The organism is Chryseobacterium sp. A301 (assembly GCF_054489425.1).
Window position 1 is genome coordinate 115344 of record NZ_JBTMWY010000001.1, and the last position, 57671, is coordinate 173014.

Annotated in this window: 53 protein-coding genes (1 of these 53 only partly in view); 20 read left to right on the forward strand and 33 right to left on the reverse strand. The window is 40.8% G+C overall.

Going from position 1 to position 57671, the window contains the following annotated elements; translation table 11 throughout:
• The 4 genes from ACX3PU_RS00540 to ACX3PU_RS00555 all read left to right on the forward strand — a co-directional run.
• Positions 1–914, forward strand: the 3' portion of a protein-coding gene (locus tag ACX3PU_RS00540; protein ID WP_459082731.1) for a sensor histidine kinase. The gene continues 799 nt to the left of window position 1, outside the view; only the last 914 of its 1713 coding nucleotides appear in the window; its start codon lies beyond the left edge, outside the window; it ends in the stop codon at positions 912–914.
• Positions 911–1558: a response regulator gene (locus ACX3PU_RS00545; RefSeq protein WP_459082733.1), complete on the forward strand. Its 648-nt coding sequence runs from the start codon at positions 911–913 to the stop codon at positions 1556–1558. The genes ACX3PU_RS00540 and ACX3PU_RS00545 overlap by 4 nt, the downstream gene beginning before the upstream one ends.
• Positions 1559–1681: 123 nt before the next feature.
• Positions 1682–3052: a glycosyltransferase family 2 protein gene (locus ACX3PU_RS00550; RefSeq protein ID WP_459082735.1), complete on the forward strand. Its 1371-nt coding sequence runs from the start codon at positions 1682–1684 to the stop codon at positions 3050–3052.
• Positions 3053–3068: 16 nt separating this feature from the next.
• Positions 3069–4355 (forward strand): nucleotide sugar dehydrogenase, encoded by a 1287-nt coding sequence (locus tag ACX3PU_RS00555; RefSeq protein WP_459082737.1) that lies wholly within the window; start codon positions 3069–3071, stop codon positions 4353–4355.
• Positions 4356–4471: 116 nt separating this feature from the next.
• On the opposite strand, the gene rpmA is transcribed toward ACX3PU_RS00555, so the two are convergent.
• Entirely contained in the window at positions 4472–4729 is a 258-nt protein-coding gene (gene rpmA, locus ACX3PU_RS00560; protein ID WP_459082739.1) for a 50S ribosomal protein L27, read from the reverse strand.
• Between the two features lie 25 nt (positions 4730–4754).
• Entirely contained in the window at positions 4755–5384 is a 630-nt protein-coding gene (rplU, locus tag ACX3PU_RS00565; RefSeq protein WP_459082741.1) for a 50S ribosomal protein L21, read from the reverse strand.
• A gap of 283 nt (positions 5385–5667) precedes the next feature.
• Between rplU and ACX3PU_RS00570 the strand changes: the two genes are divergently transcribed.
• Positions 5668–6774 (forward strand): acyltransferase family protein, encoded by a 1107-nt coding sequence (locus ACX3PU_RS00570; RefSeq protein ID WP_459082743.1) that lies wholly within the window; start codon positions 5668–5670, stop codon positions 6772–6774.
• 18 nt (positions 6775–6792) lie between these two features.
• On the opposite strand, the gene ACX3PU_RS00575 is transcribed toward ACX3PU_RS00570, so the two are convergent.
• Positions 6793–7041: a hypothetical protein gene (locus ACX3PU_RS00575; RefSeq protein ID WP_459082745.1), complete on the reverse strand. Its 249-nt coding sequence runs from the start codon at positions 7039–7041 to the stop codon at positions 6793–6795.
• A 150-nt stretch (positions 7042–7191) separates the two neighbouring features.
• Between ACX3PU_RS00575 and ACX3PU_RS00580 the strand changes: the two genes are divergently transcribed.
• From ACX3PU_RS00580 to ACX3PU_RS00590, 3 genes are read left to right on the forward strand one after another with little or no spacing between them, the layout of a single operon-like run.
• Positions 7192–7773, forward strand: a complete 582-nt coding sequence (locus tag ACX3PU_RS00580; protein WP_459082747.1) for a MiaE family protein — start codon at positions 7192–7194, stop codon at positions 7771–7773.
• Positions 7774–7793: 20 nt separating this feature from the next.
• Positions 7794–8414 carry a DUF502 domain-containing protein gene (locus ACX3PU_RS00585; protein WP_459082749.1) on the forward strand — a complete coding sequence of 207 codons (621 nt, stop codon included), beginning with the start codon at positions 7794–7796 and terminating at the stop codon, positions 8412–8414.
• 55 nt (positions 8415–8469) lie between these two features.
• Positions 8470–9846, forward strand: a complete 1377-nt coding sequence (locus ACX3PU_RS00590) for a tryptophanase (protein ID WP_459082751.1) — start codon at positions 8470–8472, stop codon at positions 9844–9846.
• A gap of 7 nt (positions 9847–9853) precedes the next feature.
• Here the strand turns inward: ACX3PU_RS00590 and ACX3PU_RS00595 are convergent, their stop codons facing one another.
• From ACX3PU_RS00595 to ACX3PU_RS00610, 4 genes are all read right to left on the reverse strand, one after another.
• Entirely contained in the window at positions 9854–10429 is a 576-nt protein-coding gene (locus ACX3PU_RS00595) for a Maf family protein (protein WP_459082753.1), read from the reverse strand.
• 3 nt (positions 10430–10432) lie between these two features.
• Positions 10433–10951, reverse strand: coding sequence for a KdsC family phosphatase (locus tag ACX3PU_RS00600; protein ID WP_459082755.1), 519 nt, complete (start codon positions 10949–10951; stop codon positions 10433–10435).
• Between the two features lie 61 nt (positions 10952–11012).
• Entirely contained in the window at positions 11013–11885 is an 873-nt protein-coding gene (locus tag ACX3PU_RS00605; protein ID WP_459082757.1) for a GLPGLI family protein, read from the reverse strand.
• 7 nt (positions 11886–11892) lie between these two features.
• Positions 11893–14589 carry a TonB-dependent receptor gene (locus ACX3PU_RS00610; RefSeq protein WP_459082759.1) on the reverse strand — a complete coding sequence of 899 codons (2697 nt, stop codon included), beginning with the start codon at positions 14587–14589 and terminating at the stop codon, positions 11893–11895.
• Between the two features lie 147 nt (positions 14590–14736).
• Between ACX3PU_RS00610 and ACX3PU_RS00615 the strand changes: the two genes are divergently transcribed.
• Entirely contained in the window at positions 14737–15618 is an 882-nt protein-coding gene (locus ACX3PU_RS00615) for a cupin-like domain-containing protein (RefSeq protein WP_459082761.1), read from the forward strand.
• A gap of 54 nt (positions 15619–15672) precedes the next feature.
• Here the strand turns inward: ACX3PU_RS00615 and lepA are convergent, their stop codons facing one another.
• From lepA to ACX3PU_RS00635, 4 genes are all read right to left on the reverse strand, one after another.
• Positions 15673–17469: a translation elongation factor 4 gene (gene lepA, locus ACX3PU_RS00620; protein ID WP_459082763.1), complete on the reverse strand. Its 1797-nt coding sequence runs from the start codon at positions 17467–17469 to the stop codon at positions 15673–15675.
• A gap of 163 nt (positions 17470–17632) precedes the next feature.
• The gene (locus ACX3PU_RS00625) at positions 17633–18229 is read right to left on the reverse strand and encodes a hypothetical protein (RefSeq protein ID WP_459082765.1); all 597 of its coding nucleotides are present in this window, start codon (positions 18227–18229) and stop codon (positions 17633–17635) included.
• 12 nt (positions 18230–18241) lie between these two features.
• A complete protein-coding gene (locus tag ACX3PU_RS00630) occupies positions 18242–18829 on the reverse strand; it encodes a hypothetical protein (protein WP_459082767.1) in 588 nt (195 codons plus the stop codon).
• A gap of 50 nt (positions 18830–18879) precedes the next feature.
• A complete protein-coding gene (locus tag ACX3PU_RS00635) occupies positions 18880–19431 on the reverse strand; it encodes an RNA polymerase sigma factor (protein WP_459082769.1) in 552 nt (183 codons plus the stop codon).
• Positions 19432–19561: 130 nt separating this feature from the next.
• On the opposite strand from ACX3PU_RS00635, the gene ACX3PU_RS00640 reads away from it, so the two are divergent.
• The 6 genes from ACX3PU_RS00640 to ACX3PU_RS00665 all read left to right on the forward strand — a co-directional run bounded on the left by ACX3PU_RS00640 (position 19562) and on the right by ACX3PU_RS00665 (position 26835).
• Positions 19562–20320 (forward strand): Rossmann-like and DUF2520 domain-containing protein, encoded by a 759-nt coding sequence (locus tag ACX3PU_RS00640; protein WP_459082771.1) that lies wholly within the window; start codon positions 19562–19564, stop codon positions 20318–20320.
• 94 nt (positions 20321–20414) lie between these two features.
• Positions 20415–21293 (forward strand): GLPGLI family protein, encoded by an 879-nt coding sequence (locus ACX3PU_RS00645; RefSeq protein ID WP_459082773.1) that lies wholly within the window; start codon positions 20415–20417, stop codon positions 21291–21293.
• A gap of 143 nt (positions 21294–21436) precedes the next feature.
• Positions 21437–21691: a FeoA family protein gene (locus ACX3PU_RS00650; RefSeq protein ID WP_459082775.1), complete on the forward strand. Its 255-nt coding sequence runs from the start codon at positions 21437–21439 to the stop codon at positions 21689–21691.
• Positions 21691–23727 carry a ferrous iron transport protein B gene (gene feoB / locus ACX3PU_RS00655; RefSeq protein ID WP_459082777.1) on the forward strand — a complete coding sequence of 679 codons (2037 nt, stop codon included), beginning with the start codon at positions 21691–21693 and terminating at the stop codon, positions 23725–23727. The genes ACX3PU_RS00650 and feoB overlap by 1 nt, the downstream gene beginning before the upstream one ends.
• A gap of 259 nt (positions 23728–23986) precedes the next feature.
• Positions 23987–25369 carry a phosphoglucosamine mutase gene (glmM, locus tag ACX3PU_RS00660; RefSeq protein WP_459082779.1) on the forward strand — a complete coding sequence of 461 codons (1383 nt, stop codon included), beginning with the start codon at positions 23987–23989 and terminating at the stop codon, positions 25367–25369.
• A gap of 95 nt (positions 25370–25464) precedes the next feature.
• Positions 25465–26835: a tetratricopeptide repeat protein gene (locus tag ACX3PU_RS00665; RefSeq protein ID WP_459082781.1), complete on the forward strand. Its 1371-nt coding sequence runs from the start codon at positions 25465–25467 to the stop codon at positions 26833–26835.
• 34 nt (positions 26836–26869) lie between these two features.
• Here the strand turns inward: ACX3PU_RS00665 and ACX3PU_RS00670 are convergent, their stop codons facing one another.
• From ACX3PU_RS00670 to ACX3PU_RS00730, 13 genes are all read right to left on the reverse strand, one after another.
• On the reverse strand, positions 26870–27799 hold the full coding sequence (locus tag ACX3PU_RS00670) for a DMT family transporter (protein ID WP_459082783.1): 930 nt from the start codon (positions 27797–27799) through the stop codon (positions 26870–26872).
• A 3-nt stretch (positions 27800–27802) separates the two neighbouring features.
• Positions 27803–28423 (reverse strand): energy transducer TonB, encoded by a 621-nt coding sequence (locus ACX3PU_RS00675; protein WP_459082785.1) that lies wholly within the window; start codon positions 28421–28423, stop codon positions 27803–27805.
• Positions 28424–28513: 90 nt separating this feature from the next.
• Positions 28514–29368 carry a KPN_02809 family neutral zinc metallopeptidase gene (gene ypfJ, locus ACX3PU_RS00680; RefSeq protein WP_459082787.1) on the reverse strand — a complete coding sequence of 285 codons (855 nt, stop codon included), beginning with the start codon at positions 29366–29368 and terminating at the stop codon, positions 28514–28516.
• Between the two features lie 146 nt (positions 29369–29514).
• Positions 29515–30000 (reverse strand): 6,7-dimethyl-8-ribityllumazine synthase, encoded by a 486-nt coding sequence (gene ribH, locus ACX3PU_RS00685; RefSeq protein ID WP_459082789.1) that lies wholly within the window; start codon positions 29998–30000, stop codon positions 29515–29517.
• 11 nt (positions 30001–30011) lie between these two features.
• Positions 30012–30719, reverse strand: a complete 708-nt coding sequence (locus ACX3PU_RS00690; protein WP_459082791.1) for a tetratricopeptide repeat protein — start codon at positions 30717–30719, stop codon at positions 30012–30014.
• 119 nt (positions 30720–30838) lie between these two features.
• A complete protein-coding gene (locus tag ACX3PU_RS00695) occupies positions 30839–31378 on the reverse strand; it encodes an adenine phosphoribosyltransferase (protein WP_459082793.1) in 540 nt (179 codons plus the stop codon).
• 4 nt (positions 31379–31382) lie between these two features.
• Positions 31383–32534 (reverse strand): hypothetical protein, encoded by a 1152-nt coding sequence (locus ACX3PU_RS00700; protein WP_459082795.1) that lies wholly within the window; start codon positions 32532–32534, stop codon positions 31383–31385.
• 73 nt (positions 32535–32607) lie between these two features.
• On the reverse strand, positions 32608–33939 hold the full coding sequence (locus ACX3PU_RS00705; RefSeq protein WP_459082797.1) for a quinol:cytochrome C oxidoreductase: 1332 nt from the start codon (positions 33937–33939) through the stop codon (positions 32608–32610).
• 14 nt (positions 33940–33953) lie between these two features.
• A complete protein-coding gene (locus ACX3PU_RS00710; RefSeq protein WP_459082800.1) occupies positions 33954–34625 on the reverse strand; it encodes a c-type cytochrome in 672 nt (223 codons plus the stop codon).
• Positions 34618–35139, reverse strand: a complete 522-nt coding sequence (locus ACX3PU_RS00715; protein WP_459082802.1) for a DUF3341 domain-containing protein — start codon at positions 35137–35139, stop codon at positions 34618–34620. Before ACX3PU_RS00715 ends, ACX3PU_RS00710 begins: the two co-directional genes overlap by 8 nt.
• Positions 35126–36520, reverse strand: coding sequence for an NrfD/PsrC family molybdoenzyme membrane anchor subunit (nrfD, locus tag ACX3PU_RS00720; RefSeq protein ID WP_459082804.1), 1395 nt, complete (start codon positions 36518–36520; stop codon positions 35126–35128). The genes ACX3PU_RS00715 and nrfD overlap by 14 nt, the downstream gene beginning before the upstream one ends.
• A gap of 18 nt (positions 36521–36538) precedes the next feature.
• Positions 36539–39577, reverse strand: a complete 3039-nt coding sequence (locus tag ACX3PU_RS00725; RefSeq protein ID WP_459082806.1) for a TAT-variant-translocated molybdopterin oxidoreductase — start codon at positions 39575–39577, stop codon at positions 36539–36541.
• Positions 39578–39599: 22 nt separating this feature from the next.
• A complete protein-coding gene (locus ACX3PU_RS00730; protein WP_459082808.1) occupies positions 39600–40970 on the reverse strand; it encodes a c-type cytochrome in 1371 nt (456 codons plus the stop codon).
• A gap of 186 nt (positions 40971–41156) precedes the next feature.
• On the opposite strand from ACX3PU_RS00730, the gene ACX3PU_RS00735 reads away from it, so the two are divergent.
• On the forward strand, positions 41157–41687 hold the full coding sequence (locus ACX3PU_RS00735; protein ID WP_459082810.1) for an SPOR domain-containing protein: 531 nt from the start codon (positions 41157–41159) through the stop codon (positions 41685–41687).
• A 27-nt stretch (positions 41688–41714) separates the two neighbouring features.
• On the opposite strand, the gene ACX3PU_RS00740 is transcribed toward ACX3PU_RS00735, so the two are convergent.
• The 5 genes from ACX3PU_RS00740 to ACX3PU_RS00760 are packed head-to-tail and all read right to left on the reverse strand — an operon-like array spanning position 41715 to position 48805.
• Positions 41715–43082 (reverse strand): DUF6080 domain-containing protein, encoded by a 1368-nt coding sequence (locus ACX3PU_RS00740; RefSeq protein WP_459082812.1) that lies wholly within the window; start codon positions 43080–43082, stop codon positions 41715–41717.
• Positions 43039–44586: a protein adenylyltransferase SelO gene (locus ACX3PU_RS00745; RefSeq protein WP_459082814.1), complete on the reverse strand. Its 1548-nt coding sequence runs from the start codon at positions 44584–44586 to the stop codon at positions 43039–43041. The genes ACX3PU_RS00740 and ACX3PU_RS00745 overlap by 44 nt, the downstream gene beginning before the upstream one ends.
• A gap of 50 nt (positions 44587–44636) precedes the next feature.
• Positions 44637–47009: a transglycosylase domain-containing protein gene (locus tag ACX3PU_RS00750; RefSeq protein WP_459082816.1), complete on the reverse strand. Its 2373-nt coding sequence runs from the start codon at positions 47007–47009 to the stop codon at positions 44637–44639.
• Positions 46999–47481 carry a gliding motility lipoprotein GldH gene (locus ACX3PU_RS00755; protein WP_459082818.1) on the reverse strand — a complete coding sequence of 161 codons (483 nt, stop codon included), beginning with the start codon at positions 47479–47481 and terminating at the stop codon, positions 46999–47001. Before ACX3PU_RS00755 ends, ACX3PU_RS00750 begins: the two co-directional genes overlap by 11 nt.
• The gene (locus ACX3PU_RS00760) at positions 47468–48805 is read right to left on the reverse strand and encodes a PSP1 domain-containing protein (protein ID WP_459082820.1); all 1338 of its coding nucleotides are present in this window, start codon (positions 48803–48805) and stop codon (positions 47468–47470) included. Before ACX3PU_RS00760 ends, ACX3PU_RS00755 begins: the two co-directional genes overlap by 14 nt.
• A gap of 375 nt (positions 48806–49180) precedes the next feature.
• Here ACX3PU_RS00760 and ACX3PU_RS00765 point away from each other — a divergent pair, with 375 nt between their 5' ends.
• A complete protein-coding gene (locus ACX3PU_RS00765) occupies positions 49181–50416 on the forward strand; it encodes an OmpP1/FadL family transporter (RefSeq protein ID WP_459082822.1) in 1236 nt (411 codons plus the stop codon).
• A 10-nt stretch (positions 50417–50426) separates the two neighbouring features.
• Entirely contained in the window at positions 50427–51911 is a 1485-nt protein-coding gene (locus ACX3PU_RS00770) for an SGNH/GDSL hydrolase family protein (RefSeq protein WP_459082824.1), read from the forward strand.
• 81 nt (positions 51912–51992) lie between these two features.
• On the opposite strand, the gene ACX3PU_RS00775 is transcribed toward ACX3PU_RS00770, so the two are convergent.
• The 3 genes from ACX3PU_RS00775 to ACX3PU_RS00785 all read right to left on the reverse strand — a co-directional run bounded on the left by ACX3PU_RS00775 (position 51993) and on the right by ACX3PU_RS00785 (position 54529).
• The gene (locus tag ACX3PU_RS00775) at positions 51993–53309 is read right to left on the reverse strand and encodes a porin family protein (protein ID WP_459082826.1); all 1317 of its coding nucleotides are present in this window, start codon (positions 53307–53309) and stop codon (positions 51993–51995) included.
• Positions 53306–53872, reverse strand: coding sequence for an RNA polymerase sigma factor (locus ACX3PU_RS00780; protein WP_459082828.1), 567 nt, complete (start codon positions 53870–53872; stop codon positions 53306–53308). The genes ACX3PU_RS00775 and ACX3PU_RS00780 overlap by 4 nt, the downstream gene beginning before the upstream one ends.
• Positions 53873–53944: 72 nt before the next feature.
• Positions 53945–54529 (reverse strand): DUF4840 domain-containing protein, encoded by a 585-nt coding sequence (locus ACX3PU_RS00785; protein ID WP_459082830.1) that lies wholly within the window; start codon positions 54527–54529, stop codon positions 53945–53947.
• Between the two features lie 313 nt (positions 54530–54842).
• Here ACX3PU_RS00785 and ACX3PU_RS00790 point away from each other — a divergent pair, with 313 nt between their 5' ends.
• Both ACX3PU_RS00790 and ACX3PU_RS00795 read left to right on the forward strand, forming a co-directional pair.
• The gene (locus ACX3PU_RS00790; protein ID WP_459082832.1) at positions 54843–55781 is read left to right on the forward strand and encodes a ribose-phosphate pyrophosphokinase; all 939 of its coding nucleotides are present in this window, start codon (positions 54843–54845) and stop codon (positions 55779–55781) included.
• A gap of 108 nt (positions 55782–55889) precedes the next feature.
• A complete protein-coding gene (locus tag ACX3PU_RS00795) occupies positions 55890–56525 on the forward strand; it encodes a 50S ribosomal protein L25/general stress protein Ctc (RefSeq protein WP_459082834.1) in 636 nt (211 codons plus the stop codon).
• Between the two features lie 79 nt (positions 56526–56604).
• Here ACX3PU_RS00795 and ACX3PU_RS00800 read toward each other — a convergent pair whose 3' ends face one another.
• On the reverse strand, positions 56605–57426 hold the full coding sequence (locus ACX3PU_RS00800) for a GLPGLI family protein (protein WP_459082836.1): 822 nt from the start codon (positions 57424–57426) through the stop codon (positions 56605–56607).
• Between the last annotated feature and the right edge of the window lie 245 nt (positions 57427–57671).

Below are 57671 nucleotides of genomic sequence, written 5' to 3' on the forward strand. Positions count from 1 at the left end.
ACGTATACGAAAGTACAATTCGCGATGTAAGCCTGGGGTTGCAAAAGGAGTACGACCAGCAAAATTCGAAGAACAATAAAATTCGGAGAAACACGATGCTTGGACTATTGGTTATGATTTTCTTTGTACTGATTGTGGTTCTTTACTATACTAAACAATCCTTTCTTTACGAGAAGCAACTTCGCCTTGCCAACCAGACGATTAGCAACAGTCTTAATTTCAAAAACCGAGTTCTAGGAATGCTGAGCCACGAGATTCGCGCTCCCCTGAAAATCATCAACTTATTCACCTCTAGGATTGCGAGAAAGACTGAGGACCCCACTGTACTGGAAGCCCTCAAATCCATTGAATTCACTAACAACTCTCTTTTGATTCAAGCCAATCAAATTTTAGAATATACCAAAAACCAGAATCAAAAGATTGAACTAAAAGAAGTGGACTTCAATCTTTATGAGGAAATTAGTGCGCTGTTGCATGTATTTAAGCCCTACATAGAATCTCGTAACAATACTTTTGAAATTTTAAATACCATCGATCCTTCGTGGAGAGTTCATGCGGACAATATTAAAATTCATCAAATTTTAACCAACGTTCTTGGGAATGCAAGTAAGTTCACCGAAAATGGAAAAATCACCATCAAAGCGGCAGCTACTCCCCTTAACGACAAGACTCTTACCCTGCATGTGGTTGTGAAAGACACAGGAATCGGAATTTCAAAATCGGACTTGAAGAAAATATTCCAACCCTATTACCAAGGTCTCGTATCGGAAGAAATTGACAATTTAGGCGCTGGACTTGGTTTAAATCTTTGCAAAGAAATAGTGGATTTATTTGGCGGCACTATTTCTGCTGATAGTAAACTCGGAGAGGGAACTGAGATACAGTTCCGGCTCAATCTTGACCTTGTAAAATGAATTTAAATACAACAACCCTTAATTTCTTATTGGCAGACGATCATCATATTGTTCGCCAAGGCATTCGTTTTATCCTTAGTGACCTCCTAGACTCATACACCGTATTAGAGGCCTCGAACCTGAAAGAAATTAAAAACACCCTTTCCCACAATGTAGTTGACATTGCGATTATGGACGCCCAATATCCTGACGGAAATTGCCTCACCATACTACCCGAAATAAGAGAGCAATATCCAAATCTTAAGATCCTTATCTTCTCTAGCTTTGAAGAGAGTGATCATTCCCTGAAATTTTTAGAGGCAGGTGCAAACGGTTTTCTTAACAAACTTAGTAACGAAAGCGAAATCGAAGAGGCGATTCAAAATATGCTAGAGAAAGGGGAATACATTGCCCCTTTGACTCGTACATTAATGAACTTGTCTCAGCACAACCCCAACCTATTAAACCCACTCAACCAACTCTCTTCAAGAGAGTTACAAATTGCAGAGTTGCTAGCCAAAGGCTATGGAAATCTCGAAATATCCAATGAACTCGCTCTTAAACAAAACACCATTTCCACTTTCAAGAAACGAATCATGGAAAAATTGGGACTCAATTCTTTAGTCGAATTGGTCGAACTTGTTAAAACACATCAAATTCTTTAACACTCTTTAGTAGTGAAACATCTATAAGGAGCTCGACATACATCGGGCGAAATCCCCCCTTTTCCTCCCTGTTATCCACTTTCTTTGTATAGCGATTTTAACAAATCTAAAAACAAAAGAAAGATGACTGAAAAATATACGCTCAATGGTCCCATACCGCAACTAGAAAAAAAGAAGAAAATTTTCCGCAAACGAGATTTCACAATCTTACTTGGAGTTCAAATTTTGATGTTTAGTGCAATCTTTGCAGTGGTCAATTTCAGACCTTACTATGAAGAGTTTCATCTGAAAAGACTGGAAACCCCTCTAGGTAAATTTGTGGCAATTTTCCTTGTGTCCATCCTTGCCTTTCAACTACTCTTCCTTCTTTACATTGTCTACCAGTACTTCAAATACAAACCTGTGGCCTCTGTTAGCGATAGCGAGCTTCCCACGTGTACCATTCTAGTTCCCGCGTACAACGAAGGTTCTCTCGTCTACCATACCCTTAAAAGTATCACCGAAAGCAACTATCCTGCAGACAAACTTGAAATTATGGCTATCGATGATGGGAGCAAGGACGACACCTGGTACTGGATTCAAAGAGCCGCAAATGAATTAGGTGGCAGAGTGAAAACTTTACAACAGGCAGAAAACAAAGGAAAACGTCATGCACTTCACCGGGGATTCACTACGGGAACAGGTGAAATATTTATTACAATTGACAGTGATTCCGTTGTAGAACCTGACACCTTACGAAACCTAGTAAGTCCGTTTGTGACCAATCCGAACTGCGGAGCAGTGGCCGGAAACGTAAAGGTGCTTAACAAAGGCCAAGGAACGATTCCTAAAATGCTAAACGTAAGTTTTGTATTCAGTTTTGAATTTATGCGTGCAGCGCAGAGTTCCCTAGGCTTTGTCCTTTGTACTCCTGGCGCTCTTTCTGCCTACCGCAGAAATGCCGCACTGCATTCTCTTTCACAATGGATCAACCAGAAGTTTATGGGCAATTATGCCACGATTGGTGAAGACCGCGCCATGACGAACTTCATTCTAGAGCAAGGATACGATGTGCAGTTTCAGAGAAATGCAAATGTCCTTACAAATACACCCATAGGCTATAAAAATCTTCATAAGATGTTTACCCGTTGGGGCAGAAGTAATGTACGGGAAACCTTGATGATGAACCGATTCATTTTCAAAAATTTCCGTGCTAAGAATAAGGCAGGTGCTCGCCTTATTTTCGTGAATCAATGGATGAAAATCCTTCTCACGTATCCAATCACACTCATTATGTTATACTTCGTTTTAACTCATCCGCTAATTTACCTAAGTTCTGCGCTAGTAGGTACCTTTATATTCTCTAGCATCCAAATGGCCTTTTTCACAAAACGTTATAATTTTGCAGATTCCCTCTGGGCTTATCCGTACAGTCTATTTTACCTGGTTGCTCTGTTTTGGATTTCACCCTTTGCGATTGCGACCGTTAAAAACGGAGGTTGGTTGACTCGTTAATATTCAAATCCACACAATGAAGAAAAAAATAGCCGTCATTGGTCAAGGATATGTAGGCCTTCCTTTGGCATTAGAATTCGCAAAACAGCATCCGGTACTCGGATATGACATAAACGAAAAACGTGTAGAGAGTCTAAACCAAGGACTGGATGAAACTCTGGAGGCAGATCCAATCGATCTTAAAGATCGCTTGGATCTTGCCCGTTCGAGCGAATTCCAAAAGGGGTATCAAGCAAGCAGCGATCTGCATGATCTAAAATCTGCACAAATCTACATCGTCACGGTACCTACACCAATTAATGATTTTAACGCGCCCGATTTACGACCGCTTCTTGAAGCCTCTAAATCCGTTGGAAAAGTGCTTAAACCCGGTGACATTGTAATTTATGAATCTACGGTTTACCCAGGCTGTACGGAAGAGGAGTGCATTCCTCTATTGGAAGCGCAATCACAATTAAGATTCAACGAAGATTTCTTCGTCGGGTATTCTCCCGAACGTATTGTTCCTGGAGACAAAATAAACACCCTTACCACCATCAAAAAAGTAACTTCGGGTTCCACCCCTGAGGCAGCAGAGGAAATAGACACGCTTTACAGATCAATCATTAAAGCGGGTACTCATAAAGCTCCAAGTCTAAAAGTAGCCGAAGCCTCAAAGGCAATTGAAAATGCTCAGCGCGATGTGAACATCTCGTTCGTAAACGAACTTGCTCTTATCTTTGATCGTGTTGGAATTGATACGCAGGATGTTTTAGAGGCAGCAGGCACAAAATTTAACTTCTTGCCTTACCAACCCGGTCTCGTAGGAGGTCATTGCATCTCAGTGGATCCTTATTATTTAGCACATAAGGCTGTACAACTTGGGTACCATCCCAATGTTATTCTATCAGGACGCCGGGTCAACGATTCTGTATCCGAGTTCATTGCTTCGAAAGTGGTCAAACTCATGATTCAAAAAAACATGACGATTAAAGATTCGTCAGTTTTGATTCTAGGAGCCACCTTCAAAGAGAACTGTCCTGACATTCGGAACACTAAAATTGTAGATGTTTACAAGGAACTGAAAGACTATGGAGCGAAAATCGACCTGTACGATCCTTGGGCAAACCCGGAGGAAGTTCGAGCCCATTATGGTATTCCTTTGCTTCAAAGCTTAGGAGATAAAAAATACGATGCAATTATTCTTGCAGTAGCTCACGAGGAATTCTTATCTCTGGATTTAGAACCATTAAAGAATAGTCCATCGGTCGTCTTTGATATCAAAGCAAAGCTAAACCGAGATTTGGTAGATGCTCGTTTGTAAGAATCTTTCTCTGTATACTCTTGTGGAAGCAAAAGAGGAAAATCCTAAAAAACAATGCACATAAAAACGACCAATCGAAATTCGATTGGTCGTTTTGAGTTATAAAACGCCTTTTCTTATGCGTTTGGATCTACAGATACGAAAGATCTGTTGTTTGCTTTCTTTCTGAAAACTACTTTACCGTCAATAAGTGCAAATAAAGTATGGTCTTTTCCAATACCCACGTTATCACCTGGGTGATGTTGAGTACCTCTCTGTCTTACGATGATGTTCCCAGCGATTGCGTCTTGTCCGCCGAAAATCTTCACTCCTAATCTCTTGGAATGAGACTCTCTACCGTTTTTGGAACTACCAACTCCTTTTTTGTGTGCCATTTTATTCTAGGTTTTAAAGGGTTTGTTATTTTTTTACTTCTTTGAATTGTGCAATGTTCTTCTCGATTAAAGCATCTACTTCTTCGTGAGAAAGAACTTTTTTACCTAATTCGCTCTTAAGCTCCTTTCCAAGAGTAATAAGAGTTTCTCTGTTGTCTTTAGATTGAGAAAGTTCGTTTTTCTTTAAGTGATAGTTCAATTCATGATCTTCACCAAAGTTAACGGTTGCTCTATCTTCATTGGATGCAGTCGTGGTCGCTCCTTTCGCTTCTACTTTAGCTTCTGCTTTCACAGTTTTTACTTCTGACTTAGCGCTTTCTTTCTTTGCAGATTTTTTCGCCCCTTCAAATCCAGTAATTCCTGTAATTTGAATTTGAGTCAATTGTTGTCTGTGACCGTTCTTTTTAGCGTACCCTTTTCTTCTTTTCTTTTTGAAAATGATCACCTTGTCCGCTTGAACGTGGTCTAAAATTTCAGCATCTACTGTGATACCGTCTACAGCCGGGGCGCCAACTGTTGTTGCTCCGTTTACAGTTAGAAGAACTTTGTCGAAAGAAACTTTCGCGCCTTTATCTCCTTTTAAACGGTTTACAAACAACTTCTGGTCTTGCTCAACTTTGTACTGAAGCCCTGCTATCTCTACAATTGCAAACATTGTCTATAATTTTTATTTGTTAATAATCTTCTTTTGAGTCTGCAAAATTAAGAAATTTTTCTGAACCACAAAGAGTTACTGCTAAAATTTAGCAACAAAAATAGGCCATTCGAGCCACTAAGTAATTACTTTGCTTTTCCAAACTCATTAATTCACAGTGTGACTCGCTCGAATTCCTCACTTTTTAGAGGGCTCCGCTCTAAATCTATCCTTAATAAGGAGACAAAATAGACCTAGAGAAATAGCTGGAAGAATTGTATATTTGATTAAACAATTTTCAACTATGAAGCGAGATCTGTACATCGATTTTGCAAAAGGGTTTGCCACGCTTTCTGTAATCTTCATTCATACGGTTTTTTGGTCCGGACAGTATTATGTCCCGACGGAAGTCCGCATTTTGTCACTCCTTATTGACGTCCCTCTATTTTATGCGCTCAGCGGACTCACCTCAAGCGGAAAAGTTGAAAAAACCTTATTTCGCCTCTTAAAGCTACAAATCACCTATATGATTTTTGTAACGCTCCTGTTTTTCCTCGACTATCTTTTTAAAGTGGTGGGGCTATGGGCCGTGGGGCTCGAAGGGTTGCAAAATTTCTATTCCACCTTTGGTTCCAAGTACACACCTGGAAGCATTTCCACGTATCCTCAGTGGCAAAACCTAGGAAATTGGTATCTCCATCGCTACACCAATGCGGACACCTTCCCTGTCGTCATGGGAAGCTTTTGGTATCTTAAAGTCTATTTTATACTAACGGTTTTAGGGGTCCTGATTTTACGGTATCTACCCCGGCATATCAACTGGATTATTGGACTTTGCCTCGGACTTACTGTGCTTTTTTATCTGTTCCCACATTACTACCCGAAAGGTCAGGTCGGGTACGTCACAATTTATTTGGCCATGTTCCTTTGTGCACATCAAATTAAAGGCAAAAAGCTTTCTCGCTCTACAGTAGTACTATTGTATACAGGAGTAGGCGCTGCGATTTTCTGGCTATTTCAATCCTATGGGACGGAAATTTTTTATCGAATCAATAAAGAAAAATTCCCTCCAAAGATCCCCTACATTGTCTGGACATTATTTTCAATTGTCACCTTGTTTGTCCTTTACAATCGATTAAAAATTAACAAAAATAATTTCGTTACCTATATTGGTGAAAATGCAATCTTCTTCTATTTTGCCCAGGGGATTAGTTCCTCGCTGATCTATTTTGTTGTGGTTCCGTTTCAAAATCAGTTCCCTTGGGGTGTGTTTTTGATTCTGATCTTCCTTCTTAACGCAACGCTTGCATTTGGCCTTGCCGTAGTGCTGAAAAAGGTGGACGCTCTCGGCTGGGACGCCTTGCGATTCTTAAAAGAAAAAACCACCCCTAAAACTAAGGATGGCTTCTAAGAATTGAGAAATAATAGTTTAATCTCTATTATTTCCTCGTACTATAACTGCAATCAGGATGATAAGGACTAAACCTCCAATCACCCAGTAAAGTGGATTGCTCATCCATTCTGTGCTTGTCGTGGTCGTCTTGGTGCTAGTCGTGACATCCACATCTAGTGGTTCGGTGGTTTCTTGTGCAAATGCAAAAATGCTTGCAAAGAACATAATAGCTAAAAGACTCAGCTTTTCATACTTACGTTTAATAAAGGTTGTTGAGGTTTTCATAATTTATGTTTATTGATTCTTTATCTGCAGTTCAATTGAAGTGCCAACTAAGGGCAAACCTTTTCAAAACAAAGGAATTTTATAAATTTGTATCATTATTATGAAAAGAGTACTATATTTGAGTGACTCGCTAGGAACAAATGAAAGAGTATGTTTAAACTAAAATTGCCAACCGATCCGAGGTGGGCGAACCTTGCCAAAGAAAATATTGAAGAGATTCTTACAGATCATGCGTGGTGTGAACAAAAAGCGGCCTCTAACGCCATTACACTGATCACGATGCTTCCAGAACATACCGCAATCGTAACTGAACTATTGAGCATTGCGCAGGAGGAGCTAGAGCACTTAAGACTTGTGCATGAAATCATTAAGGAGAGAGGCTATGTCCTCGGCAGAGCCAGAAAAGACGACTACGTAAACGATTTGGCAAAATTCATGATTCAAGGGAGTCGCCAAGATTTAATTATTGACCGAATGCTGTTTGCCGCTATTATTGAGGCCAGAAGCTGTGAGCGTTTCAAAGTTCTCACTGAAACCCTACAACACGATCCCCAACTACAAGAATTTTACCACCAACTTATGATCTCTGAAGCAGGACATTATGCTACCTTTATTGCGTTTGCAAGGGAACTGGGCGATCCAGATAAAGTCAATAAGCGCTGGGAACAGTGGCTGGAGCATGAGGCCAAGGTTATTCAAAGCTACGGAAAAAGTCAAACCATACACGGGTAAAACTTAAAATAAACCTTTCGATGCAAAACCAAAAACGAAAAGACCTGCTTAGCCAACTGATCCAGAATTTTTTTCAGGGGTTAATGATTATAGGTCCTTTCGGCCTTACCGTTTTTGTGTTTTGGTATATCATTTCCTCTATTGAAGAAAGTGTACCCTACCTTTCTAATAAGCTCTACCCTGGCATTACCTTTCTTCTGGTTCTCATTTCCATTGTACTCATCGGATATCTTGGAAATAAATTCGTTTTCGGCCGACTCGTACTAGGTCGTATGGACACGGTTCTTGAGCGAATGCCCGGTTTTAAGCACATATACTCCCCGACCAAAGATCTAATGTCTTCCTTTGTGGGAGACAAGAAAAAATTCACACAGCCTGTTTGGGTTCGCGTGAATAGCGCACCGGAGATCTGGCGAATTGGTTTTTTAACCCAAAAAGATCTGCTAGCTGTGGGCATGAATGGCAAAGTTGCCGTCTACCTCCCCCATTCCTACGCAATTTCAGGTTGGGTCATTATCACCGAACAGCAGAACGTAAAACCGGTGGAAGGAATGAGTGCTGCAACGGCAATGAAATTTGCAGTGAGTGGAGGCGTGGCTGGATTCCATTCGAACGATGCCGTTTTTAAATCTCCGGAGTGATCCCTTTTTTTACTCTGAAATTTTAAACTACATTTATTACTCTAATTATACTCCAATGAAATTACCCTACGCGGAACCCTATAAAATGAAAATGGTTGAACCAATCACTCAGTCCACCGAGGCTCAACGAGAAGAGTGGATCGCCAAAGCTGAATTCAATTTATTTAATTTAGAAAGCCACAAAGTTTTTGTGGACTTATTGACCGACAGTGGCACAGGCGCCATGAGCGATCGGCAATGGGCTGCCTTAATGAGCGCGGATGAAAGTTACGCCGGTTCACGCTCCTTTCATGATTTAAAAGACTCTGTCACAAAGATTACCGGATACCCCTATCTCTTGCCAACCCATCAAGGTCGAGCGGCAGAAAACGTGCTTTTTTCGGCATTGGTAAAAGAAAATGATGTCGTACCGGGAAATTCCCACTTTGACACAACCAAAGGGCATATTGAATTTCGAAAAGCAAGCGCAATTGACTGTACAATTGCAGAGGCTTTTATCACGGAGCTAGAACATCCCTTCAAAGGAAACATCGATCTCGAAAAACTAGAAGAGGTGTACCAATCCTATCCGAAGTCTCAGATTCCGTTCTGCTTAATTACCGTCACTTGCAATACTTCAGGAGGCCAGCCCGTTTCCCTTGAAAATATAAAAGCAGTTTGTAAACTATCCGAACAATACGAAATCCCTGTGTTTTTCGACGGAGCACGCTTTGCGGAAAATGCCTATTTCATTAAAGAAAGAGAGCCCGGCCAAAAGAACAAATCAATCAAAGATATTTGTCTTGAAATGTTTTCTTTTGGAGACGGTATGACCATGAGCTCCAAAAAGGACGGGCTTGTGAACATTGGCGGTTTTGTTGCACTAAGAAGTGAGGATCTTTTCAAAAAAGCATCTACGTTCACGATTATTTATGAAGGTTTTATTACTTATGGAGGAATGAGCGGAAGGGACATGGCTGCTCTTGCCGTAGGCTTAAACGAAGCCACCGAGTTTGAATACCTAGAAAGTAGAATCGCTCAAGTACGCTATTTAGGCGATCGACTCATTGAAATGGGAATCCCGGTGCAAAAACCAATTGGCGGGCATGCCGTTTTTGTGGATGCTTTAAAATTTTTACCCAATGTGCCTAGAGAAGAATTTCCAGCACAAACCTTAGGTGTGGAACTATATAAGGAGGCAGGAATACGCGGAGTAGAAATTGGCGCAATTTTAGCCGACCGTGACCCTCAAACGAGAGAAAACCGGTATCCAAAAACCGAGTTCCTTCGCCTTGCCATTCCTCGTCGTACTTATACAGACAACCATATGGAATACATTGCGATTGCTTTGAAAAATGTATTTGAACGCAGAGATTCGATCACCAAAGGATACGAAATCACACAAGAAGCGCCAATCATGCGTCACTTTACGGTTCAACTTCGACCGGCATAGAAAATAATTAGAATTTAGGACTCAGCCCCTGCGATACCAATTCTTGGTATACGCGGTGGGTGGGCAATCCCATAATGGTGTAGAAGCTTCCTGTCAAGCTTTTGATTTTGGCCATTCCGATCCATTCTTGAATACCATAACTTCCCGCCTTGTCAAAAGGCTTGAAATTTGCGATGTAAAAATCAATCTCGGAAGTAGCTAAGGCTTCAAATTCCACTTGGGCACTTTGCGTAAAACTAAGCGTTTCTTCGAACGTTCGTAAACAAACACCCGTATACACCGTGTGCGTCTTATCAGAGAGTTTCAAAAGCATTTCCATAGCCTGAGTGGCATCCTTCGGCTTTCCTAAAACCTGCTGTCCTAGAGCCACAATGGTATCGCAAGTAAGCAGTAACTCCGAGGATTTTAATTCAGAAAAATGTTTGCTTTTCTCAATCGCGAGGTACTCCGCAATTTTTGAAACCTCCAGGTTTTGAGGATACGTTTCTTCGCATTCAATGCGAACCGTTTGGAATTCAAAACCCAAAGCAGCAAGAAGCTCACTTCGCCTTGGCGATTGGGAGCCTAATAATAAGTTTCTCATAAGTTAGCGCGATTGCGTGTCGTCCTCAATCCACTGAGAATTCGATTTAAGGACTTGTTCGATCACATCTCTGACCGCTCCTTTGCCTCCTTGGATAGGGGATATGTACTGACAAATGGCCTTCACCTCAGGAACCGCATTGATAGGACAGGTGGCAAGTGCCACTTTTCGAAGAATTGATAGATCGGGTATGTCATCGCCCATCATTAAAAGCTGGCTATCCTCTAAATCATACCTGTTTTTAAAGACCTCTAAATCACTTAATTTATTCGAAGATTTGGGGAAATAATCGGTAATACCCAAATAATTCAGACGGTGCCTTACCATCGGATCGTCCCCACCAGTAATGACCCCTATTTTATATCCTAATTTCAAGGCCCTAATCACCGCATACCCGTCTAAAACATTCATGACTCGGGATTGATGCCCACCAGGCATCAAGAAAACACTTCCATCGGTAAAAACCCCGTCCACGTCGAACACAAAAGCTTTTATTTGTTTTAATTGGTATTTATAGGACATTTACTTTGATTAGCTAAATAGGATACAAAAATAATTAATATTAAATACGAACCCCACTGCACTACGGAATTAATTCAATAGGATTGTTATTGGCTTTCATTTTATCGCGCGCATTCTTCTCCATGCTTCGCAATATTTCACTAGGATTGCTCGTGGCGGAACCGTTGAAACTTACGGAAACCGTCGTGTTGGGACGACTAAGCATTTCACGCATCCCTTTTACGGGATCCTTTTGATAGGCTTGAAGCTGCTTTATGTACTGCGTGCGAGTGATGTCAAGTTTCTTTTTTGAGATAAATGGAATGGATCTTCCGTTGGGTAGCTCCATATCTCCTAGTGCAGAATCCGTATTTTGTTTTTGAAATGCTTTCAATTCCATTAAGTGAGACCCGCTTAAATCCTCTACTTTTACAATAAGGCCTGGCAGTCCATGGAACTTATAAGGTCCGTCTTGAATCGGAACTTCCATGGTAAACCACGCGGTCCAATCTCTTCCGGCAAAATGAGTGGTCGCTTTTTGGGCTAGAAACTCTCCAATTTGCATTTTTTCAGGAAGAATCTCCCATTTCATCTCACGATCTTCAGGTACACGATAATGATCGCTCCCAACGGCAGTGTTCAGAAAAACTTGGTAATCGGGATAGGTCTTTTCTACTTCGTAATCCACTTTCCCTGGGTTTTTCTTTTCAATGTTAATGCTTTTCGAACCCGATTCAATCTGCTTCTTTAAAGAAGCATAGGAAATGGAATCGCTTTCAAAAGTTTGCTTACTGAAGTATTTAGATCCATTTTTATTTATGTCCAAATACATCCATTCCGACTGAATACTATCTTGTTTCGTCGAATCACTTGCAAATTTATATTCATATAAAGCACGTGACTGCGCTCCTAGAAGCAGGGAAAATAAAACAAAGACCAGAGAAAATAATTTCATACTAATTTTATTTAAAATTAAATTTTACAGTGAAAAGAAATTGACTCGGTCTAATTTCCATCGCACTTCGGGTTGTAGACATCAAGCTCGGGTTGTAAGAAATCGTTTCGTATACCTTTTTATCTGCGATGTTTAACCACTTAAGTTCAAAGTCAATTTTTTTCTTAGCCCAAGTATATTGGTAACTCACATCATAAAACGAATTTCGGAAACTCTCATCCATTTGCGCGGTGGTTAGATCATCCCAATAGAATCCAATGGTATGGTTCTCTAGTGGGTAGAAGTATGCCGCAAGGCTATGATTCCATCCCGAAGTTTTGGTCTCTGACTCGTAAAATACGTTTTTATTTTTATTCCAATTCATGGAAATGATATAATCTACACTCATCCATGAAAACATGGCATTGTTTAATTTCAATCCCGCCGCTTGACGATTCACTTTGGTTTCAATCATATCGGTATTCCCCGTCTGATTGTTCACAAGCATACTGTAATTGTTTGAATCTCGATTGGAAGCATTCAAAGACAAATTGGTTTTGATTCCAGGGAAATATTTTCCAATCTCTGCACTTTCTGTTTGCGAGGTCGTTGTATTATCGAAATAGGCAAGTTCACTAATGTTCGCTCCTGACGAGAAAATGGTGGTTTTTGCAATAAGGTTGCTCTCATTCTCGTTGTAGCTATAGCGAATATTGAAAAACAAATTGTTTAGCGGATTACGGTATTCAAGTCTTGGTGAAAAATTAATACTGCGATTCTCTGGCAACAGATTATCATTGTTTCCGATGTTACGTGGAGAAGTCAAAATATTCCCTGTGTATAAGGAACCAAAATTACCATAGTTGTAGTTAACATTTGCAAAGGCCCAAATTTTCCAGAACGAAGCAAAGTCATAACTTCCCCAAAAGCTAGGTTCAAAAACGGTTTTGCTGATTTCTCTACTTTCTCCCGTACGGTTGTCTTTATAATCCATCCCGTAGAAGTTAACCGGTAGGGTTAAACTTAGGTTCAGTCCTCCTTTTTTATAGTTTAAGCCCACTTGAGTGTAAGGATTAATCTCATTCCACTTCATGTCATTCTGATAATCGGTATCAAGCATGCTGCCTTCTCCAAACAATTGAGACTCCATCGTATTAAACGATAGATTAAGACCTGCTTCTGGCGTAATGGTTAAATTCTTAATGCTAAATCCGACCGATGCAGAATGATTCGCATTGAGCGTACTGAGGTCTATGTTTTGATCAAGTCTTGCATAATTACGACCAAAGAAATCATCAAAATCGTGGAAGTTATCATACACAGTAGAAAGTTTCTGATTGTCCTTTTGATAACTGATATAACTCTGAAGGTTAATCATTTTTTCTTTGAAAGGAATGATGGTGCTAAGAGAGTTTTGAATCATTCCACTTGGGGAGTTCATGGATTCATCCATTCCGATCGTCCCTGTTCTGGAATCCACGATTCGGGAACTGCCCTTATCGTCGTTCCAGAAGCCATTCCAAGTCGTTGTGTTCTTGAAAAAGCCTTTTTTGGCGTTCTTTGTAATAATCACTTCTCCTTTGGCCTCATTGCTGTAGAAATTGTTGGCTAAGTTCGTACTCGATTTTGCACCTTCAGGGAAAAATTCAGAAGGCTCGTACACCGTTTCGACACTGGAGGCTCTTTCAATCGAATTGTTTGCATAGTTAGCATTCACCTTAAGTTCCCAATCTTTGTTCTTAAAAGGACTGGTGAGTAAGTTGGCAGAAAAATAATGGACATTATTTAATAGGTAGCGTTTTTCAGGTACATTGGGTACAGAGGCTCTATCGACGCTTATCCAATTCCTTTGAGAGGCTTGGTTTCGTCTTCCTTCCCAACGGCTTCCAAATGCGAGAATATTTCGTTCGTTTTCCACGGACTCTCCCGTGTTGTTCGTTTTGTAGTTGACAACCCACTGGTTCTTCTGTCCGAAAAACATTGGAGTCAGCTTTACATTCCACAGAAAGGGCGAAAGACCCACACCTACTTCTCCACGACCCGTCATGGTCACTTTGTTTTTGAGCTTAATATTGATCGCAGCGCTTTCGCTTGGCACTTTATCTTGCAGGATTTTTACGGGTTGGTGATTCTCAAGAACTTCCATCTTTTGCACCGCATCTTTTGGGAGAGCATTGACCACAGAGCCGTATCCACCTTCCATCAAATCTTTCCCATTGACATAGAATTTATTAATGGCTTCTCCTTGGTATAAGATTGCACCGCTTGAATTCACTTCAATTCCAGGAATCTTCTTAAGTACATCCGCTAAGGTACGGTCGGCTTGGCTGTCGAAATTTTTCAAATCATAAGAAATCGTGTCGCCTCGCTTGGTAATCAATCTTGTTTTTAGCTTTACTTCTTTGATCTCTGTCGCCTCACTCTGAAGACTAATGTTTAAAGTTTGAGATTCATTTTTCACCAAACGTGAAAATGCCTTTTGGTTAAACGCTTTTACTTTCACGTTCACTTGGGAGGCACTGGAGGTAAAATTCAATTTGTACTCGCCTTTCGAATTTGAAATCGCATACGCAATAATGGCATCTTTTCCAGGCTCTTCGACCGTTACGGATGCACTAGGCACTGCACCTCCATCCTCATCGGTCACCTTACCTGTAAGGGTGTTTTGAGCCATTCCAAGAATCGAAAATCCAAAAACAAAAACAAAGGCGAAAACTGTCTTCATAATGATAGTATATTTAATTACATTAGTCCACACGAGTTCTCAAATGTTACAGTACTAGAGGCCTATATTGATAATATTAAGCAATTGTAACTTAAAATGAACTTTCATATCTTCATTTTTAATAATTTTGTGCTTTAATTTTTTAAGATGGGTCTTATATTAAAACCAATAGACGTGGTGGAGGATATTTCAAAAGAAGATTTCTACACCCATTATTTAAAGCCTAAAAAGCCGGTTATTCTAAAAAACCTGGCTCACAAATGGCCCGCATTCCAGAAATGGAATTTGGAATACATGAAAGAAATGGTAGGAGATGTGGAAGTTCCACTTTACGATTCTGCAAAAGCAGATCCGAGCGCTCCTATTAATGCTTCTGCAGCAAACATGAAATTTTCAGACTATATTGATCTAATCAAAAAGGAACCTACAGACCTTCGACTTTTCCTATTTGACCCAATCAAACATGCGCCCAAGATTCTAGAAGACTACCGCGCACCAAAAGAATTGATGGGTGGGTTTTTAGACAGCTACCCAAATATGTTCTTTGGAGGCAAAGGATCAGAGACCTTTTTGCATTACGACATTGACATGGCCCACATCTTTCATACGCATTTTGGAGGCAGAAAGCATGTGCTCCTTTTTGACTACAAATGGAAAAAAAGACTCTACTCCCTACCAATGGCAACCTATGCCCTCGAAGATTATAAAATTGAAAAACCAGACTTTGAGAAATTCCCAGCACTCGACGGAGTGGAAGGAGTGGAATGTTTTTTAGAGCACGGCGACACCCTATTCATGCCGACGGGATACTGGCATTGGATGAAATACCTCGACGGAAGTTTTTCTATTTCACTTCGTGCATGGGACAAGTCATGGGCAATTAAAGCTCACTCACTTTGGAACTTAACTGTGCAAAGAACAATTGACAATTACCTTAAAAAAAGGTACAAAAGTCGCTACATGGACTGGAAAGAAAAAAAGGCGGTATCCAATGCGAACCGCGCCCTTCGAAAAGGAATCCCTCACTAAAAAAAGCAAGCTGCCTAAATTAGGCAGCTTGCTTTTTTTTACATTGCTAGAACTCTAATCATTCAATTTGAGCACGGCCATAAACGCAGATTGAGGAACCTCCACACGTCCGATTTGTTTCATCTTTTTCTTTCCCTCTTTTTGCTTTTCTAATAGTTTTCTTTTTCTAGATATATCCCCCCCATAACATTTTGCTGTTACGTCTTTTCTAAGAGCTTTAATCGTTTCTCTTGCAATTACTTTGGTTCCAAGGGCCGCTTGAACGGCAATGTCAAATTGCTGTCTTGGAATCAACTCACGCAGCTTCTCACACATCTTTTTACCAATGTAATAAGCATTGCTTTCGTGAATTAGAGACGATAGTGCGTCCACCATATCCCCGTTAATTAGAATATCCATCTTTACAAGCTTGGAGGCTCTAAATCCAATCGGGTGGTAATCAAAAGAGGCATATCCCTTCGATACCGATTTCAAACGGTCATAAAAATCAAAGACGACTTCTGACAACGGCATATTAAACACCAGTTCCACTCGGTCTGCTGTAAGATAACTTTGATTTACAATTTCTCCTCTTTTTTCAATACACAAGGTCATTACAGCTCCAACATAATCTGATTTGGTAATGATCGAAGCTTTGATGTACGGCTCTTCAACTCGATCGAATAAATTGGGATCCACCATCTCCGAAGGGTTGTTTATTAAAATAGCAACTTCGGGATCTTTCTTTGAATACCCATGGTAAGATACGTTGGGAACGGTTGTAATCACATTCATGTCAAATTCCCGATCCAGTCGTTCTTGTACAATCTCCATGTGCAGCATTCCTAGGAATCCACATCGGAATCCAAAACCTAACGCAGCGGAACTTTCTGCTTCAAAAACTAAAGAGGCATCGTTTAGGCGAAGTTTTTCAAGTGAGCTACGAAGCTCTTCAAAGTCCTCCGATTCAATTGGATAGATTCCAGCAAACACCATAGGTTTCACCTCCTCAAACCCTTCGATTGAATTTGCTGCGGGGTTGTCCGCAGAAGTTACCGTATCTCCTACTTTAACTTCTCTTGCATCTTTAATACCGGAAATTAAATACCCTACGTCTCCTGTTTTTATTTCGGTCTTGGCCGCTTGCTTAAGTTTTAGTGTACCCACCTCGTCGGCGTCATAGGTTTTCCCTGTGGCCATGAATTTCACTTTTTGGCCTTTCTTAATCGATCCATTTACTACTTTAAAATAAGCTTCAATACCACGGAAAGGATTATAGACAGAGTCAAAAATCAGCGCCTGCAATGGGGCCTCTGGATCTCCTTTTGGCGGAGAAATCCTCTTGACAATTTGCTCTAATAGTTCACGAACCCCTTCTCCTGTTTTCCCTGAAACTCGTAAAACATCGCTCGGTTCACAACCAAGAAGTGTTACAATTTCGTCTGTAACTTCTTCTGGGTTGGCAGAAGGCAAATCAATTTTGTTTAGTATAGGAATGATTTCCAAATCATTTTCTAAAGCGAGATAGAGATTAGAAATCGTTTGCGCTTGAATACTTTGCGCCGCATCTACTATAAGAAGTGCCCCCTCACAAGCAGCAATGGACCGTGAAACTTCGTACGAAAAATCGACGTGTCCGGGTGTATCAATTAAATTTAAAATATAGCGCTCGCCTTCGAACTCATAATCCATCTGGATTGCATGTGACTTAATGGTGATACCACGCTCTCTTTCTAAATCCATATCGTCCAAGGTCTGCGTCTGCAACTCTCTTTGGGTCACGGTCCCAGTGTATTCTAACAGCCGGTCTGCAAGAGTCGATTTTCCATGGTCAATATGGGCGATAATACAAAAGTTTCTAATGTTCTTCATTTAATTCATTCAGTAGTGTGCAAATTTAAGATTTTTAATTGATTACCTTTCAGTTTTTCTTCTCACACGCGAAACTTTACAAAGAGAAAAATTACAGTCAAGAAACGACCCCTACACTTTGTGCAGGGGTCGAATAGTGCAAAAACACGAAGGCAACTCTTATTTACCGATCGTTAGATAGACTTCTGGATTGAACTTCTCCACGACGAGAGGAACTTTCACTTTGAAAGTTTGCTGAATTCGAATTCCCTGAACGATTTGAACTCGCGTTCTCCCTTATTTCCATTCGACGATTCAGCATACGGTCTCTCATTTGTCCTTCTACGCGAAACATTTTGATAACCTGTTGAGGTCGAATTACACGCTGCATTTTATTTGAATACTCACGACGGTTTTCAATTAGCTTTTGACCGTAATCAAAGCTTTCTTCCAGTTTTATTTTTGCTTCTGAATCAGACAAAGCATCCGGATTGTATCCATTGTCAAAACGATCTTTAATTCTTCGTTGTGATTCTTGGTATTCAGAATAAACTCGTTTAAATTCAGCCTGTTTTTCCTTTTGTACTTTCAACTCTTCAATGAGTACATCCTCTCGAAAACTACGATAAAGTTCACGTCGTTTCTCAGGAGAGAGTTTGCGAATCATATCTTTTCTTTCTTGGGTATTTTTGTTTGTGAAATCTTGCGTCAATTTTTCTTGAGCACTTACCAAACCTATCGCAAAGACTGCGAGTAGGGAAGTAATAATTATTTTTTTCATAGGGGTCATTTGTTAATATAGGTCAAGATATACATCCATTTCTGCATCTCTTGAAAGCTCTGCTAAATCCGCGCTTGAAAGCGAGGTGATAATTTGCTCCATAGCGACTTGATCAATCGCAGCAGATCGAACTGTTTTGGAAACTACAGTCGGCCTCGTAGAGGATCTTTGCGGAACCGCAGTCCTTAACTCTTCCCCTCTACTTAACTCAGTAGATTGGCTTCCTAGAGTACTCTCTTCTACCTGTGCAATGGATTGGGTATCGGTTCCCAAGGTTATACTTGAGGGATCTTTTACATCAGTGGAGCTTACCTCTGACGTACTGTTAGTGGTGACCAGGGTTTGCAACTTCTCCTCCTGTGGGTTTAAATTCAGTTTTAGAATGACGCCAAGTCCAAGCAAAACCATTAGGGCCGCTGCCGCGTAACTCCAATTGAATGAAAGTGGGATGACTTTCCCTTTCGTGGGAAGGGACTTCTTTTTAGACACTTCTAACTCGATTGTATTTTGCAGCACTTTGTCTTGAACTTCCTTAAAGAAGGAATCTGAAACCTGGTAGATTTCTTTGCGCTCCAATTCTTCTAAATTAAAATTGTTCATGTTCTCTGTTTCTATATAGGAGTAAGGTTGGCCTAATCGCCCTTCACTTCTTACTCTTTGTGATTTTCTTTGATATACTCTTCAATTTTCTGTTTTGCATAGTGGTAGTTCGTCTTTAAAGTGCCTACCGACATATCCAAAATCTTGCTCATTTCTTCGTAAGGTAGTTCTTCATAATACCTTAACGTAAAGACCAACTTCTGCTTCTCTGGCAACGTCTGGATTGCTTGTTGAAGCATAATTTGTATATCTTCTGCATCGGGTCCCGCATTTTGCGCTACCAAATTTTGAAGATGATACTCCGCATCGTGATCCGATTTTTGCATGCGCTTCATTTTATTAAGTTCCTGCAATGCCTGGTTGGTCGCAATTCTATAAAGCCAAGTATAAAGTTGACTTTCTTGTTTAAACTGATGGAAATTCTCATAGACCTTTATAAAAGTGTCTTGTAGAACATCTTGCGCCAAATCATGGTCGACCACAAGCCTTCTTATGTGCCAGTACAATCGACTCTGATAATTGTCCATCAATGCCCGAAGTCCTTTTTCTTGACCATTTGGGCTGGTCATTAACGCAATAATTTCCTGATCCTGTAGCTTCATCAGTTCCGTTCGTGGGTTGGATTATAAATTAGGTCTAAAGTTAAAAATAATCTTCAAGTAATCCGACTTGTCGGCGGAATTCCCCAAAAAAACTCACTTTCTAGAGTGAAATATTAACTAACTTTGGATCATGGATATAGTAATTATAGGCTCTGGAAACGTCGCACACCATTTTGCACATGCGCTTTCAAAACAAAACAAACCCGCAATTCAAATTTTCGCTCGCAACCAAAAGGAACTTGAGGCCATTGGTGAAAGTGCAAAAATACCTTACTCCACAACTGAACTTGCCCCCGCGGATCTGTATCTAATATGTGTAAGTGACCGGGCAATTGAAGAAGTTTCAAAGTGGATTACGAACCCTGATGCACTTGTAGCGCACACATCAGGCTCTATGCCTATGGATCGTCTAGTGGGTCCCTATCGAAAGGCCTGTTTTTACCCACTACAAACCTTTTCAAAAACCAAGGAACTCTCTTTCGAAACGGTGCCTATTTTTATTGAAACAGAAAATGTACACGATTTCGAGATCCTTGAAGACCTTGCAAAGTCCTTGTCTCAATTTGTCGAAAAAGCGGATTACGAAAAACGCAAGTACATTCATTTAACGGCAGTGTTCGCTTGTAATTTCGTTAACCATCTTTACGCCCGCGCAAAAGAAATTTCCGACTCGCAATCCCTTCCTTTTGCATACTTCGTCCCTTTGATGCAAGAAACCCTTGAAAAAATCAACCATTTGGATCCTAAAAACGCCCAAACTGGCCCAGCAGTTCGCAACGACACTCGGGTTCTTAAAATGCATGAAGCTTTGCTACAAACCCCACAGCAGCGCAAACTATACCATGTGCTAAACGAGTCTATTCAAGAAATGTATCAGCTAGAACCTTAGTTTCTGGCTGCTTTTTAAATAAGTAGGAAGCAAATGATCAGTTTCCTGATGTAACAAAACACGATAAGCGAATACTTATTATAAAAATTCAACAATGAAAAAAATAGTCTTCGTTTGTTTATTCTTCTTTACGCTTTCACTAAGTGCGCAGACCAGTGCAAATCGTTTCTTTTATGAATTGACCTACAAACCGAGTGTGGAATCTGACTCCTTAATAAAGGAAATGACTATTTTAGACATCACCTCAGAAAAATCTTTGTACCGCGATTATTTAATGGTTTCCCAAGATTCAATTCTAAAAATTGAAGTGGAACAGATGCAGAAATCAGGCACCTTTAAAGATCTTTCCAAAACGCTTAAACAACCTAAATTCAGTTATAAGGTTACAAAAACATATCCAGACATGGGTCTCAAGTATACCGATCAGATCCTTCAAGACAAAGTATCTTACGAAGAAACACTAAAGTTTGATTGGAAAATTCAGAACGAAAAGAAAACGATTGGTGAATACCAAACGCAAAAAGCCACCACAACCTTTGGAGGTAGAAACTGGACCGCATGGTTCTCCACGGACATCCCTTTTCAAGATGGACCTTATAAATTCTATGGCCTTCCAGGATTAATCGTGCAGCTAAGCGATGAGAACAACAATTACTCTTGGGAACTTAAAGGAAACAAAAACGTAGCCGATTTCCAGGAAAAATCATTTGCAGAAACCTTTACAGAAAGTATGGGAGGAAGAGGAAATGATTTGGTCGTGAGCCGTAGTAAGTTCGATCAGTTATATGAGGCTTACAAAAAAGATCCTTTCGGAAGCATCCGTTCTCATCTTTCTCAAATTCCTGCGGACGCAAAAATGCCAGACGGCACTTCCATTGCAAAAATGATGAGAGACCAAGAAGAAATGCTCAAAAAACATTTGAACGAGAATAACAATCAGATTGAAATATCTCAAAAAAAAGCATCCAAATAGATTCATATCCTTTAATTAAATAGTGATTCGGAACTAATACAAATCGTATTGGTTCCGATTTCGTTTTAATCCCTATTGTTCTAATCCTTATTTAGATTAAATGTAAATAACGTATATTTGCATCTGTTTAAAACCCTATTCCATTGAAAAGAGACGACTCCAATAAGCTATGTTGTTTTCCCCAAAGCAAATTGGGAATCATAGTAGATTACGACAACGCCACCTTGAAAATGCCAACCAAAATAATTGAGATGGGACTACTGCCCAGCACCCAATTCAAGATACTGTACCAAGCTCCGTTTAGCGGTCCGCTGTATATCGAATTTGGAGAAGAAAAAAGTAGAATTGCACTTCGTCAGGAAGAAGCTAGATTTATCATTGTAGAGACAGTATCGTAATGCAAACTAAAAAACCCATCAAACAAATTTTACTAGTGGGCAACCCAAATGTGGGAAAGTCTACTGTATTTAATACACTTTGCAATAAAAAACAAAAGACAGGTAATTATGCAGGGGTTACCGTAGCGAGTCATTCAGGGCGATACTCCTACAAGGGAGAAGAAGTTGAAATCATAGATTTACCAGGCGCCTACAGCATCTATCCTGAGGCGGAGGACGAAGCTATATTCTCTAAATATTTAATTGAAGAACAGCATCAGTATTCCGGCATCGTGTACATGATGGATGCGATGAACCTGAAAAGAGGTCTTCTTTTGTTTCAACAGATTCAGGATCTTGGAATGCCTGTGCTACTTGTAGTGAACCAATTGGACGAAGCCTTTCGACGTGGAATACGCATCGACTTTGACAAACTAGCAGAAATCACTCAGGTCAAGGTATTACAAACCAATGCAAAAGAAAAGATTGGACTTGAGGATATAAAAGAAAGCATCTATAAGAACGAGTTTACAAGTTCGAATTCCATTCAGTTCAATATTCCCATTGAACAAAAAGCAATCGTTCATAAAATCGCTTCTCAGACTGAAGAGAAAAACCCGTACAAAGTATGGACTCTCTTGTCTTCAGATACATACCTTGGAAAACTAGATTCGGTTCATGAAAAACTAAATGAGACCGAAGCGAAATGCATCGTCCCAAAAAGACTGCAAACCCAAGAGACGATTCGTCGTTACCAGACCATTGATGGCATTATGAAAGAAGTGGTTACAAAAAAACCGCAGTTTAAAGAACTTCTCACGGAAAAACTTGATAAAATTCTAGTCCATAAGTTCTGGGGATACGTGCTCTTTCTTGCCATCCTACTTTTCCTCTTTCAAATGGTGTTCTATATGGCAGAATATCCGATGAACTGGATAGACGGACTGTTTGTTCTTTTTGCAGAATGGACCTCGTCTGTCTTGCCTGAAGGACCCCTCAATAGTTTGCTCAGTAATGGGATTTTACCGGGGATTGGAGGGATTATCATCTTTGCGCCTCAAATTGGAATCCTACTGTACTTCTTATACTTGTTAGAAGATTCCGGGTATATGGCCCGAGTCGTTTTTTTGATGGACCGTTTTTTACGTCCCTTTGGACTCAATGGAAAAAGTATTGTTCCTCTTGTTTCTGGGATTGCTTGCGCTATACCTGCGATTAAATCCACACGAAACATCGAGAATGTCAAGGAGAGGCTGATCACCATTCTTGTAACACCTTTTATGACCTGCGCAGCTCGTCTCCCTGTCTACAGTATCATTATAGCAATTGTGATTCCAGAAGGAAACGCACTCGGATTCAGTAACCGAGCTGTCGCTCTTCTTGCGATGTACCTTTTAGGTTTTGTGGCTGCCCTAGGGTCTGCCTTTGTACTAAAGAAAATCATCAGACAGAACGTGAAGAGTTATTTGATTATGGATCTTCCCCCATACAAAATGCCTCAATTCAAATACGACTTGAAATTAACCGGTGTTAAAGTCTGGGAGTTTATAAACGGAGCTGGGAAAGTAATTTTTGCTGTAAGTATCATTCTTTGGGCGTTAAGTTATATGGGACCCAGTCAAACGGAAGGGAAAATCGTCGAAACGGACGTTCATTTGGATCATTCCTATCTTGCCAAAATGGGTAGGGTCATTGAACCGGTCGTAGAACCTTTAGGCTATGATTGGAAAATGGGAGTATCCATTATCTCCAGTTTTGCCGCTCGCGAAGTATTTGTGGGAACAATGGCTACGCTTTATAGTCTCGATGACGACGTAGCGGACGAACGAATTATAGACAAAATGCGTAATGATGTAAAACCAAATGGCGAAAAAGTATTTACCTTAGCCTCAGGAATTTCAGTGCTTATCTATTATGCTTTTGCTATGCAGTGTGTTTCAACCATTGCAGTAGTGTATCAAGAAACAAAAAGTTGGAAATGGACCTTGCTCCAGGTGATTGCCATGACAGGGCTAGCCTATATTGCTGCAATGGCCGCTTATCAATTTTTAAGTTAACCCGATAAAAGAAGAAAAATGGACTATTCATTACTCATTCAATATGGAATTATTGCCGTTTTAGTACTAGGTGCATGCTACCGACTATACAAGGTTTTTGCAAGTAAATTTTCGTCTAAAAAAGACAAAAACAAACCGGGTTGCGAAAGCAGTTGCTGTTCGTAGCCCATCCATCAAAGCAATACGGAACATCTAGTGACCAAAACAAAAAAGTTCACTAATTTTGCAGAGATTAACCCATGAATAAAACGGAATCAATATGTCCTTAATAAAAAGTATTTCAGGAATTCGAGGCACCATTGGAGGGCCTGTAAATGAAAACCTTACCCCATTAGATGTGGTAAAATTCACCTCTGCCTATGGAACTTGGCTTCAAAACTCAAACCAAAAACGAAACCTTAAAATCGTAGTGGGGAGAGATGCAAGGATTTCAGGATCGATGGTTAGCTCCCTTGTGAGTGCAACTTTGCAAGGCCTTGGAATCGATGTCATTGATTTAGGACTTTCCACAACTCCCACCGTCGAAATGATGGTTCCGGAACTAAAAGCAGACGGGGGTATTATCCTCACTGCTTCTCACAATCCAAAGCAATGGAATGCTCTAAAACTTCTGAACGAAAAAGGAGAATTCATTAGCGGAGAAAATGGAACAGAACTTCTTCAAATTGCACAGGATGAGGCTTTCGATTACGCTGAGGTCGATGACCTTGGAAAATATGAGACCTATGAAGGGGCCATTCAATTGCATATTGATAAAATCCTTGATTTACCGCTGGTCAATCAGCAACTTATAAAAGAGAAAAAGTTCAAAGTCGTATTGGATGCTGTGAACTCCACAGGAGGAATCTCCATGGTTCCGCTTTTAGAGCAATTAGGCTGTACGGTCGTACCGCTCTATTGTGAACCCACAGGCAATTTCCCTCACAATCCAGAACCGCTGAAAGAACATCTTACTGATATTTGCGAACTCGTGAAAACCGAAAATGCAGATTTGGGTCTCGTTGTCGATCCGGATGTCGATCGTCTCGCCATAATTGACGAGAAGGGAGAGATGTTTGGAGAAGAATACACTCTTGTGGCGGTCGCCGATTACTTACTTAAGCACAAACCAGGTGCCGCGATATCAAACCTTTCTTCAAGTCGCGCACTACGCGATATCGCCCACAGACATCAATCTACTTATTTTGCAAGCGCGGTAGGGGAAGTGAACGTGGTCACTCTAATGAAAGAGAAAAACGCCGTGATTGGAGGAGAAGGAAATGGCGGAATTATTTACCCAGAGTTGCATTACGGTCGGGACTCCCTAGTGGGAACCGCCCTGTTTTTAACTCATCTTGCAGAATCAGAAATCTCAGTCTCTGAACTTCGCGCCTCTTACCCCGTCTATTTTATGGGGAAAAAGAAAATGGAGCTCACTCCAGAGATCAACGTAGATCAGTTGCTCGAGCGTGTAGAAAACGCCTTTGAGGGAGAGCAGATTAGCACTATAGACGGAGTGAAAATTGATTATGAAGAATCTTGGGCACACCTGCGCAAGTCAAATACAGAGCCCATCATTCGGATCTATACTGAGGCGGCAAGCCAAGGGAAAGCAGACGAACTTGCAGACCGTATGATCGAGAAGATAAAAGCCCTAATTTAGGCCTGATATTTGCTATTTTAGCCTTGTATAATTTAAACGTTCTATCGAAGTTATGAAGCCACATTTGCAACATCGATATAACTTGAGAAAAGCTATTGGAAGAATTTTTTGAAAACGAACTGGCCAAACGGTTCGAAGAAATGGTAGAAAACAAAGATCAAGTTTACTTCGACACGGAAGAACTTGACGAAATCATTGTTTACTACCTTGAGCTAGGAGATATTTCCTTTGCTGAAAAAGCGGTGAATTTTGCGCTCAAACTTCACCCCAACTCCATTGAGATTAAAACCAAGCAATTGGAAGTCTTACTGGAGCTAGAAAACTATGTGCAGGCTCGTCCCATAATTGACGATTTACGTGCCACCTGTATGGAAAACACAGACTATTTGGTTTGTTGTGCGAAGTACTTTTCCAACCTAGGAAACCCACGAAAATCGATTGAGTATTGTAATCTTGCCCTTGCCTTAGGAGAAGAGGAGAATTTCCTTCACAATTTTATTGCAGATGAATTTGTGAATTTAGGAGATCCTTCAAAAGCCCTTAAGCATTACCGCGAAGCACTCAAAGCGGACCCGACTGACGATTATTCTTTAGAAAATACGATGCAATGCTTCGTCGAATTAAAGAAGTATGAGGAAGCCACTTCTTTCATCAACGAGTATTTAGATGAATTTGCCTTCTCTGAAATCGCATGGTTTGAGTACGGCCAATTTTACTTCAACCGAAAAAACTACCACGAGGCGATTAAAGGCTTCGATTACCTGCTTGCAATTAACAGCTCCTCTATTGGGGTATACGCTAACAAAGCGGCTTGTTACGAAGCACTAGGAGACTATCTAAAAGCAATTGAAGTATACGAAGAAATGCTCGAACTTGAGTACACGAAAGCCTATACCTATTATAAAATTGGACTTTGCTACAAAGCGCAGAAGTTCCATGTGAACGCTTTAACTTATTTTCAAAAGTCCCTTATTGAAGACCCTCAGTTCTACATGTCAATGATTGAACTTAGTGAACTTTATGAGGAAATGGGCTCGAAAAAAGAAGCACTTCATTTTGCAATCGAAGCCGCAGCTCTAAATGGCACGAATCTTAGCCTTCAAAAGAAACTAGCCTTTTTATACATCGATTCGGGTCAGTTTGAAGATAGTTTAGAATGTTTGGAACTTTTGGTAGAGAAAGAACCCAATAAATTCTACAACTGGTACGCCTACACGGAAGTACTAATGCTACTTTCGGAATACGACAAAGCGATTCGCGTTTTGACCAAGGCCATCAGCCTTCATCAGCATGCAGAATTGTATTATCAAATTTCGAACTGTTTCTTCAATCTGGATCAGCAGGACAGAGCAATGGAAGCTCTAGAGATCGCGATTGTACTCGATCCCTCTCTGGTGCCTGATATGCAAAAAAGATATCCCTACATTAAGGATGTAGTTAAAAAAGTAAAAACAAAGAAAAAATAGGATTATTCCTATAAATAAAAGTAGCGGCCCTTTCTTACGAGGGCCGTTTTTCGTGACTGGACTTTTTTACGCTCTCTAGCTTGCTCTTTTGTTCAGAACGTAAGAACAGTAGCCCTGCAATGATCACAAGGGCTCCAACTAGCTGAAAAACACTCAAGGTCTCGCCGTCAAGAACACCCCACCCAATGGCTACGATAGGCATAAGAAGAGTCACAGTCGAGGTAAAAAGAGCACTAGATACACTGAGCAGTCGATAGTTTAGCATCATCGCGAGTCCGGTACCAAACACCGCAAGAAGACCCACGTACATTAGTCCTGTCCAATTCTCCTGAGTCGAGTGAAAATCTTGGAAAAAACCTGAAAACCCCAATGATATCAAGGAAGGGAAAAACAAAACAATCCCAAACACATAGGCAGAAAGCAGTTTGGGTTCAACGTCTCCCAAATGGGCTTTCACGGTTAAACCGTTGATCGCATAAAGTACAGTGGCTAGAAGCAGAAGCAAAATAGGAACTATTTGCAGAGCGCCTGATTCTGCGCCTCCTAATGTGAGAACAATTACTCCTATAAAGCTAATCAGAGTTCCCAGAATTTGAGTTCGTGTGGTACTCGTGCTCCAGAACAAGCCCCCTAGAATGATGACAAAGATGGGAACCATAGAATTAATAATCCCAGCAATGCTGCTACTAATTTGGGTCTCTGCCATCGGAAATAGATACATGGGTAAAAAATTACCACATGCAGCAGCCACGATCAAATATTTTAAGTGCTTTTTAGGGAACTTTTTCATATTCAATAATGCGTACGGAAGCAGGAGAAGAGACGCGATGATAATGCGTAAACTTCCAACCTCATAGGGCGTGTAGTAGAGAAGTGATTTCTTGATTAAGATAAAGGACGATCCCCAAATCAAAGTTAGTAGGACAAGAAGTATCCACTTCTCGTTAGGGCGGCTCGATTGCATTCGTTAAAAGCTCAATATTAAGGGTAATTCGAATCGGTAAGCTACAGGTTGGTTGTCCAAAAGTGCCGGAGCAAACTGTCCAGGAAGCAAATAAAAAGCGATTTGAGCTTGCCGGTTAAGACCAAGATCTTCACCTTTCGCCTCGACACGACTTATGCGCCCGTTTGGGTTCACCACAAAGCTAATTCGCGCCTGATAGGGCTCTGCTAGAGGTTTTACAGAGTCAAAGTAAAAGAGATTTGTAACTTCCTTGCGGAGTCCTTGCATACCGTTTGAATAGGTAGGGGGAAGCAGTCTCTTCGGACTGTTCTGAGCGGAATAAAGTTGACTATTTGCAGATGAAGAGGTCAACTCCTCTAAATCTTCCTCATTTTTTACTTGGATTAATGCGCCTACATAGGCCGTATTCACATGCTCTTGGAACTCCACAATGAGAGAATTCCATTGGTTTTCGAGTACACCTTTCACTTCCGAAGAAGCGCGTTTATACTCCATCTGGTATTTGTATTGAAGCATTTGCTGCTCATAGTCCACTTGGGACTTAATCGCCTTAAAGGCCTCATTTTGTTGTGCGAATCCACTGGCACAAAACAAAACAAAAACCACCACCCATATATTCTTCATAACGAATCTCCAATATACTATCTAAAATAAAAGACGCAATTAAATCTTGCTTTTAACAAAGGGATCGAAGCTAAAAAAGAAACTAAAATGTTATCTTAACAGTTGATCAAATGTATTCCCTTGTTTAATATCACCTGAATTGTAGCCTTTTAGAAACCACTCTTTTCTTTGTGCGGAACTACCATGCGTAAAGCTTTCTTGGTTTACATAGCCCTGGGAACGATTCATGATATTGTCATCACCCACGGCTTCTGCTGCACTGATTGCCGCATCAATATCTCCGGGTTCTAAAAACTGTTCTCGTTGGTTGCTATACTTGGACCATAAGCCCGCATAAAAATCGGCTTGAAGTTCGGTTGCAACCGAAACCCGGTTCATCTCCGCCTGTGAATAATTTCCACTTCTTCTTAATTCTTCGGTCTTTCCCAGTGTTCCTAACAAGTTCTGCACGTGATGCCCCATCTCGTGAGCAAGGACATAAGCCACTGAAAATTCCGTTACTTTTGCTCCAAATCGATTTTCTAATTCATTGAAGAAACTAAGGTCCATGTACACGGCCTGATCGACTGGGCAATAAAACGGTCCCATAGCCGCCTGAGCGGTCCCACAACCTGACTGGGTCACGTCGGTAAACAAAACCACCTTCGCTGGCTGGTATTGCATTCCATTTTCTTGAAATATCGTACTCCAAGTTCGTTCGTTTTCAGCAGTAAGCATTTCAATGAACTCCCCGACATTCTTTTCTTCCGCTGTAAGTTCACGTTGTTCCGTTTGCGTGGACGAACTTCCCGCCCCCGTCGCTAGAATAGCCGAAGGGTCACCTCCAAGAAAGAAAACGACAGCCGCGATAATTAAGCTAACGAGTCCTCCACCCAAAAGGCCGCCTCCGACACCTCTGCCCCTACGGTCCTCTACGTTACCACTTCGATTTTGAGTCCATTTCATATGATGTTTCTTTTAAATTAAAACCAGAGTGCATTTGAAAACTAAATTTACAAAATTAAAGTATATGCTCCTGAATTTTCTACGTTGTGAACATTCTTACAAATCGTATACCGTTCATAGCTCCAACTTTCCGTTTTCTAGTCTCTTTACTTTAACTTTCTTTTAAAGTCAATCATTTTTAACGCAGTCACTCCCGATTCAATTCCTTTGTTTCCATGAATTCCCCCACTACGAGCAATCGATTGCTCTTTTGTATCGTCAGTGAGTACACAAAATATAGTAGGAACATCCGTTAGAACATTGCAATCCTTAATGCCTTGTGAAACAGAAGAGCATACATAGTCGAAGTGAGAGGTTTCCCCTCGGATAACGCACCCAATGGCAATTATAGCATCGTATTTTCCACTCTTTGCAAGTTGCATACTTCCATAGGTTAATTCGAAAGCTCCCGGTACATAAAAGACCTCCACTTTATCTTTGGGAACTCCTTCTTTTGTGAGCACTTCAATTGCACCGTCACGAAGCGGAAAAGTAATAAAATCGTTCCACTCAGAAACTACGATGCCGATGGAAAAATCATCGGCATCTGAAATTGCGAGTGGCTTGTAATTCGAAAGATCTACCGTAGCCATAAGTTGTATTTTTATTTATTTTTCACCATCTCAATATAGCCATCCGACAATCCATTGTCGTATTCCTTATATTTTTTATCGATGGTCTCAAATGCGGTCTTTGCGTCCTGCGTTTTATTAAGCGCAAGAGCTAGGATTCCTTTTTTTCTTGTAAAGTAATAGGTTGTGTAAGGGTCATCAGAAGCGCTAGCTGCCTTTCCTAAAAGCGAAAGTGATTCGTCTGCTTTGTTGAGATTAGAGGCCGCGTCTGCCATGGCACCATATTTAAGGGCCATGAGTACTTTATTCCCTGAAGAGAACTGATCTAATAGATCGTACGCCTCTTGAAATTTCCCCTCTTTGAATTTTAGAAGTCCTGCATTGTATCCCGCTAAACGACCTGCATCGGTGTTCCCATAATTTTTATAGGTTCCAAGAAAACCTGGATTAGCAGCAGACTTACCTCCTAAGGCTTCCACTGTTTTCCCCTCAGCAAGATTTCCCATTGCAGAAAGATAACTCTTCGTTGCTTCTTCATTTTTTGGCACAATGACAAACTGTTGGTATGCAAAGTATCCTAAGACTCCCAAAACTAGCACTCCAAACACAATGGAGAGTACTTTTGAATTCTTTTCTAAAAAGCGTTCGGTTTGCAATGCTTCACGATCTAGGTCTTTAAAAAACTCAACCGTTTCCTTTCCTTCCGTATTCTTCTTATTTGTACGTTTTGTATTTGCCATAATATAATTAGTGAGCTGCAAATTTAATTGTTTCCTAGTGATTTACAAAATTCTAATGAGAAATAATAATTTCCTTCAAAATGCGCAGCGGCTCTATACCGAAAGCATCCTATTGCAATTTAATCATATTCCAGTATAGAATGATGTTCGGCCTGAAAAGATTCTAATTTATCCTCCGCACCGAGACCCTTTAATTTAATCAAAAAGCTGAACTGGGATACCGTCGCTCCTTGTTTCTCCACGAGCCTGCCTGCTGCACGAGTCGTTCCTCCTGTAGCGAGTAGGTCATCATGAATTAAGACTCTCATTCCTGGCTTAAGCTGCCCCTCACGCATCTCAATCTCTGAGGATCCATATTCTAATTCGTACTTCTCTGAAACAAACGGCGGAGGAAGTTTGCCTTTCTTGCGAATGAGGATAAATGGCACTTCAAGCTTCACAGCAATTGCAATTCCAAACAAGTACCCTCGGCTTTCGATTCCACATACCGCGTCGATTCTCCCCTTACTAAACTGAGCCAATTCCTCAATCACAGCCTCGTATAGCTTAGGATCCAAAAAGATTGGTGTAATGTCCTTAAACTGAATTCCCTTCTTCGGAAAATCAGGTATATTTTCTATCGTCTGCTCTAAGGCTTTTTTTAATTCTAAACCGGTCATATTTTTAAGGTATAATCGTGTAACTATTAATTTTCCATTGTCCATCCACTTGGCGAAGCCCAAAGCTCACTTGCAGTGCAGTGGTATTTCCGGCTTTGTCCGTCACGTCGTAGGTGGCATTTACGGAGGCATTATTCCCTGTATTGGATACACTCGAAATGTTTTTCACGTGAATGGATTTGAATCCTCCAAATCCCGTGTTAGGATTAGAGAACGACTCAAAGGAACCCCAATTTGGATTTGACGAAACTTCATACGCCCCTCTTAAATTCTGTGTCCCCACTTGGTTCAAAAATCGAGTGACGGTCGTCTTGGGATCGCCCGTGGCTCCTGCCACCTCATTCTGTCCAAGAGTACCCTCCTGACCTAAAGTGGAAGAGCCTCCAAGGGAATCTACATCCGTACTTGCTACAGCGGGCGCTCTTAAGGCATTTGGATTGACTAATACACCCACTTTTGCCATTTTAAAACTATTGCTTGTCGTTTTCACCGTGATCTGAATATCAATCTTATTTCCAACTACTTTCTCACTAGGTAAAGAACCAAAGTGAATTGTAAATCCTTTGAACTCATTATCTAGCATAAGGTTTTTCGAGGTACTTAAACGACTTCCTCCACTTGAAACCACAAGTACCGTTTCTAGAGCCGCTCCTGAAAACTCTATTGGGCGTCCACTTGAGTCTACCAGACGAGGAATTACCTGAAGAGCCTTAGGACCTAAAACAGAGTCTTTTTGAATCTCTATGGTTGTGATTTCAAGTCCATTCGCTTTTATATCGTTGGGATCAAACTCAGTGGGTTCCACCGAACCAAAAATATTCATTTCTCCTAGGGACGGAGGGCCGGTACTGCTCCACGCTATGTCATTGGCCTTTGCCACTTGATCTGCCATGGCCAGGATCGCAGGAACTTTTAAACCGTCAATCTTCTTTCCTAAGGCATCCAATTTTTGAATGTCATTTTGGCCATCCACACCGAAGGTCTTCAAAATATACAGGGCTTCGTTAAACTTTACTTGCTGCAAGGTGGAGAGTTTGGAAGTCATGTCGTTAATGCTACTACGAAAACTTTGCGTTGTCGTGGCATCTACGGACTCCTTCTTGCACCCTGAAAGCACTAGCAAACTGAAAATCAAAAGATAATATATTTTTTTCATAGAGTGTATTTTATACAAAAATAAAAAAATCCCGGCAATAAGCCGGGATTAATATGTTAAGTATGATTTCCGATTAAAATGGGTACTCGTAAATCTTGGATTCGTGTACGAAAGGGTTTCCTTCTGGAATCAATTTCATTTTTGCTAGTTGACTCATTACAGCAAAGATGAAAAGTCCAACAAAGAAAACAACAGCTCCTACAACGCTAAGAAGTACAGCGGCATTCTTCCAATAAGGACCTATCGTACCTGGCATTACCATGTTGAAATAATCCATGATGTGTCCTACAACCACTAGTGCAGCAATAGCGGTCACTACTTTATACTTTCTTTTGATTCCTGATCCTACAAGCACCAATAAAGGCACTAGGAAGTTTAGAATTAGCATTGGAAAGAACGTTTCTTTATAGTGTTCAAAACGACCGAAGAAATAATTTACTTCTTCTGGTACGTTCGCATACCAGTAAAGCATAAACTGACAGAACCATGTATAGGTCCACAGCATACTTGAAGCAAAGAGGTATTTTCCTAAGTCATGCAAATGGTTATCGTTGAATTCAGGTAAAAATCCTTTTTTCTTAAGATAAACACTTACAAGAATAATAAGCGCAATCGCAGTGGCTAAACCACTTACCATTGCATACCATACGTACATAGTGGAATACCAGTGAGGGTCAATAGACATTAACCAATCCCAAGCCCAACCTACAGACGCAAAACCAAAGAAAACAATATAACCTACGTTCCAACGGTAAAGCATTTGATAATCTGTTCTTGATTTCGTTTGGTCTACTTTTTTCGACATGGTTCTTAATTTCCAAGCAAAGAAAGTTCCTACAACGACATAAAGAACGGTTCTAATGGCGTACCAAGGCACATTTAAAAACTTCTTTTTTTCGTATAAGATGGAATCAAAATGAGCAGAAGTCGGATCGGTCAATGAAGGATCCATCCAGTGGAACAAATGACCAATATGCGAAACATTAAGAATCATAATAAGAACAAGAAAAGCTCCTACCCATGGAATAAAAGAAGCCACGGCTTCCATCACACGAGTCACAATAATGGACCATCCTGCATGGGATACGTGCTGAATTGAATAGAAAAACAAAGCACAACATGAGGCTGCAAAAAACAAGACTGCTACCAAATGAAGCGAGGCTAAAGGCTGATTTGCCACTTGCATCATTGCATGTTCTAAGTGGGCTTCGTGATCTTGTGGACCTACTAGCTCACTTGAATGGGTAGGTGCATCTTGACCTGCCGCAAGCACATTCTCCATCATATGCTCGACTACTCCACTGTCATAGCTTTTGTTAATAAAATACCCCGCAGCGAACAAGACAAGTCCTGCGACGATAAGAATGATAGAAGTTAATCTTAATTTTGGTGAAAAACTATACATTTTCTTTCTTTTTATTAATTGGTTGCGGTGGAATCTACAGTTGCCGGTGCTGCCGCTGTCGTAGACATTCCTCCTTTAAACGCATTCATTACATACATTGAAACTCTCCATCGGTCACCTGGCATCAATTGTCCTGCAAAGGAACCCATTGCGTTTCTACCGTGCGTCAGCACATAATGTACGGAACCTACTGTAATTTCACGGTCCTTATAGTTAGGCACCCCTGAATATGCACCACTTTCTACAATCGATCCTTGTCCGTCTCCATTGACTCCGTGACAGGCTGCGCAAGTTCTATCATAAAGGACTTTCCCTCTTTCAATATCTTTCTGAGCATTCGCTGGATCAAGAGGAGATACGCTTACCGATTTGGAAGCATCGTACCTTGCATTGTACTCATCTACATTTTTTGGAAGAAGTTCTTCTTCAAAAACACCGTCTTTATTCTGAGCAACCGTTCCTTCTACTACGGTTAGGCCTGTGGCCCCATTTGCAAACGCAGGAATTTCATTCTCATGATCTGAGTACGGATCTTCTGCCTTCTGAAGTGGATCGTAAGCCACTGGGAAATACATATCCGGGAAGTATACCATAGGTGGATTGCCTTTTCCACAAGAGCTCAATAGTAAACTTGTAAAAGCAATCGCTGCCGTAGCTTTGAATATTGTTTTTTTCATACTAAGCATCTTTAACTGTAATTTCTTCAGCCCCTGTTTCAATTAGAAGCTGTTTAATTCTTTCAACATCTCCACCAACAAATTCCATTAAGAATTTATCGTCCGTGGTTCTTGGATCTGGATTCTGCGGTTTCGCACCTGGGTACATTTTGTTTCTAACTAAGAACGTTAAAGACATCATGTGCGCGGAGCAGAAGACCATCAATTCAAACATTGGGACTACAAACGCTGGCATTTGATGCCACCAAGACATAGCAGGCTTCCCACCGATGTTCATTGGCCAGTCATAGTTCATTGTATACCAGGTCACAAGGGCACCAACAAGGACTCCATACAAAGCGTAAATAAACGCTGCATCAGAAATTCTAGTCTTCTTAAGTCCTAGTGCCTTATCCAAACCATGGACAGGGAATGGGGTATAGACCTCATTAATTTCAATTCCTTTCTCTTTACATGCTTTGACGCCGTCCATTAAATCGTCATCATCCGCATAAAGACCGTAAATTATTTTAGTGGTGCTCATCTCCTTCTTTTGCTTTATAAGTTTCACCTGACATTTTCAAAATCGTTTTCAACTCCGCTTGTGCAATTACCGGGAAGGTTCTTGCATACAATAAGAAGAGTACTCCAAAGAATCCGATGGTTCCTAAATACACACCCACATCAATGATGGTCGGCTTAAACATGGTCCAAGCACTTGGTAAATAGTCTCTCGATAAGTTAATTACAATAATATCGAAACGTTCAAACCACATTCCTATGTTAATGATTAGTGCGACAAAGAATGTCCACATGATGTTTGTTCTTAGTTTCTTGAACCAGAACGAAGCTGGTACCACTAAGTTACAAATAATCAGTGCCCAGAATGCCCACCAGTAAGGACCTGTTGCAGCGCCTGGACTTAAGTATACGAAATCTTCATATCTACTTCCAGAATACCAAGCGATGAAGTACTCAACTGCATAAGCCACGGTTACCATTCCTCCGGTTACGATAATTACGATGTTCATAATCTCGATATGGTAGATGGTAATGTAATCTTCAAGCTGGCAAACTTTTCTTGCAACTAATAATAGCGTTTGCACCATTGCAAATCCTGAGAAGATCGCCCCAGCTACGAAGTAAGGTGGATAAATAGTCGAGTGCCATCCTTTAATCACCGAAGTGGCAAAGTCAAAGGATACGGTGGTATGCACAGAGAATACAAGTGGGGTTGCAAGTCCTGCAAGAACCAAAGAAAGCTCTTCGAATCGTTGCCAGTGTTTTGCTTTCCCACCCCATCCAAAGGATAGGAAGGTATAAATCTTTTTCGTCCAAGGTGTTTTTGCGCGGTCACGGATCATGGCAAAGTCAGGGATTAGACCCATAAACCAGAATACCGAAGAAACCGAGAAATAGGTGGAAATCGCGAATACGTCCCAAAGCAGTGGTGAGTTAAAGTTAGTCCACAAGGATCCGTACTGGTTTGGAATAGGGAATACCCAATATCCAACCCAAACTCTACCCATGTGAATTACCGGGAAGATCGCAGCTTGAACAACGGCGAAAATAGTCATCGCCTCCGCCGAACGGTTGACGGACATTCTCCAACGTTGTCTAAACAACAATAGTACTGCAGAGATTAACGTTCCGGCGTGACCAATACCAACCCACCATACAAAGTTGGTAATATCCCAACCCCAGTTAATGGTTCTATTAAGTCCCCATGCTCCAATACCGGTTCCGATAGTGTAAGCGATGCAACCGAATCCGTATACGAAAAGTACCAATGCTGAATAGAATGCAATCCACCATAGCTTTCCAGCTCTTTCCTCAATAGGTCGTGCGATATCTTCTGTGATATCGTGATAAGTTTTGTGACCAATAATTAAAGGTTCCCTGATCGGGGCTTCGTAATGTGACATTTTTTACCTTATTATTATTTAAACTTTGTTTTCTTTTCTGTTTCTCACCTTCGTGTGATAGAATACGTTCGGTTTCGTTCCGATCTCTTCTAAAAGGGTATAACGTCTATTGTCTGTAAATAGCTCTCTTACTTTAGACTTCTTGTCGTTCATATCCCCAAATTGCATAGCTCCAGTTCCACAAGCTTTAGAACAAGCAGTTTGGAATTCGCCGTCTTCAATACGTCTTCCTTCTTTCTTCGCTTCTAGAATTGTGGTTTGCGTCATTTGGATACACATTGAACATTTTTCCATAACCCCTCTAGTTCTTACAACTACATCTGGGTTAAGAACCATTCGTCCAAGGTCATTGTTCATGTTGTAGTCAAACTTATCATTCTGGGCATAGTTGAACCAGTTGAAACGTCTTACTTTGTATGGACAGTTGTTTGCACAATATCTTGTTCCTACACAACGGTTGTATGCCATTTGGTTCTGACCTTGCTTCCCGTGAGAAGTCGCCGCCACTGGACAAACTGTTTCACACGGTGCGTGGTTACAGTGCTGACACATTACCGGTTGGAAAATCACATCTGGATTTTCAGCCGGATCAATAAGAATGTCATAGACTTGCGGTACATTCAGTCCTCTGTCTACTTGTTGCTTAGGAGTGATTTTTTCTCTCGCAGAATAGTAGCGGTCAATTCGAAGCCAGTACATGTCTCTTGACATTCTGATTTCTTCTTTTCCTACAACCGGAACGTTGTTCTCCGCTTGACACGCGATGATACAAGCTCCACAACCTGTACAGGAGTTCAAATCCACAGATAGGTTGAAGTGAGGACCGTCCGTGTCATCAAACTCATCCCATAAAGTGATTTTACCTGCTGGAGTGGATTCCGTTAAAGTATGGTATTCTAAAGGCTTGTTCCACCCATTAATTTTATCATCAAATGCTACGTTGAGGAACGACTCTAAAGGCACTTCGCGTGCAATGTCATAACGTCCCATTAGCGTATTCTGAAGCTGCATTCCTGCAAACTCATGCATTCCTTTTACTTTCTCTAGCTTCACATTTGAAACCACTCGGCTCTTTCCATCAAAAAGAGGATAGGCATTGATTCCTGTTTCTGCTACTTTTCCAGAACCCGTTTTACCGTATCCTAATGCAAGCCCCATAGAACCCTCTGCCTGTCCTGGTTGAACAAAGACAGGTACATTCTCTAGAGTTACATTTCCCACTTTCACGTTTACACGAGAACCGTCAAGCTGCATTCTTCCGTTTAGATCGTTATCGAATTCTAAACGTTCTGCATCTTTAGGAGAAACCGTTAGGTAGTTATCCCAAGAGATTCTTGTGACAGGATCAGGTAATTCTTGAAGCCAAGGGTTGTTTCCTTGCGTACCGTCTCCGACAGCCACGGCTGTATAAAGTGCAAGTTCAATATCCGAAGCTTTGAACGCTTGGAGTTCTGAAATGGCACCTTGTGCATTTCCTCCAGCGTAAGCTAAGGTAGGGCCAAATTCTACTTCATTAAATCCACCGTAAAGAGCTTTGTTGAAAGTTTTACCTCCTAAAATAGTTAAGGCATTTGCCTTTAAATAATTGTAGAAGCTATTGTTTTCACTTCCTTTTCCATTAATCCAAACTAAAAGAGATTCTTCAATCTGTCTTGGTTTGTAGATTTTAGAAATGGTAGGTTGCATAAGCGAGTAGGCTCCTGTTTGAGGAGTTAAATCTCCCCAAGATTCTAACCAGTGTGTCGGTGGAATCACTACTTTCGCTGCCTTATAAATTTCATTTTTCTTATCAACAACTGCAATGATATGAGGTACTCTTGCAATTCCATTCTTGAAGGCCTCTGCTTTGTTTGAAGAATAAAGTGGGTTTACATTGTTTACAATCAGTGTTCCTATTTCTCCGTTTGCTAACCAAGTTAAGAATTCTTCGTAACGAGCTGTATCGTACTCTTTCAATAAGTTCGCTTTTCCTGTAAAGGCAACCGAACCTAATTTTTGGTTAATTAAGTGAGCTAGTACATAAGCTCCTTTGCTTCCGTCCGCAAAAACAACTGCTTTGCTTCCTTTAGCCTGAAGTTCTTTTGCGATTTTCGCTGCATCCCCTGAGGCAGAACTTCCATTAAGTGCGTTGTAAACGTCCACTAACACTTTGTAAACTGAACTTGGTTTTAAACGAATTCGTTCATCCGCGTTAGCTCCTGTTAGGGACATGTTAGACTCTACTTGAATGTGTCTCAACATATTTGCGCCTGGCTTTTTCGCAGTCGCATAAGAGGATTCTAAACTTCCTCCATTATAATCTTCTAAGAAATCCGCTTGGAAAGACACGACAAGTTCGGTTGTGCTTAGATCGTACACCGGTAGGTGTCTTTGACCGTAGACTTCCTGCGCTGCATCTAAAGCAGAAGCGTGCGGCAGTGCATCGTAGGTTACCAATTCAGCAGTTGGATATTTCACTTTAAACTCATCTACCAACTTTTTAAAGGTTGGAGAAGGGTAAGAGTGAGAAAGCAAGACGATTCTCTTCCCGATACTTGTACTTTGGGTTAGGGCATTAAGAACGTAATCGTCTACTGCATCATACGTTTCATCTTTCCCGTCTACTTTCGGTTGTTTTACTTTGTCGTTATCGTAAAGGGAAAGAACTCCCGCTTGAACTCTAGCACTGGTTTTACCAAGCTCTTTGGCAAGCGCATTAGGTTCAATTTTGATTGGTCGTCCTTCTCTTGTTTTTACCAGAACACTCGCAAAATCCGATCCATCAAAATAGGAGGTTGCATAGTAATTAGGAACCCCGGGAATAATATCGTGGGGCTTAACCACATAAGGAATCGTTTTTAACACAGGAGCCTCACAAGCTGCGAGGGTCACTGCTGCCGTAGAGAATCCTAATAATTTAAGGAAATCTCTTCTGGACGTTCCTGAACTATCATCCGACTTACCCAAAATTTCATCTACAGGAATTTCATCCTGAAACTCTTTCTGAGCCAACTTATGGTTTAAAGTTGGGTCCTTTAGTTCATGAATACTTCTGAATTGTATTTTATTTGAAGCCATTTATACTTCTAATTTAACGTTATTAATAATGACATTTTCCACACTCAAGACCACCAATAGCATCTACAGTAATCTTACCTTCTTTCTTCGGATATTGTTTTTTCAACTTATCGTGAAGATTGGCGAAATATTCTTTGTTATAGCCGTTGTCCATATCCACTTCGGTCGTTCTATGGCACTCAATACACCAACCCATGGTGAAATCATTTGCCATCGATACGACGTTCATGGTATCCACCTGTCCGTGACAAGCTTTACACACGACATCAATTTGATCGTCTGGATTCTTTTTGTTGTGGGAACTGATAATCGTCTTCTCACCAGCTACTACGTGCTGTGCGTGATTAAAATATACGAAATCAGGCATATTGTGAATACGAACCCACTCCACTGGCTTTTTCTCGTTTTTATACGATTGACTTCCTGGATCCCATCCTGTTGCGTCATAAATTTTTTGAATCTCAGCGTCATAGAACGCTTTGTCCTTCCCTGGCTCCATATACGTTCCTGTGTATTCAGAAATATTACGGTGACAGTTCATACAAACATTCATGGAAGGAATCTCTGAGACTTTCCCGTATTTAGCGGAAGAGTGACACAATTGACAGTCAATTTTGTTTTCTCCAGCGTGAATCTTGTGCGAGAAATGGATGGGTTGTTCTGGCTGATAGCCTTTGTAAACCCCGATTCCCATTAGTGCATTCCAAACTCCGTAGAAGGCTAGCAAGGCAAGTAGACCCATTGCGATCTTACCTACGTAACTATACTTCTCGTAGAGACCACCAAATGTATATGCATTCGTTTTATTAAGGCCTGCAAGTTCTTCTGTTTGGCTAAGTTTCACAAGCTGTCTCAGCTTCAATAGCAACCAGATCAAAAGACCCACAATAGCAATCAGTGAAATCAGTAGAATTTTTGAATTTTCACTTTGTTTCTTCGCTTCATTCAGAAGCGCTAGTGAATTTTCATCCGAAGCTCCAGCGGTTGCCTCTGCGGCAGGCTCTGGTGCAGGTGGATTTGAAGTGTAGGCAAGAATGTCGTCTATATCCTGGTCCGAAAGATTCGGAAAGGGAAGCATAACAATCTTATTATGATCCTCAAAGGTCTTATTGGCGTAGGCATCTCCTGAATTACGAAGTGCTTCATTGTCTTTGATCCATTTGTGTAACCAATCTACACCGAGACCTTGTTCTTTCTCCAGTCGCTCGACAACCCCACCTAAGGCTGGGCCAATCAAATTCTTGTCTAATGTGTGACACGCGGTACAATTGGCTTTAAAAAGTGTTTCGCCATTTTTAGGATCACCGTCCTGTGCGTGGACCGAAGTGGCGGTGGCAAACAATAGACCTATTGCTACCAGACCCCTCTTGTAATGCTTTCTCCAACTAATCATTTAAATAATCTTGGGTTAGTAAAAATTGATGAGTATCCATTCAATTCTGCAAAAGTAAGCTTTTTAACACTACATTAACAACCGAAAAAATTAGAGATTCCGAGAAGCCTATTAATTTGTAACCATTCTAAATAATAGCTTTTGGTATAATTTTTATTTATAGTAAATTTGCCCAAATTACCTTTGATGAAAACCAATTTACTCTATACACTATTCTTTTTTGCCCTTAACCTTGGATTGGTTAAGAGCCAAATCGTAACCAAGACAGACACTTTGCAAGGCACAACTCTTACGTTATCTATGGACAAGCGTATCAGTGAAACGATGGCGAAAATGGAAGACAATTGTACTCGCCCGTCCCAAATGCCAGGGTCTAAAAACGCCTCAGACATAGCAGACTCGAGAGATTCATCCAATTTTTCTAAACCTTTGTCAAGAGCAGAAATTTGTCGTCAAAACCCAAGAATTCTAGGGTATAAAATCCAAATTGCGGTGGCAAAAAGCAACCAGGAAGCCAACGAAATCAAATCTTTTTTCCGGAATCGTTTCCCGAACATTAAAGTTGAGACCGATGCGTCTTTGCGACCGAATTACCGTATATTAGTTGGGAGTTACGTCTCTAAACAAACGGCAAGCTCGGATTTAAGCCGTATTAGAGGTCAGTTTAAATCTGCCCGAGCGGTTCAATACCGAGTCTTTTGCGTGGAAGCGAAATAACTCCTGCTTCTTTCCTCTTGCGTAATTCTACCTGTAATAGAGGTTCAAAAAATCAAAGAATTCTTGCATTCTGTAAGCATTATTAAGCGCTAAGTACAAAGTCATAAGAATAAGTGTGATGATCAAACTGGTAAGTATTCTGGTTTGCTTTCGATAAGAATAGAGCAGCCAGCCTAAGACCAAGGGATACACCATCACGAAATGACCTCCATAAATATAGGAGGTATGCAATCCGAACTTAAGAACGCAGTGAATAAGGAAGTCGAAAAAGAAAAGGAAAAAAAGAATTTGAACCATTTTGTTTTTCCTGTTTTTTATCCAGGACCAAACAAGCAAGCTAAAAAGTACTCCCACAAATAGATACGGAACCCAACTTGTGTATACGTCCATAAATAGAGCCTTGTATTCAAAGGCTTTTTTATTGTGATAATCCCGCGTTATAAATCCTGAGAAAAGCACATTACCTCCTAAAAACCAAGAAGAAATCATATCCCATAAAGGCGTCACTTTTGGTTTTGAAAACTTTTCGTATTGCTCCGTTGTCTTTGACAAAATAAGGCCGTAGTCAAAATTCATTCGGTACAAAAACAAAAGAACAAAGACTCCTACCGCGATTGCCCCCCGAACCACCGCATTTCCAAAGGATTTAAGGGATTTGAAGAGTCCTTTCTCGTAGAGTAGCCCTATGTAGACTTTAGCTGCATTTGTGACCGTAAGCCCCCCTATGGTAACTGTAAAGATCGTAAGTGCAGCGATCGAGAACTTCCTACCACTCCTTAATTTGCGCGCTGCATAGTAATTAAAAAGCGTCAAGAAAAAAAGACTATAAGTATACGTTTCCGGTGTGAAACTTAGAAGGATATTCGTTGCGAATAGGGAAAAGAACACCAATAGCAAACAAGACAAAACGTTTGGCAATTGAATGATCTCACGTAGATACTTGAAAATTTGCACCAGAGTTAAACTCACCATGAAAACACTACATCCAGAAAGTACGAATCGAAACGTCGAATCCATCTTTCCTCCCGAAACAAACAAAGCAAGCTCTCGAATCCAATTAAAATAATAATTTGCAAGTGGATGCCTTTCAAATCCACCGCCTGTCATCACAATCGCACGATTGTCAAAACTAAAATAGGCATCCCAAGGAATGCGATTGTCAAAAACAATTCGATAGTCAAGTGCAATAGGCATTGCTAGGGTTGTGTAACCCAGTACAAAAAAACAAAAAACAGCCCATTCCATACGATTGGAAGGGAAGACCATTTTTAAAACAAAAGAAAGTTTTTTTATTAATTTCAAAGGAGATAGAATAAGCGGTGAAAATACAAATAATCCGACACTGTTTCCTTTAGGAACTACAAGATAATGTAGAACATCCAAAGGTATCTTCATATCCCGAAGGTCGTTTGGCACTCAACTCCGGATATAGCTGCTCATAGGGCGATTTCAAGGCGGATTTCAATTGTTCAAATAAGGTCCGATCTCCCGTCTCAAGCTGCTCAAAGCATTCGTAGAGAAGGTAATTTCTTAATGTGAATTTGGGATTGTTCTTTTGCATCAGTAGCAAAGCCTGCTGATCAGAAATAAGGTTCCTCATTTTACGCTTTTGGTACTTTTCGATAAAAGTGCTGAATTCTTCTTTTTGCGTAGAGGAAAGAGTCCCATAAAATACTTCTTTGAAAAAAGAAACTGGTTCCTTTGACCCCTCAAAAGATTCTAATTTAATAAAAAACAGTGTATAATCGGCCCTTGTGATCTGCATTAGACTTTGCCAATCAGAAAAGAAATCCGAATCGTCTTTTTCCAATTGCTCGAAGCCAAATTTTCTTGCCAGCATTTGATCATGTTCCTGCCAAAAGTAAGAGGAAAACCCATCTAGCTCGTTCTGAAGTTCATTTGTATCGTGTACAAGGGGAGCAATTGAATTTGCAAGCTGCCATAGATTCCATTGTGCAATATGGCCCTGCTGGCCAAATGCATATCTTCTTCCGGGTAGATCCGTTGTGTTTGGGGTAAAATTTAGATCGTACTCATCTAGCATCGAAAAGGGCCCATAATCGATCGTGATGCCAGCCAGCGACATATTGTCTGTGTTCATAACTCCGTGGGTAAATCCCACTCGGTACCATTGCACCATCAAATCGGCTGTTTTGTGCATAACCTGTTTAAACCAAGCTAAATAAGGATCTAAGCTCTGTTGCAACTCCAAAGCATTGGATTCTCTTTCGATCAAAAAATCAACTAGGTCCTTCAGTAAATCTTCTCTTCCCTGCGAGGCGAGAAATTCCAAATGACCAAAACGAAAAAAATTCTTTGCGACGCGCATCATAAACGCACCCTTTTCAGGCCTTACGCGCCCGGAATACAGCTTGTCTCGCATCACCATTTCGCCAGACAAAGTAAGACTTAGGGATCGAGAAGTTGGAACTCCTAAAAAATGCATCGCTTCGCTCATTAGGTATTCACGCACCGTTGAGCGTAGAACCGCTCTGCCGTCTGCACTACGAGAATAAGGGGTTGCGCCTACTCCCTTCCATTGAAGTTCCGTAAGCTCCTTTCTGTCGTCGTCAATTTCTCCTACATATATCGCACGACCATCCCCAAGCTGCCCCGCCCAATTACCAAATTGATGTCCACTGTAGGCTGTCGCATACGTTTCAAGATTTTCAGGAATGAAATTGCAATTTAGAAAATCACAGTCTTTTGAGCCATCGATTCCACCAAGCCCAATCTCACGAGATAGTTCTTCGTTAAAATCGAGTAACTCTGCTTTTGGAAATGAATCTGGGCGCACCAGTGCATACAGTACATTTGGTGTTTGGCGCTGTGCTAAATCATAGCTCTCATCGCCTGGAAACCGTTTGCGAAACAATTGAGTAATCCTATCTAATCGCATATTACATATTCTTAAAGCGACAAAAAGACCTTTTTAAAAGGCCTTTTGTATTATTGATTGAAATCTACGTTGGAGTCTTTATTTAATTTCTCGTTGAGATTTTCTTCCTTCTTCACAGGGGCCTTTTCCTGCGAAGATCGATCGGGAGTCGGATTTCGAATTTCTTCAATGGTTTGAAGTCCTCCTTCATCACCGTATCCTCCTAATCCTGACAAATCACCACAGTCTCCTGTCCAGTTTGAGGGCTTAATAAACTTATCCTCTGCGGAAACCCCTAGGGATTTCTCGGCCCAAATCTTCTTCATAAAAATCGCCCAAATTGGCAAAGCCATTTTTGCCCCTTGTCCTTCGCCCGTACTTCGGAAGTGGGTGGCTCTATCTTCCCATCCTACCCAAACACCGGTCGCCAAATTAGGAGTCATCCCAATGAACCATCCATCTGAGTTATTCTGAGTCGTCCCTGTTTTTGCAGCAATCTCTATCTCTTTTGAAACTCCACGTCTTCCCAGCTCTCCTGAAGCGGTTCCATATTCGGCTACCCCCTTCATCAAATCAATCATGGTATAAGCGTAGAGTTCATTCATTACCTCTTTGGTTTCATTTTTAACCTCCTTAATCACTCTTGAATTCGCATCTTCAATTCTCCAAATCATTTCGGGACGGATGTAATTCCCAAAGTTCGCAAAGGAACTGTACGCTCCTAGCATTTCATAAATGGTAATGTCTGAAGAACCTAAAGCAACCGCAAGCTGCCCTCGGGGCATATCTTGTGTAACGCCAAGATCACGAGCAAGCTGAATTACTTTGTCCGTTCCTGTCATATCCATTAAGCGTACCGCAACTGGATTTCGAGAAAATGCCAAAGCATTTCTAAGGGTCAATTCACCGCCAGTCCCCTGCACTCTGTAGCCCCTTTCATCAAACGTTGCATTGGATATCTTAGTACAAGGGGTCATTCCCAAATTCATAATGGCAGCGGCATACACAAACGGTTTGAATGTGGATCCCACCTGACGTTTCCCTTGCTTAATATGGTCGTATTGGAAATGCTGCCAGTTAATTCCTCCAACCCAGGCCTTAATCTCTCCAGTACCAGGTGTCATCGACATAAGTCCTGCCTGCGCAATTTGTTTATGATAACGGATTGAGTCGTAAGGGGACATTTCCACTTCTTCCTCCCCGTTCCACGTGAAACGTGTGGTTTTAATTGGTTTTTGAAACTCTAGCATAATTGAGTCTTCAGGGATGCCCGCAGCCGCTAATTGTTTATAGCGTCCCGTTCTCTTCATCGCCTGTAGCATAATTTTATCGCTTTCCTTTTCAGAAATCAAATAAAACGGTCTTGCTTTACGGCCCTTTTGCTCTGCATCAAAACTTTTTTGAAGAACCGTTAAGTGTTCCTTAATTGCCTCTTCGGCAAAGCGCTGCATTTTTGAATCAAGAGTCACGTATATTTTCAACCCGTCCTTATAGAGGTTTAAAGGCTTACCCGTCTTCTTCTCATGCTCTTTCAAATATTTTTCAATCTCTTTGCGAAGGAAAAACTTATAGTAGGCACTGTAACCTTCATCAATAGAACGTATAGGCTGATAATCGGTTACGATCGGAGTGTCGATTGCCTGTTGGTAGGTAGACTGGTCTAAATAACCGGTTTGAAGCATTTGCTCTAAAACTACATCTCTTCTGCGTTTTGCACGTTCCGGATTTCGTAAAGGATTGTTTGCAATTGGAGCTTCAAGCATCGCGACAAACATCGCGGCTTCTGGAAGAGTCAAATCTTTTGTCTTCTTGTTGAAATAGACACGAGAGGCCATTTCAATACCGTTTGCATTGTAGGTGAAATCAAACTTATTAAAATAAAGTGTCACAATTTCCTCCTTGGTATATCGTTTTTCCAAACTTACCGCTACGACCCACTCTTTTAGCTTTTGCACGACCCGATATAGAGGGTTCGATGACGGCTTCTTCGTAAATAAAAGTTTGGCCAACTGTTGTGTAATGGTGGATCCACCTCCTCGTTCTCCTCTAAAGTAAACCGCTCTAGCAAAGGACTTTACATCAATTCCTGAATGTTCTTTGAAGCGCTCATCTTCTTTAGCCTGAAGGGCATACACCAAATAAGGGGGGAGTTCTTGAAAGGTAACTGGCTCGGTTTTCTCTTTTTCGAATTTTCCGAGCACAACTCCGTCTGCGGAAATAATTTCAGAAGCAACATAAATATCCGGATTTTCCAGCTCTGTCACCTCTGGCATATCGCCTAGAAATCCTTGCGATACGGCAAAGAAAACGGCAGAAACACCCAAGATTACCACCACAAGTGCCGTCCAGATAAACTTAATCCATCTTTGAGTTGCAGCTTTCTGAGGCTTTTTCTTTGGCAATGGGAAGGTACTTTTGTTACCTGTTTGTTTTTTATTTTCCATCTTTCAATTGCGCAGTTTGAATTTTAATCCCAAAATCTTCAATTCCGTCTAGAGCTTCTCGTACAGTTTCTGGAGAAACTTCTAGTGTATAAAGTCCATTTTGGGGAAATCTATAATGACTTTTATACGTAAACAATACCTCTTTTGTATCCCCAAACCCTTTTCCTGTCCATTCTCCATTTGACTCTGCAAGCTGCAAGTTCACACGCTCTGTTAAAATCACCTTTGTCGAATCTACGCGCGCTACTACCTTTAGATTTAGATCTTGGTAGGGATATTCACTATTGTTTCTTACAACAAATATAATGTTTTTCGGATTTTGTGCCTCCTTTATTTCAAAATGAAACCTTTGAGTTTCAGATGCAGGCCAAATTCCGTTCAAAGAATGAATTTGAATGTCCTCTTTTGGATTCACACAACTACCTAATACACTTACAAATAGCAGGAGAAAGATCGCATTAAATTTTCTCATTCGGTTTTGGCTGCGAAACTTTTTCATTGGAATTTCCCTGGCTGTTTGACTTAGATCTTGGCCCCGATTTGCGATTGTTTGGATTTGATTGGTTTCTATTCTTATTCGGTTTTTTGTCATCCGATCCTACAGACTCCTTTTTGTTTTGCGCTTTCGATTCGTCACCTGATCTTCGATCTCTCGGTTGGTCTTTTCTGCTTTTATTGGGACCTTTGCGGCTATTTTGACGACCTCGTGAATCAAAACGGTCAATTTTGCTTTCTTGAATCAAATCCACTGGCTTCTCAGAAACCACATCCGTCGACATTAACTCTTCTAAAAGCTGTGCTTTTTGTCCTTTCTTATTGCGTTGAATTTGTTCCTTAACTTTCGCGGTATCAATATCATACCAAGCCATTGGGTTCTCCGCATAGGCAAACCACATTTTTCGTTTAAACACATCTATTTTGATGCAAAATGCACGTCCCTTTTCGGTGTCTAAACTTGTATTGGAGGAAGGGAAATCTGACAATGCATCCATATAGCTTTCCAACTCATAATTCAAACAACATTTTAGTTTTCCACACTGACCCGCTAGTTTCTGAGGATTGATACTAAGCTGCTGATAACGAGCTGCATTCGTGTTGACAGACCTAAAGTCTGTCAGCCAAGAAGAACAGCATAGTTCTCTACCGCAAGACCCAATTCCTCCGATTTTCGCAGCCTCTTGACGGAACCCAATTTGTTTCATGTCAATTTTGGTTCGAAAAGTGGAGGCATATTCTTTAATCAATAGTCGAAAATCTACGCGGCTATCGGCGGTGTAATAAAAGGTCGCTTTCGCTCCATCGCCTTGAAATTCAACGTCTGTTATTTTCATTGCAAGTCCTAAACGTGAAGCAATAATTTTTGCTTGCGTTTTGATTGCATCTTCTTTTTTTCTAGCTTCTTGCCAGGTTTCCACATCTTTTTGATTGGAAACTCGGTAAATTTTCAGGGCGTGTTCAGGTGAAAAATTTTTCTTTTTCATTTGAATATTCACTAACTCTCCTGTTAGGCTTACTACACCTACATCGTGTCCGGGACTGGATTCCACTGTAACAATACTCCCTATATGGAGTGGGAAATTTTGAGTGTTACGAAAAAAACTTTTTCGATCGTTTTTAAAACGTACCTCTACAAGTTCATTGCCGGTCTTTTGACTTGGACTACCCACATCGGAGAGCCAATCAAATACACTTAATTTATAACTATTGCCACAAGTATTCACACTTTCGCAGCCATTAGCAGATTTCGTACCGCAAGAATGACCGGAATCGCCGGATGTTTTACATCCACAACTCATATTTGATTAATTTTAATAATTGCAAATTTAGGATAATTTTTAACATAGGACTTGCTCTTGTTCGTCAAAGCGCTAGGAAGGATTGAATTCAAACACAAGACCCTCACTTTTCCCTATTCTCGACAAAAAGGAATCGCAGTAATAGTACACCTCCTAAGAAACTCCATTTGGGTTAGCTCTGTTTAATGTTAAACATGCCCGAAAACCATTCCATTTTAGAAAAATAATAGACTCTTAGACAAGTAAGTAAATTCAATACTCTAGAAAATAAAAATTAAACCCATGCTTTAAATAGTAATTTGTTTAAATTTATTAACGAAAATTAACATTCGTATACAAATTAGTTCTAAATTTGAAAGCAATAATTACCAATCTATGAAAAAAATAATCATTACAATGTCCCTTTTGGCAGGTATGACTGCCTATGCAGGAGGGTTCAGAGTTTCCCTTCAAGGGGTGAAACAATTGGCAATGGCACATACCAGCGCACATGTCGAGGATGCAAGTGTGGCATTCTTTAACCCTGCCGGTATCGCGTTCATTCCCTCGAAGCTAAGTGTGGCAGCGGGTGGATTCGGAGCGATTTCTTCCGTTACATATCAAAACCCAAATACCCACGAATCGTTTGAAACCGACAACCCGATAGGAACTCCTATTTATGCAGCTGTGGCGTATAAGCCCATTGAAAACCTATCCATTGGATTTAGTTTCACAACTCCATTTGGAAGTACCATCAATTGGGGAGAAGAGTGGGCTGGCAGAGAGATAGTTCAAAAAATGTCTCTAAAAGCGATGTTCTTTCAACCTATGGTGGCCGTTAAGTTAGCTCCTTGGGCATCTGTTGGGGTGAGCTACATCCATGCAACGGGAGAGGTAGATTGGGATAAGGCCGTAACTCAACTTGGTGGCAGCCTTAACATCAACGACAAAAAAGCAAAAGGAAGCGGATACTCTCTTGGATTCTATCTTCGTCCCACAGACAAATTAGATTTAAGTATCGCCTACCGTGGTCCCGTGGATATGAAAGCTGAAAATGGAACCGCTACATTTGATATTTCTCCCGCACTTTATCCAAATCTAGGATTAAACGCGAATGGAGAAGACCAATTCCAAGCAACTCTACCTCTTGTGGATGAGTACACGATTGGAGCCACCTATCAAGCCACTGAAAAATGGAAAATCTCTGCGGATTTTAATTACACAGGATGGGACAAATACTCAAGCTTAACACTTGATTTCGCCAACGCCCCTGTCGGAAATCAACCGAACGATCCGACCGTACTTACGACTCCGAAGAATTTCCACAACACGAAAACCTTCCGAATCGGAACCGAATACAAATTTAATCCAATGATTGCAGCTCGCGCCGGATGGTACTGGGATGAAGCTCCTTACACGGACGAAAATTTCATTCCAGAAACCCCTTCGTTTGATTCACATGTGTTCACAGCCGGTTTAGGACTTAAATTTGGCGGACTTGGAGTAGACTTAGCGGGAGCCATGTCCTTTCCGAAGTCGAGAGTGTTTGACAATCCGAATACACACTTCGCAGGACAAGCAAAAGCCAAAACATATTATTTTGGTTTAGGTCTTAACTACAACATTAAATAATTAGAAACCGATGAAGAAACTTATTATACCCGCAATTGCCGCCTCTTTTTTAATGCTTACTTATAGTTGTGAGACGGACTTTGACCAAGACGTGGAATCCATCTCCGTATCCAAAGGAGATGCAGACTTTAGCAAATATGTAGCGTTAGGAAACTCCCTAACTGCTGGATATAGAGACAATGCTTTGTACGTAGACGGACAAAATGAATCTTATCCTAGCATGCTTGCTCAGCAAATGAAATTAGCTGGAGGAGGAGAATTCAAGCAGCCAATGATGACCGATAACTTAGGAGGAATCCCAGCCATCGGTGTGGCCAACAAACTCGTTCTTGCAGTAGATGCGAACGGTTCACTAGGACCGGCTGTCGCAAGTGAAACCGCTTCCAACACAATTGCAAGCATTTATGGAAGTGGACCTTACCAAAACATGGGGGTTCCCGGTGCAAAATCCTTTCACCTACTTGCACCCGGTTACGGAAGTGCAGCAGGTCTACAAACAGGTACTGCGAATCCTTACTTTGTGAGATTTGCATCCTCAGCGACCACGACTGTACTTGGAGATGCCATGGCACAAAATCCAACTTTCTTTTCTTTATGGATTGGAAATAACGATGTGTTAGGGTACGCAACTTCAGGTGGCGATGGAAGCAATCCAATTACAGACATCGCACTCTTTACTCAGGCTTACAATGGACTTGTCGCCACTTTAACCTCGCAAGGAGCGAAAGGAGTGGTTGCAAACCTACCCAATGTAACCGCGATTCCATTCTTTACAACGGTTCCGTACAATCCCGTACCGCTTGATGCAGCGAGTGCTACGGCACTAAACCAACAAGTGTTTGGGCCATTAAGTCAAATTTTATCGGCTTATGGGCAAGGATCTAGAATTAAAATGGTTTCTCAGTCCAACAACCCACTTCTTTTGAAGGACGAATCGTTAACCGATATGTCTGTGCAAATTACAGGAGCCTTAGTAGCGAATGGAATTCCAGCTCAACAAGCAGGATTAATGGGTGCACTTTACGGTCAAGCAAGACACGCTACCAGTGCCGATTTAATCCCATTAACGACAAGCTCTGTTATTGGAACAACCCCTTCTTCTCCACTGGCTGTAGCCCCATTTGATAAATTTGGTGTTACTTTCCCACTCCAAGATAAGCATGTATTAACGGCGGTAGAGAAAGACGAAGTACTTGAAGCCACTAGCGCATTCAACAAAGTAATCAGTTCTGCTGCGACTGCGAAAGGACTTGCCTTTGTGGATGCAAATGCGAAAATGCTAGAACTCGCAAGATCTTCAGGAATCACTTTCGATGGCGTAAAATACACCACTACTTTTGTAACTGGAGGTACCTTCTCTCTTGATGGGGTTCACCTAACAGGACGTGGGTACGGAATTATTGCAAATGAATTTATTAAATCAATTAATAAAAAATACAACTCTTCCCTTCCTTTGGTGAATGTGAACCAATATTCAGGAGTTACCTTCCCCTAAGTTAGGATTGATACTTTAAAAGTCAAATAGAAAAAACCAGAGCGATTGCTCTGGTTTTTTCTATTTGTAATTTCTATTTACTTAGGGTTTTCCGATTGTAAACCGAAGTCCGGTCCGTAGACTTACATTAACCGGTTTATCCTTATACAAGGACTGTATGCTTGAATTGTCATTTAAATGGTATTCAATACCGGGTTCCACATATAGACTAATGTTTTTATGTAAACGGTATTCAAGGCCCACACCGGCATTTAAAGATACTTGAAGCGGTTTTTCACTAAGCTTTTCTTTCGTGAAAGTCTCAGGCTCATCCTTCACTACGTACTTGGTTCTTGAACTAGCAGCTACTACTTTTTTAACTTCTCCTCCTCCATAGGCATAGGTACGTACTTTGGAAGTCTCTGAAATCTCATAATTGACAAAAAGAGGCACTCCTATATAATGTAAATCTTGTCGGCTTTCCCAATAGCTGGTTTCGGTCCCGGCTTTTAGATCAGAACGTAAAAGCGTATAACTTACACCTGAACTTAAACTCCATTTCGAAGTAAGTGGGTATTGAACCGCGAGTCCGTAAGTTACAGGCGTATGATGATTTATTTCGGTGCTGGCTTTCTGTGCTAAATTCTCCACTAGTACGTTAGCATAGGGCGCATCAAGTTGCGCCATCGCCATTCGTGTGGCACTTCCACCGCTTAGGGTTAAGTACCCTGGGTTTTGTGCCGTAGAATTGGAAGCCAATTGTCCTGCAATCGGTCCAAAACTAAAACCTCTTCTCTCTTTGGTCCTCTTATTTGAGCTAGAAATTCTATCGGATTGTTTCTGCTTAGCAGTCACTGCAAAGTTTTTATACGGATAAGGGTCTGCTACTATTTTCGCTCCACTTAGAATCCCATACGTTTGGATACCCGTCCCTGAAAAAGAGGATAGAGACCGACTGTCTATATACGTTTCTACTTCTTTACGATTTTGATTTACTCTAGTTATGAAGGGATCTAAATTTCGTAGTAATGATTTCTCTCTCTTTTCAATCTTCACTATTGCCGGCTCAGATTCTGTTCTTAACCCTATATTCTCAACCTTATTTGAAGTTTTGAGCTTCTCTTTATTTCCTTCCAGAGTCAAGGAACGGTTTGGCGAAATTTGCTGCTTTCTGTCTAAAGTTGAAAAAAGCAGTGCTCCGCAGACTAGGATTCCCCCTAGACTGGCGGCAATGGCTAAGTTTTGAACTTTTCGTCTTCTCGCTATACGGGCAGAGCTACCCACTAGCGGGATAGAAGTAACCTCAGCAGGAAGCTCAACAAATAGACTTTGTTCTATTTTTTGCCATCCGTCTGAGTCTGGAGCCATCTCGTGGCCTTCCATCTTCTCTCTAAGCGTATGTGACCAGTTGCGTTTCATAAGATCTTTTTATCTAAACTTTGTCGTAATTTTATCTTCTCCGCTAAAATACTTTTAGCGCGGTGAAGTTGGGATGCAGATGTACTCTCTGTAATGTTTAAGTGCTCTGCAATTTGCTTGTGACTTAAATTTTCAAATACAAACAAATTAAAAACCGTTCGGTATCCGTCAGGCAATTGCAATATAAACTCCAATATTTCCTCCTGGGATAGACTCTCTACTTCTGGTTCTATAATCTCGGGCTCAGCAAGCTCCTCTTCAAACTGCAGTCTTTGCCACTCGGATCGAGATTTAAGCTCGCGAAGAGCTTCATTAATCACAATTCGTGACGCCCAGGCCTTAAGCGAGCCTTCTCCACGAAATTGGAAGGAAGAAATCGAATGAAACATTTTTATAAAACTATTTTGGAGCACGTCGTTTGCAAGATCCCGGTCTCTCACATAACGAATGCATAGCGACATCAGGCCAGGAGAAACTGAATGATACCATTCTCTCCACGCCACTTGCTCCTTTTGAAGAAGTGAGGCGATATATTCCTGTTCCGATCCTCTATAGCTATTCATTCCGATACTTCCCTGCAAAAAAACAAGGATTGTTCAAATGTACAACCCTTGTATTAATTTATAGATCGAATTCTATTTTTTTAGCCCTCCAAACAAGTAGCTAATCTCCTGGGTAGAAGCTAGCACTTCTCCATCTACTTCAATTTTGTCTGCATTAAATGCAAGGTAAAGTTCGGCTCCCATTTCAGTGGCATAATAAGAACCTGCGGCTTCTTGTTTAAAGTGAACCACCACAGATTTGGTTTGTCCGTCTACAGGCAAATCAAATTGAAGAGATTGTGCCGCTAACTTTAGAATCACTTCTTTCTTACTAGAAGCCAATTCACCTGTATACCCCATTGTGTATGGAATAGGCTCAAGTTGCTCTAAAGCTTCTTTTACTTTAATTGGATCCGTCAGAATGGATTTTACAATCTCGTCCATTGGAAACTCCTTAATTGCAATTGCATCTGCACTTGCCGTAAATGCTGCAAGGTAGGTTTTGCTAAATTGTCCCTGCTTTGCGACAGCTTTCCCACTATATTCACCGGGTACATCGCTCACTTCAACGGGTAATAATTCAGCGAAGTTATCGTCGTCCATGCGACATGAGACAAAAGTTAGTCCGATTAATGCAAACAGAGCGAAGGTACGCATCCAAGTCATTTTGTTTTTCATTTCGTAAAGTTTATAATTTTAAATTGTTTTAGTGAGCACTCACTAGGATAAAGTCAAAAAAACAGAAACCTTGCATGGGAAATTGAAAGAAAATCATAACCTTTTGATATTCAATGATAAAAATTTTAATTATAAATTCACTTGCGCTCTCTAAGTGCAAAAGAATCTATTCTGACTGTATCGGATTTGCCTTTAGCCTTTACAAGGGTGGTCCCATTTTCCCTGTGAAAAAGATAACCTCTAACATTTAACGGTCCCAAATTCATGTTACATTAAATTTTGTTTAAATTTGTGCTCTAATAAAAAGTTAAAAATGGCGGAGCAATTAAGTTATTTATTTTCGACAAGAACAAGCAAAGAATTAGCAGAAAAGATGGCCGAATTTTATGGTCAATCGCTAGGGAAAATCAATTTTCAAGAATTTAGTGATGGGGAATTTGAACCGGTTCTTGATCAATCTGTTCGAGGAGGACGTGTCTTTTTAATTGGGTCGACATTTCCACCTGCAGACAATTTATTAGAACTTCTTCTAATGATTGATGCGGCAAAAAGAGCGTCCGCAAAAAGCATTACGGTCGTTATTCCTTATTATGGACTCGCAAGACAAGACCGAAAGGACAAACCAAGAGCACCAATTGGAGCCAAATTAGTAGCCAATCTACTTACCGCGGCAGGGGCCACTCGCATCATGACCATGGATTTGCATGCGGACCAAATCCAAGGATTCTTTGAGATTCCAGTGGATCATCTTTACGCCTCTACCATTTTCGTAGATTACATTACTTCATTGAATCTAGATAGTCTTACCGTTGCCTCTCCAGATATGGGAGGAGCGAAAAGAGCGAAAAACTATGCGGGACACTTAGGAGCAGAAGTGGTTATTGCTTATAAAGAAAGAAAAAAGGCCAATGTCATAGAAGAGATGTTCCTTATTGGAGACGTGAAAGACCGCAACGTGATCCTGATCGACGACATGATCGATACAGCAGGAACTCTTTGCAAGGCAGCAGAAATTTTAATGAAAAACGGAGCGAAATCCGTTCGTGCGATGGCAACCCACGCAGTCCTTTCCGGAAAAGCCTATGAAAACATTGAAAATTCACCTCTTTTAGAAGTAATCGTCACGGACACCATTCCCGTAAAAACAGAACTTAGCTCTAAAATCAAAGTACTCTCGAGTGCAAAGCTCTTTGCAGACGTGATGAAAATGGTACACGAGCACCAATCCATCAGTGAAAAGTTCATAATTTAATTCGCAAACGACAATCCAATCTCTCCGCCCTCCCTTTTCTTGGAGGGCGGTTTTTAGTTTAGCAAAAAAATAGTTATCTTTGCCCACTCAAAAAATAATTTTTTTACAATGAAATCAATTACAATTCAAGGCACAAAAAGAGAAAGCGTGGGCAAAAAGTCTACAAAAGCTTTACGTGATGCTGAACTAGTTCCTTGTGTTGTTTATGGTGGAGGTGAACCTTTGAACTTTTCTTCTGAAGAAAAAGCATTCAAAGGCTTAGTTTACACGCCAGACGCACACACAGCTGAACTTGTTATCGACGGTCAAACCATCCCTGCAGTTCTTCAGGACATTCAGTTTCACCCAATTACTGACAAAATTTTACACGTAGACTTCTACAGATTATCCGACGACAAACCGGTAATCATGGAAGTACCTGTAAGATTAACAGGTCGTTCTAAAGGGGTTGTTGCTGGGGGTGCGCTAAGACAATCTTTCAGAAAACTGAAAATCAAGGCTCTACCTGCAAACCTACCAGACGAAATCGTAGTTGATGTAACTCCACTTAAAATTGGTAACAAACTTTATGTAGGTGACATCAAAACTTCTAACTTCACTTTTATGCATCCAGACAACGCAGTTGTTGTGGCTGTTAAAATGTCCAGAACTGCTCTTAAAGGTGGTGCTGCTCAAGACGATGATGAAGAAGAAGAAACAACGGAAGGTGCAACTGACGCACCCGCAAGTGAATCTGCAGAATAATAAAAATCTCTTAAGAGACACAAGAAAGCCGCTTCATTTTCATGAAGCGGCTTTTCTATTTCGTTCAATTTCTTAAAATCTATTTTTCAATTCCGTTGCTTGAATCCTTTATCTCGGTAAGCAATCTATTTTGGATTTCCTTTTGTCGGCTAGGATCCATCCCTCCTCTCCCTTGACCTCGACCGGGTCCAGAAGCTGCGGCCATAAAAGCAACAGGATCCTTGCGGAATCTTGCTTTTTGCTTTTCAAAATCAGAACGCTTTAAGTTGATTAGACGTCCTCTGCCAAACCCACTGGTGTCCGCGCTATTCGCTGCGCTCACGTTTAGAGCTTTGCTTTCTTTTAAATCAAAGCTATACTCACCCGATTCATCCTCTACTTTTACAATCAGTCCTGGAAGACCTGAAAACTTATAAGGTCCATCTGCAAAAGGGATTTCCGTAGTAAACCAAGCGGTCCATTTTCTTCCCCCAAAATCTACGGTTGCTTTTTGCGCAGAGTAGTCGCCCACTTTAGTCGTTTCGTCCTGGATTTCCCAAGCCATTTTACGATCCTCCTGGTAAGCGTATTGATCACGACCAATTCGTTCTTGGTAGGTGGTAACTTGATCTTTTAAATTTTTCTTTACTACGTAGTTTATTTTCGAGTTTAGATCTCTGAACTGAGAGGCTTCCATGGTCCCAGTCACTCGCACACGCTGGATCAAAGAATCTCGCTTTACCGAATTTTCTGACTGAAATACCGATTGACCCTCCCCTACATCGAGAAGTACGTTTTCAACCACCACTTGGTCAGGTTTTTCTAGATTAGGAACCATCCTTGCCTCGTAGACAAATCGCATCGATTGCGCACTGCCTAAAAAACTTACTGTGACAAGTAAGGAAAGCATTAATTTTCGCATTTCAAATTATTTAAAGTTGGATATGAATTTTTAAGAAAAGTTAAAAAATCTCCCTTGAAAAAACACATTTCTTTTTGAACATCCCATCCATGGCCAATCTTCAAGCTTTTCAATATCTTAAAAAAGGATAAAATAGTCCTCTTAAAGTCTCTGTCAATGGGAATGATAGGTAAAATAAGGAGTTAAATTTGATAATCCATGTAATAGTTCGTATTTTTGTAATCTAAAATCATTCTAAATAAAAA

Bases quoted from the DNA above. Each gene is read 5' to 3' on its own strand.
- ACX3PU_RS00545 (WP_459082733.1), top strand. From the start codon at position 911: ATGAATTTAAATACAACAACCCTTAATTTCTTATTGGCAGACGATCAT.
- ACX3PU_RS00550 (WP_459082735.1), top strand. From the start codon at position 1,682: ATGACTGAAAAATATACGCTCAATGGTCCCATACCGCAACTAGAAAAA.
- ACX3PU_RS00555 (WP_459082737.1), top strand. From the start codon at position 3,069: ATGAAGAAAAAAATAGCCGTCATTGGTCAAGGATATGTAGGCCTTCCT.
- rpmA (WP_459082739.1), bottom strand. From the start codon at position 4,729: ATGGCACACAAAAAAGGAGTTGGTAGTTCCAAAAACGGTAGAGAGTCT.
- rplU (WP_459082741.1), bottom strand. From the start codon at position 5,384: ATGTTTGCAATTGTAGAGATAGCAGGGCTTCAGTACAAAGTTGAGCAA.
- ACX3PU_RS00570 (WP_459082743.1), top strand. From the start codon at position 5,668: ATGAAGCGAGATCTGTACATCGATTTTGCAAAAGGGTTTGCCACGCTT.
- ACX3PU_RS00575 (WP_459082745.1), bottom strand. From the start codon at position 7,041: ATGAAAACCTCAACAACCTTTATTAAACGTAAGTATGAAAAGCTGAGT.
- ACX3PU_RS00580 (WP_459082747.1), top strand. From the start codon at position 7,192: ATGTTTAAACTAAAATTGCCAACCGATCCGAGGTGGGCGAACCTTGCC.
- ACX3PU_RS00585 (WP_459082749.1), top strand. From the start codon at position 7,794: ATGCAAAACCAAAAACGAAAAGACCTGCTTAGCCAACTGATCCAGAAT.
- ACX3PU_RS00590 (WP_459082751.1), top strand. From the start codon at position 8,470: ATGAAATTACCCTACGCGGAACCCTATAAAATGAAAATGGTTGAACCA.
- ACX3PU_RS00595 (WP_459082753.1), bottom strand. From the start codon at position 10,429: ATGAGAAACTTATTATTAGGCTCCCAATCGCCAAGGCGAAGTGAGCTT.
- ACX3PU_RS00600 (WP_459082755.1), bottom strand. From the start codon at position 10,951: ATGTCCTATAAATACCAATTAAAACAAATAAAAGCTTTTGTGTTCGAC.
- ACX3PU_RS00605 (WP_459082757.1), bottom strand. From the start codon at position 11,885: ATGAAATTATTTTCTCTGGTCTTTGTTTTATTTTCCCTGCTTCTAGGA.
- ACX3PU_RS00610 (WP_459082759.1), bottom strand. From the start codon at position 14,589: ATGAAGACAGTTTTCGCCTTTGTTTTTGTTTTTGGATTTTCGATTCTT.
- ACX3PU_RS00615 (WP_459082761.1), top strand. From the start codon at position 14,737: ATGGGTCTTATATTAAAACCAATAGACGTGGTGGAGGATATTTCAAAA.
- lepA (WP_459082763.1), bottom strand. From the start codon at position 17,469: ATGAAGAACATTAGAAACTTTTGTATTATCGCCCATATTGACCATGGA.
- ACX3PU_RS00625 (WP_459082765.1), bottom strand. From the start codon at position 18,229: ATGAAAAAAATAATTATTACTTCCCTACTCGCAGTCTTTGCGATAGGT.
- ACX3PU_RS00630 (WP_459082767.1), bottom strand. From the start codon at position 18,829: ATGAACAATTTTAATTTAGAAGAATTGGAGCGCAAAGAAATCTACCAG.
- ACX3PU_RS00635 (WP_459082769.1), bottom strand. From the start codon at position 19,431: ATGAAGCTACAGGATCAGGAAATTATTGCGTTAATGACCAGCCCAAAT.
- ACX3PU_RS00640 (WP_459082771.1), top strand. From the start codon at position 19,562: ATGGATATAGTAATTATAGGCTCTGGAAACGTCGCACACCATTTTGCA.
- ACX3PU_RS00645 (WP_459082773.1), top strand. From the start codon at position 20,415: ATGAAAAAAATAGTCTTCGTTTGTTTATTCTTCTTTACGCTTTCACTA.
- feoB (WP_459082777.1), top strand. From the start codon at position 21,691: ATGCAAACTAAAAAACCCATCAAACAAATTTTACTAGTGGGCAACCCA.
- glmM (WP_459082779.1), top strand. From the start codon at position 23,987: ATGTCCTTAATAAAAAGTATTTCAGGAATTCGAGGCACCATTGGAGGG.
- ACX3PU_RS00670 (WP_459082783.1), bottom strand. From the start codon at position 27,799: ATGCAATCGAGCCGCCCTAACGAGAAGTGGATACTTCTTGTCCTACTA.
- ACX3PU_RS00675 (WP_459082785.1), bottom strand. From the start codon at position 28,423: ATGAAGAATATATGGGTGGTGGTTTTTGTTTTGTTTTGTGCCAGTGGA.
- ypfJ (WP_459082787.1), bottom strand. From the start codon at position 29,368: ATGAAATGGACTCAAAATCGAAGTGGTAACGTAGAGGACCGTAGGGGC.
- ribH (WP_459082789.1), bottom strand. From the start codon at position 30,000: ATGGCTACGGTAGATCTTTCGAATTACAAGCCACTCGCAATTTCAGAT.
- ACX3PU_RS00690 (WP_459082791.1), bottom strand. From the start codon at position 30,719: ATGGCAAATACAAAACGTACAAATAAGAAGAATACGGAAGGAAAGGAA.
- ACX3PU_RS00695 (WP_459082793.1), bottom strand. From the start codon at position 31,378: ATGACCGGTTTAGAATTAAAAAAAGCCTTAGAGCAGACGATAGAAAAT.
- ACX3PU_RS00700 (WP_459082795.1), bottom strand. From the start codon at position 32,534: ATGAAAAAAATATATTATCTTTTGATTTTCAGTTTGCTAGTGCTTTCA.
- ACX3PU_RS00705 (WP_459082797.1), bottom strand. From the start codon at position 33,939: ATGTATAGTTTTTCACCAAAATTAAGATTAACTTCTATCATTCTTATC.
- ACX3PU_RS00710 (WP_459082800.1), bottom strand. From the start codon at position 34,625: ATGCTTAGTATGAAAAAAACAATATTCAAAGCTACGGCAGCGATTGCT.
- ACX3PU_RS00715 (WP_459082802.1), bottom strand. From the start codon at position 35,139: ATGAGCACCACTAAAATAATTTACGGTCTTTATGCGGATGATGACGAT.
- nrfD (WP_459082804.1), bottom strand. From the start codon at position 36,520: ATGTCACATTACGAAGCCCCGATCAGGGAACCTTTAATTATTGGTCAC.
- ACX3PU_RS00725 (WP_459082806.1), bottom strand. From the start codon at position 39,577: ATGGCTTCAAATAAAATACAATTCAGAAGTATTCATGAACTAAAGGAC.
- ACX3PU_RS00730 (WP_459082808.1), bottom strand. From the start codon at position 40,970: ATGATTAGTTGGAGAAAGCATTACAAGAGGGGTCTGGTAGCAATAGGT.
- ACX3PU_RS00735 (WP_459082810.1), top strand. From the start codon at position 41,157: ATGAAAACCAATTTACTCTATACACTATTCTTTTTTGCCCTTAACCTT.
- ACX3PU_RS00740 (WP_459082812.1), bottom strand. From the start codon at position 43,082: ATGAAGATACCTTTGGATGTTCTACATTATCTTGTAGTTCCTAAAGGA.
- ACX3PU_RS00745 (WP_459082814.1), bottom strand. From the start codon at position 44,586: ATGCGATTAGATAGGATTACTCAATTGTTTCGCAAACGGTTTCCAGGC.
- ACX3PU_RS00750 (WP_459082816.1), bottom strand. From the start codon at position 47,009: ATGGAAAATAAAAAACAAACAGGTAACAAAAGTACCTTCCCATTGCCA.
- ACX3PU_RS00755 (WP_459082818.1), bottom strand. From the start codon at position 47,481: ATGAGAAAATTTAATGCGATCTTTCTCCTGCTATTTGTAAGTGTATTA.
- ACX3PU_RS00760 (WP_459082820.1), bottom strand. From the start codon at position 48,805: ATGAGTTGTGGATGTAAAACATCCGGCGATTCCGGTCATTCTTGCGGT.
- ACX3PU_RS00765 (WP_459082822.1), top strand. From the start codon at position 49,181: ATGAAAAAAATAATCATTACAATGTCCCTTTTGGCAGGTATGACTGCC.
- ACX3PU_RS00770 (WP_459082824.1), top strand. From the start codon at position 50,427: ATGAAGAAACTTATTATACCCGCAATTGCCGCCTCTTTTTTAATGCTT.
- ACX3PU_RS00775 (WP_459082826.1), bottom strand. From the start codon at position 53,309: ATGAAACGCAACTGGTCACATACGCTTAGAGAGAAGATGGAAGGCCAC.
- ACX3PU_RS00780 (WP_459082828.1), bottom strand. From the start codon at position 53,872: ATGAATAGCTATAGAGGATCGGAACAGGAATATATCGCCTCACTTCTT.
- ACX3PU_RS00785 (WP_459082830.1), bottom strand. From the start codon at position 54,529: ATGAAAAACAAAATGACTTGGATGCGTACCTTCGCTCTGTTTGCATTA.
- ACX3PU_RS00790 (WP_459082832.1), top strand. From the start codon at position 54,843: ATGGCGGAGCAATTAAGTTATTTATTTTCGACAAGAACAAGCAAAGAA.
- ACX3PU_RS00795 (WP_459082834.1), top strand. From the start codon at position 55,890: ATGAAATCAATTACAATTCAAGGCACAAAAAGAGAAAGCGTGGGCAAA.
- ACX3PU_RS00800 (WP_459082836.1), bottom strand. From the start codon at position 57,426: ATGCGAAAATTAATGCTTTCCTTACTTGTCACAGTAAGTTTTTTAGGC.